At 34.6% G+C, this 57,671-nt stretch carries 46 protein-coding genes and 2 tRNA genes (2 of these 48 cut by a window edge); 25 read left to right on the forward strand and 23 right to left on the reverse strand.

The window, feature by feature from the left end; all coding sequences use genetic code 11:
- Both EA412_04965 and EA412_04970 read right to left on the reverse strand, forming a co-directional pair.
- On the reverse strand, nucleotides 1-918 hold the 5' portion of the coding sequence (locus EA412_04965) for a T9SS C-terminal target domain-containing protein (GenBank protein TVR80264.1). 285 nt of this gene lie to the left of the window's left edge; 918 of the gene's 1,203 nt are visible here — the first part of the coding sequence; its start codon is at nucleotides 916-918; the stop codon falls past the left edge of the window.
- 92 nt (nucleotides 919-1,010) lie between these two features.
- A complete protein-coding gene (locus EA412_04970) occupies nucleotides 1,011-2,585 on the reverse strand; it encodes a hypothetical protein (protein ID TVR80265.1) in 1,575 nt (524 codons plus the stop codon).
- Between the two features lie 237 nt (nucleotides 2,586-2,822).
- On the opposite strand from EA412_04970, the gene EA412_04975 reads away from it, so the two are divergent.
- From EA412_04975 to EA412_04995, 5 genes are all read left to right on the forward strand, one after another.
- Complete coding sequence (locus EA412_04975) at nucleotides 2,823-3,272, forward strand: hypothetical protein (protein TVR80266.1); 450 nt, start codon at nucleotides 2,823-2,825, stop codon at nucleotides 3,270-3,272.
- A 10-nt stretch (nucleotides 3,273-3,282) separates the two neighbouring features.
- Nucleotides 3,283-7,245, forward strand: coding sequence for a hypothetical protein (locus EA412_04980; protein ID TVR80267.1), 3,963 nt, complete (start codon nucleotides 3,283-3,285; stop codon nucleotides 7,243-7,245).
- Between the two features lie 84 nt (nucleotides 7,246-7,329).
- A complete protein-coding gene (locus tag EA412_04985) occupies nucleotides 7,330-7,614 on the forward strand; it encodes a hypothetical protein (protein ID TVR80268.1) in 285 nt (94 codons plus the stop codon).
- 34 nt (nucleotides 7,615-7,648) lie between these two features.
- Nucleotides 7,649-9,007, forward strand: coding sequence for a hypothetical protein (locus tag EA412_04990; protein TVR80269.1), 1,359 nt, complete (start codon nucleotides 7,649-7,651; stop codon nucleotides 9,005-9,007).
- 39 nt (nucleotides 9,008-9,046) lie between these two features.
- Nucleotides 9,047-10,393, forward strand: a complete 1,347-nt coding sequence (locus tag EA412_04995) for a hypothetical protein (GenBank protein ID TVR80270.1) — start codon at nucleotides 9,047-9,049, stop codon at nucleotides 10,391-10,393.
- Here EA412_04995 and EA412_05000 read toward each other — a convergent pair.
- Complete coding sequence (locus EA412_05000; protein ID TVR80271.1) at nucleotides 10,390-10,569, reverse strand: hypothetical protein; 180 nt, start codon at nucleotides 10,567-10,569, stop codon at nucleotides 10,390-10,392. The genes EA412_04995 and EA412_05000 overlap by 4 nt on opposite strands.
- 55 nt (nucleotides 10,570-10,624) lie before the next feature.
- The gene (locus EA412_05005) at nucleotides 10,625-10,963 is read right to left on the reverse strand and encodes a hypothetical protein (protein TVR80272.1); all 339 of its coding nucleotides are present in this window, start codon (nucleotides 10,961-10,963) and stop codon (nucleotides 10,625-10,627) included.
- Nucleotides 10,964-11,155: 192 nt separating this feature from the next.
- On the opposite strand from EA412_05005, the gene EA412_05010 reads away from it, so the two are divergent.
- Nucleotides 11,156-11,443, forward strand: coding sequence for a hypothetical protein (locus tag EA412_05010; protein ID TVR80273.1), 288 nt, complete (start codon nucleotides 11,156-11,158; stop codon nucleotides 11,441-11,443).
- A gap of 1 nt (nucleotide 11,444) precedes the next feature.
- Here EA412_05010 and EA412_05015 read toward each other — a convergent pair whose 3' ends face one another.
- Nucleotides 11,445-14,240 carry a TonB-dependent receptor gene (locus EA412_05015; protein TVR80274.1) on the reverse strand — a complete coding sequence of 932 codons (2,796 nt, stop codon included), beginning with the start codon at nucleotides 14,238-14,240 and terminating at the stop codon, nucleotides 11,445-11,447.
- A gap of 218 nt (nucleotides 14,241-14,458) precedes the next feature.
- On the opposite strand from EA412_05015, the gene EA412_05020 reads away from it, so the two are divergent.
- Both EA412_05020 and EA412_05025 read left to right on the forward strand, forming a co-directional pair.
- Nucleotides 14,459-15,766 (forward strand): dicarboxylate/amino acid:cation symporter, encoded by a 1,308-nt coding sequence (locus EA412_05020; protein ID TVR80275.1) that lies wholly within the window; start codon nucleotides 14,459-14,461, stop codon nucleotides 15,764-15,766.
- Complete coding sequence (locus tag EA412_05025) at nucleotides 15,750-16,481, forward strand: SDR family NAD(P)-dependent oxidoreductase (GenBank protein TVR80276.1); 732 nt, start codon at nucleotides 15,750-15,752, stop codon at nucleotides 16,479-16,481. Before EA412_05020 ends, EA412_05025 begins: the two co-directional genes overlap by 17 nt.
- Here EA412_05025 and EA412_05030 read toward each other — a convergent pair.
- Entirely contained in the window at nucleotides 16,465-18,603 is a 2,139-nt protein-coding gene (locus EA412_05030) for a TonB-dependent receptor (protein ID TVR80277.1), read from the reverse strand. The two genes, EA412_05025 and EA412_05030, sit on opposite strands and share 17 nt — an antisense overlap.
- 433 nt (nucleotides 18,604-19,036) lie before the next feature.
- Here EA412_05030 and EA412_05035 point away from each other — a divergent pair, with 433 nt between their 5' ends.
- The 5 genes from EA412_05035 (at nucleotide 19,037) to EA412_05055 (ending at nucleotide 26,429) form a co-directional block, all read left to right on the forward strand.
- The gene (locus EA412_05035) at nucleotides 19,037-20,947 is read left to right on the forward strand and encodes a T9SS C-terminal target domain-containing protein (GenBank protein ID TVR80278.1); all 1,911 of its coding nucleotides are present in this window, start codon (nucleotides 19,037-19,039) and stop codon (nucleotides 20,945-20,947) included.
- A gap of 282 nt (nucleotides 20,948-21,229) precedes the next feature.
- Nucleotides 21,230-23,560 (forward strand): type I DNA topoisomerase, encoded by a 2,331-nt coding sequence (topA, locus tag EA412_05040; GenBank protein TVR80279.1) that lies wholly within the window; start codon nucleotides 21,230-21,232, stop codon nucleotides 23,558-23,560.
- A 12-nt stretch (nucleotides 23,561-23,572) separates the two neighbouring features.
- Nucleotides 23,573-24,463 carry a hypothetical protein gene (locus EA412_05045; GenBank protein TVR80280.1) on the forward strand — a complete coding sequence of 297 codons (891 nt, stop codon included), beginning with the start codon at nucleotides 23,573-23,575 and terminating at the stop codon, nucleotides 24,461-24,463.
- A gap of 69 nt (nucleotides 24,464-24,532) precedes the next feature.
- Entirely contained in the window at nucleotides 24,533-25,423 is an 891-nt protein-coding gene (locus EA412_05050; GenBank protein TVR80281.1) for a mechanosensitive ion channel family protein, read from the forward strand.
- 1 nt (nucleotide 25,424) lies between these two features.
- On the forward strand, nucleotides 25,425-26,429 hold the full coding sequence (locus EA412_05055; GenBank protein TVR80282.1) for a hypothetical protein: 1,005 nt from the start codon (nucleotides 25,425-25,427) through the stop codon (nucleotides 26,427-26,429).
- 2 nt (nucleotides 26,430-26,431) lie between these two features.
- Here the strand turns inward: EA412_05055 and EA412_05060 are convergent, their stop codons facing one another.
- From EA412_05060 to EA412_05070, 3 genes are read right to left on the reverse strand one after another with little or no spacing between them, the layout of a single operon-like run.
- Entirely contained in the window at nucleotides 26,432-27,499 is a 1,068-nt protein-coding gene (locus EA412_05060; protein TVR80283.1) for a CoA transferase, read from the reverse strand.
- Nucleotides 27,500-27,527: 28 nt separating this feature from the next.
- Nucleotides 27,528-28,085, reverse strand: a complete 558-nt coding sequence (locus EA412_05065) for a TrmH family RNA methyltransferase (GenBank protein ID TVR80284.1) — start codon at nucleotides 28,083-28,085, stop codon at nucleotides 27,528-27,530.
- 20 nt (nucleotides 28,086-28,105) lie between these two features.
- Nucleotides 28,106-28,813: a hypothetical protein gene (locus tag EA412_05070; protein TVR80285.1), complete on the reverse strand. Its 708-nt coding sequence runs from the start codon at nucleotides 28,811-28,813 to the stop codon at nucleotides 28,106-28,108.
- Nucleotides 28,814-28,905: 92 nt separating this feature from the next.
- Here EA412_05070 and EA412_05075 point away from each other — a divergent pair, with 92 nt between their 5' ends.
- The 5 genes from EA412_05075 to EA412_05095 all read left to right on the forward strand — a co-directional run bounded on the left by EA412_05075 (nucleotide 28,906) and on the right by EA412_05095 (nucleotide 37,387).
- The gene (locus EA412_05075) at nucleotides 28,906-30,450 is read left to right on the forward strand and encodes a glutamine-hydrolyzing GMP synthase (protein ID TVR80286.1); all 1,545 of its coding nucleotides are present in this window, start codon (nucleotides 28,906-28,908) and stop codon (nucleotides 30,448-30,450) included.
- A complete protein-coding gene (locus EA412_05080) occupies nucleotides 30,437-31,798 on the forward strand; it encodes an amino acid ABC transporter substrate-binding protein (protein TVR80287.1) in 1,362 nt (453 codons plus the stop codon). Before EA412_05075 ends, EA412_05080 begins: the two co-directional genes overlap by 14 nt.
- 31 nt (nucleotides 31,799-31,829) lie before the next feature.
- Nucleotides 31,830-33,419 carry a choice-of-anchor B family protein gene (locus tag EA412_05085; GenBank protein TVR80288.1) on the forward strand — a complete coding sequence of 530 codons (1,590 nt, stop codon included), beginning with the start codon at nucleotides 31,830-31,832 and terminating at the stop codon, nucleotides 33,417-33,419.
- A 13-nt stretch (nucleotides 33,420-33,432) separates the two neighbouring features.
- A complete protein-coding gene (locus EA412_05090) occupies nucleotides 33,433-34,125 on the forward strand; it encodes a TrkA family potassium uptake protein (GenBank protein ID TVR80289.1) in 693 nt (230 codons plus the stop codon).
- A gap of 127 nt (nucleotides 34,126-34,252) precedes the next feature.
- Entirely contained in the window at nucleotides 34,253-37,387 is a 3,135-nt protein-coding gene (locus EA412_05095; protein ID TVR80290.1) for a protein translocase subunit SecDF, read from the forward strand.
- Between the two features lie 875 nt (nucleotides 37,388-38,262).
- Here EA412_05095 and EA412_05100 read toward each other — a convergent pair.
- The 4 genes from EA412_05100 to EA412_05115 form a co-directional block, all read right to left on the reverse strand.
- Complete coding sequence (locus EA412_05100; GenBank protein TVR80291.1) at nucleotides 38,263-39,606, reverse strand: PorT family protein; 1,344 nt, start codon at nucleotides 39,604-39,606, stop codon at nucleotides 38,263-38,265.
- Between the two features lie 87 nt (nucleotides 39,607-39,693).
- On the reverse strand, nucleotides 39,694-40,272 hold the full coding sequence (locus EA412_05105; protein TVR80292.1) for an RNA polymerase sigma factor: 579 nt from the start codon (nucleotides 40,270-40,272) through the stop codon (nucleotides 39,694-39,696).
- A gap of 72 nt (nucleotides 40,273-40,344) precedes the next feature.
- The gene (gene rdgB / locus EA412_05110) at nucleotides 40,345-40,941 is read right to left on the reverse strand and encodes an RdgB/HAM1 family non-canonical purine NTP pyrophosphatase (GenBank protein TVR80293.1); all 597 of its coding nucleotides are present in this window, start codon (nucleotides 40,939-40,941) and stop codon (nucleotides 40,345-40,347) included.
- Nucleotides 40,931-41,422 carry a hypothetical protein gene (locus EA412_05115; GenBank protein TVR80294.1) on the reverse strand — a complete coding sequence of 164 codons (492 nt, stop codon included), beginning with the start codon at nucleotides 41,420-41,422 and terminating at the stop codon, nucleotides 40,931-40,933. The genes rdgB and EA412_05115 overlap by 11 nt, the downstream gene beginning before the upstream one ends.
- A gap of 75 nt (nucleotides 41,423-41,497) precedes the next feature.
- On the opposite strand from EA412_05115, the gene EA412_05120 reads away from it, so the two are divergent.
- Complete coding sequence (locus tag EA412_05120; GenBank protein TVR80295.1) at nucleotides 41,498-42,592, forward strand: branched-chain amino acid aminotransferase; 1,095 nt, start codon at nucleotides 41,498-41,500, stop codon at nucleotides 42,590-42,592.
- Between the two features lie 39 nt (nucleotides 42,593-42,631).
- Here the strand turns inward: EA412_05120 and lon are convergent, their stop codons facing one another.
- Entirely contained in the window at nucleotides 42,632-45,031 is a 2,400-nt protein-coding gene (lon, locus tag EA412_05125) for an endopeptidase La (protein TVR80296.1), read from the reverse strand.
- A gap of 211 nt (nucleotides 45,032-45,242) precedes the next feature.
- Nucleotides 45,243-45,638, reverse strand: coding sequence for a DUF4296 domain-containing protein (locus EA412_05130; GenBank protein ID TVR80297.1), 396 nt, complete (start codon nucleotides 45,636-45,638; stop codon nucleotides 45,243-45,245).
- A gap of 69 nt (nucleotides 45,639-45,707) precedes the next feature.
- Between EA412_05130 and EA412_05135 the strand changes: the two genes are divergently transcribed.
- The gene (locus EA412_05135; protein ID TVR80298.1) at nucleotides 45,708-46,376 is read left to right on the forward strand and encodes a YggS family pyridoxal phosphate-dependent enzyme; all 669 of its coding nucleotides are present in this window, start codon (nucleotides 45,708-45,710) and stop codon (nucleotides 46,374-46,376) included.
- Between the two features lie 66 nt (nucleotides 46,377-46,442).
- Nucleotides 46,443-47,576 carry a T9SS C-terminal target domain-containing protein gene (locus tag EA412_05140; GenBank protein TVR80299.1) on the forward strand — a complete coding sequence of 378 codons (1,134 nt, stop codon included), beginning with the start codon at nucleotides 46,443-46,445 and terminating at the stop codon, nucleotides 47,574-47,576.
- A 92-nt stretch (nucleotides 47,577-47,668) separates the two neighbouring features.
- Here the strand turns inward: EA412_05140 and EA412_05145 are convergent.
- Nucleotides 47,669-47,757, reverse strand: a tRNA-Leu gene (locus EA412_05145).
- Nucleotides 47,758-47,787: 30 nt separating this feature from the next.
- A tRNA-Gly gene (locus tag EA412_05150) sits at nucleotides 47,788-47,860 on the reverse strand.
- A gap of 617 nt (nucleotides 47,861-48,477) precedes the next feature.
- On the opposite strand from EA412_05150, the gene EA412_05155 reads away from it, so the two are divergent.
- The 3 genes from EA412_05155 to EA412_05165 are packed head-to-tail and all read left to right on the forward strand — an operon-like array spanning nucleotide 48,478 to nucleotide 50,994.
- Nucleotides 48,478-49,395, forward strand: coding sequence for a DUF58 domain-containing protein (locus tag EA412_05155; GenBank protein ID TVR80300.1), 918 nt, complete (start codon nucleotides 48,478-48,480; stop codon nucleotides 49,393-49,395).
- Nucleotides 49,396-49,400: 5 nt separating this feature from the next.
- Nucleotides 49,401-50,240, forward strand: a complete 840-nt coding sequence (locus EA412_05160; protein TVR80301.1) for a 4-(cytidine 5'-diphospho)-2-C-methyl-D-erythritol kinase — start codon at nucleotides 49,401-49,403, stop codon at nucleotides 50,238-50,240.
- Nucleotides 50,221-50,994 carry an alpha/beta fold hydrolase gene (locus tag EA412_05165; GenBank protein ID TVR80302.1) on the forward strand — a complete coding sequence of 258 codons (774 nt, stop codon included), beginning with the start codon at nucleotides 50,221-50,223 and terminating at the stop codon, nucleotides 50,992-50,994. Before EA412_05160 ends, EA412_05165 begins: the two co-directional genes overlap by 20 nt.
- Before the next feature lie 55 nt (nucleotides 50,995-51,049).
- Here the strand turns inward: EA412_05165 and EA412_05170 are convergent, their stop codons facing one another.
- The 3 genes from EA412_05170 to EA412_05180 all read right to left on the reverse strand — a co-directional run bounded on the left by EA412_05170 (nucleotide 51,050) and on the right by EA412_05180 (nucleotide 56,045).
- The gene (locus EA412_05170; GenBank protein TVR80303.1) at nucleotides 51,050-51,634 is read right to left on the reverse strand and encodes a T9SS C-terminal target domain-containing protein; all 585 of its coding nucleotides are present in this window, start codon (nucleotides 51,632-51,634) and stop codon (nucleotides 51,050-51,052) included.
- A gap of 211 nt (nucleotides 51,635-51,845) precedes the next feature.
- The gene (locus EA412_05175) at nucleotides 51,846-54,092 is read right to left on the reverse strand and encodes a T9SS C-terminal target domain-containing protein (protein TVR80304.1); all 2,247 of its coding nucleotides are present in this window, start codon (nucleotides 54,090-54,092) and stop codon (nucleotides 51,846-51,848) included.
- A gap of 153 nt (nucleotides 54,093-54,245) precedes the next feature.
- Entirely contained in the window at nucleotides 54,246-56,045 is a 1,800-nt protein-coding gene (locus EA412_05180; GenBank protein ID TVR80305.1) for an ATP-binding cassette domain-containing protein, read from the reverse strand.
- Nucleotides 56,046-56,203: 158 nt separating this feature from the next.
- Here EA412_05180 and EA412_05185 point away from each other — a divergent pair, with 158 nt between their 5' ends.
- Entirely contained in the window at nucleotides 56,204-56,614 is a 411-nt protein-coding gene (locus tag EA412_05185; GenBank protein ID TVR80306.1) for a YjbQ family protein, read from the forward strand.
- A gap of 66 nt (nucleotides 56,615-56,680) precedes the next feature.
- Here EA412_05185 and EA412_05190 read toward each other — a convergent pair whose 3' ends face one another.
- The 3 genes in view from EA412_05190 to EA412_05200 are tightly spaced (at most 54 nt apart) and all read right to left on the reverse strand, a layout consistent with a single transcriptional unit that may run on beyond the window.
- On the reverse strand, nucleotides 56,681-57,028 hold the full coding sequence (locus EA412_05190) for a 50S ribosomal protein L20 (protein ID TVR80307.1): 348 nt from the start codon (nucleotides 57,026-57,028) through the stop codon (nucleotides 56,681-56,683).
- A 15-nt stretch (nucleotides 57,029-57,043) separates the two neighbouring features.
- Nucleotides 57,044-57,241, reverse strand: a complete 198-nt coding sequence (locus EA412_05195) for a 50S ribosomal protein L35 (GenBank protein TVR80308.1) — start codon at nucleotides 57,239-57,241, stop codon at nucleotides 57,044-57,046.
- A 54-nt stretch (nucleotides 57,242-57,295) separates the two neighbouring features.
- Nucleotides 57,296-57,671, reverse strand: the 3' portion of a protein-coding gene (locus tag EA412_05200) for a translation initiation factor IF-3 (GenBank protein TVR80319.1). The gene runs 122 nt beyond the window's last position; only the last 376 of its 498 coding nucleotides appear in the window; its start codon lies off the right edge, out of view; the stop codon is at nucleotides 57,296-57,298.

Raw genomic sequence — 57,671 nt, forward strand, 5'->3', positions numbered from 1 at the left:
ATACGCTAGAGAAAAAGGCTCAGAAGAAAAGTCTGCCCAGTTTTGTATTTCTAAAGAAGAAAACATAGGTGGCATGTTTTGAAGTTGCGTTGCCGTAGTAGTTTTTTTCCAACCGTCAACCCCTTGCCATTGAACTATAGCATCAAAATCATTATCAACTGCTTCATCATAAAAAAACAATAAACTGACTGCTTGATTTCCTTCAGTTTGATTGATTAAATGATACCAGTCTTCATTCACATAATCTATAACATCATTATCTTTTTGGTTCACATCAAAACCATCATCTGTCGGTATGTTATTAACCATTCTAACTTCAAAAGTTGTAAAGTCATTTGAAGAAGGAGTTATTTCAAGTGGACGATAACGTTCAGTTAAATCAGAAGAACCAAGCGGAAAATAATAACTATCCATAGATTCCATATTTCTTGAAAACCTGCCGTCTCCAATGCTGCTGACAAATCCTTCATTAGTTATAAGGCTGTTTACATCTGTGTTTAGCAAATATAACTTGTTTTCCAGTGTTGCAATTTCACGGTCATTTATGTCTAAGATTTGACGTACATAAACATCCTTTTCCAATGTTTTAATACCTGTACCGGAAAAATGTAAATTATTGAAGGTAGTGATTTCAGTTCCCCCGATAAATTGATCGTCTCCGGAAAATTCAATAATTCCGGTTGGGACATTAATCAAAGCACTGTCTCCAGAATTATTTATAAAATTTCCGTTAATAGAAATATAATTTTCATTTAGTATGGTTGAATTAGCAGCTAAATAAACATCTCCGTGTATATGAATTTTAGTGTTTGAGAAATTTTGTAAATTGGCGTTATTTATAACTACTTGTCCGGTAGTTTTTTCTATTGAAAAAACAAGCAAAAAGCTGAGAATAATGAGTGAATAGTATGTGCGCATGATAAATATTTTTATTTATTACTTAAAGAACAAAGTTAACCTATTTTTATTTTTATCAAACTTTTGAGAAATTTTTGGCTGTTTTTTTTTTATTATTTTTTGAGATTATTTTCCTTAAAAACAGCTGCAAATTTTCTACCGGTGATTTTACTTTCTAACCATGAGATAAAATCAAAATGTTCCATTACTCTTTGCTGATAAGAGTCTTTAGATAAACTTTCTAGCTCCTTTTTTAAAATTTTGAATTGCTCTTTTATTTCTTTTTGATTTTGCAAAAATGGAATTTTTTTTCTGATAAAAGTCAAAATTGTCCCCTCTAGCTCATAAAGTCTTTTTCTTTTATACAAAAACCGATATGTTGAACGCACAAAGTAATCCAGCAAATTTTCATTTCCAATTTCATAATGAAAAATAAGATTAACGACTTTTGTCAAAGCGTGTAAGTCTTCCTGCAGGTATTCATGTTCTTCATTTAATACCTTATTTAACCAAAAAATAGCGTCTTCATAGCGTTCTGCTCCAAAATATAAATAAGCAAAATTGTAATGAATGATACAGGAAACTGTTTTATTCCCAATCAATAAATGAGATTGCTTTTCCATAACTTCATTGATTTTATCAATTTTCTTTACTCCTTCAGCAAACTCTCCTGTAAGTATATATTGATTTGTTTCAACCATAAAAATACTCTCATTAGTGGCCGCTATTTCACTTTCTGTCATTTCTGCATTTAGCTTATTTTGCAAATGTGACTTTAAATCTGCCAGGCCGGGTATTATATTATACAACTTGTTTAGTGTTGCGGAAACTTCACTGAAATTTTTTAATTCCTGTAAAAGCAAAACATGATTGTGCAATGAAGCTATGTACATACGGATATTTTCCTCTATTAAATCTCTTCTGGACTCAATCGCTAAAACTGTTTTTCTACTATACTCATAGCTTTTTTCTATATTACCTGAGAAACGATAAAAATTACTGTAAGCTGCATAAAAGTAGATTTTTGCTCGATTAGATACCGGTTCTTCTGAAGCAGGTAAAATTAACTGATCTTTAAGTTGCTCAATTTCAGTACCGGTTCTGGCGATTCCCTGTATAGAACCATAACTTATAGAAAAATGCATGGCACTTTTGCTTTGAGCCAGTTCATCCAAATGGCCGAGGGCTTTTTTGTAATCAGAAGCTACCTTTTTATGTTGTAAAAGTCTCTTTTCTTTATAAAACAACTTTCCAATAAGTAAACGCTCTGTTTCGTAAATACCGGGTAAAACTTCAAACTTCTCTCCTTTAATGGCCTTTTTTTTTGCCTTCAATAAAATTGTATACGCTTGTTTATACAAGCCCTTTTTAAAAAGTATTCTGGAAGACTGTAAATGCTGAGCAATTTCAATTTCTGAATCGGATGCAAACGCATTCAGAGATTTCAATATCATTTTATAAAGCCTAACTTTTGCTGTTGTCAACCACTTTTTATCCTTTCTATCTCCAAATTTACTTAATAATTTATGTTCATCGTATTCTTTCATTAAAGAGATTAAGTCAAAAAGCCTTAAGTACACTTGATCTGTTGACCTGCTGTTTTTCTTTGTAAACACTTTGAAATTGACCTTATCCTGAGGAGACAAAGATTTTACTAAATAATATAAATCTAATGATGGATTCTTCATCGAACAAGAAGTTTTTAAAACAGCCAATATACTAATTTTTACACTGTTTTAAACATTTTAATAAACATTTTTTAATAAAAAATCAAGCTCGCTAATGAAGTTATTAGGAAAAATTGGTTTGATTTAAAATTTACATTCAGTTAACTTAGCCTTAGTTAATTTAGATATTTTCTCATTTTGAAGAAATGTATTTAATAAGAATTAAATAATCATTTAAATAAAAGCAAAAGAAATTCAATGATAACAAGATTTACACGCTTTTCTTTATTTTTAGTTTTACTTTTCTTAGGTTTTGTTTTTACGGGAAACACAACTCAACCTTCGGATTGGACAATGTACTATGAAGATGGAAATATACAAATTGATTATAAGAAAGTAGATTGTGATGTACCCTCAAGTAGTTTTCATAATATTTATAATTACTTACGAGTTGAAAATTTAACTGCATCATCATTAAGTTTAACATTTCATAAACTTACATGGTATAACGGTTCTTGTAGCAGTTGTATCCCCAATGATGAAAACAAATATACAATTGAGCTCAATCCCGGAGAAATCAAAACAGGGCAGTGTGAAAGAAATCCGGAGAGTAGTTTGCAAATTTTTCATTCAATGATAAAGCCTGAGAATCATTCTGTTTTGACAAAATTTGAATTAAAAAACATAAAAACAACAGTTACAAACTGAATAAAAATCTATGGATTTCAAAAAAAACATAAAGATATCGTTTTTCATTACGGTGATTTTCTTTTTTCTAAACAGTTCTTCGCTGTTTGCACAGTGTTCTGTTGAGATTTTTGCATCATCGGATTCAATAACATGTGGTGACAGTATAGTCCTTACTGCATACGGTAATACCGGTAATTTTGTATTAAATAACGATTTTAATGACGGGACTGTGGGTACCGGTTGGTCATCTACCTCTTCGGCAATGTTTACCAATCCATGTGGATTTGCTTTAGACAGTGCAACATACTTATGGTTTGGGGATTCAACACCTCACCCGCGTTCATTAACTACCGTAGCTCTAGATTTAAGCTTAGGAGGGAATATTTGTTTTGATTTAAAATTTGGAACTCAAGGTGACCCGGATCCGTGTGAAGGCCCGGACGAGCCCGATGAAGGAGTTATACTTGAATATTCAATTGATGGTGGAAATACCTGGGAACCCATACACTATTTTCATCCGGATGGTGGTTATAACCCTGTATTAACCCAGTGGAATAACTATTGCTTTAACATCCCCTTTGATGCAATGACTCCGAATACACTTGTGAGATGGGAGCAAATAAGTACAAGTGGTGCCGCTTTTGACCATTGGGGATTAAATAATATTGAAATTGTTTTAATTGACCCCGACTACTTCTATGTATGGGATCATGATGGCACATTAGGCCAGGAAACCAGCATTTTACAACCGATGAATGACACTTCATTTACTGTTTTTTTAACAAATAATATTAACGATACTTGTTCAGCAACTATCAATATTGATGTTTCCCCCCCTGAATTTATTACTTCAATTGCACCAACAGATACATCAACTTGTCCGGGAGATTGTGTTGAAATAAATGCATCCGCTGAAATTTTAGTCAGCCCGGAAAGCCAACCTACATTCACAAATAACTACACTCAAGTTGTCAGTGGGTTTTTTGGAAATCCTGTTACAGAAACTGTTCCAATGGCAGTGGGAGGATTAAATATGACAACTATAGAGCCCGGTTCTATAGAATCTGTTTGTTTTTATATCCAAAATGCAAATCACCTTACCGTTTCACTTGTTTGTCCTGACGGGGTAGAATTATTATTGACAGAAAGTGCAACCGGTGGATCTTTTGGCGACTCTACGGGGAATGTAAGTTGCTTTACTTTAGATGCTACTCAAACTATTTCTCAGGATTCGCCTCATTATACGGGAAATTATTTACCGGATAATAATGGCTCTCTGGATGATTTAGTGGGCTGTAGTGCAGAAGGATTATGGCAGTTACAAGTGGTATCAACCCATCCATTATTAGGTATACATATGTTAAACAACTGGAGCATTACTTTTAATGACCCTGAAATTATCATTCCGGCACTTTTTCACTGGGAACCTACAACTAATATGACCGGTTCTTCAAATCTAACCCCAACAGTGTGCCCAACTCAGGGAACTACTTACACATTGTATGTATATGATGCTCATGGTTGTGATACCACCAGCTTAGACTTTACGGTTAATATTGACCCAAGTTGTTGTGATATTGAAATCGATGATATAATTGTTGAAGATCCGGCTTGTAATGTAAATGACGGAACAATTACGATAAATACCAGTGGTGGTAACGGACCCAATGAATACAGTATAGATAATGGAACAACTTTTCAAAGTAACAATACATTTACCGGTCTGAGCGCCGGGGTATATGAAGTTTTAGCCCGTGATGCAGATTTATGTTTTACATCTGTAGATACAGTTGTCTTAAACATACCGGATGTTCCTGAAATACAGTTAAATCAATTGGCTCACACCACTTGTGATTTTGAAAACGGTCTGATTGAAATATCTTCTACAGGCGGTACCGGAAACATAGAATATAGTATAGATTTTGGCATTACATTTCAAAATGACCCTCTATTTCAAGATTTAAATGCCGGCAATTACATACTTATAGCACAAGATGATGAAAGCTGTCTGTCTGACACATTGCAAGTTGAAATTTTACCCTCCACATCCCCGGATTTGCAAATTGATGACATTTCTCACCCGACTTGTTTATTAAATGACGGACAAACAATCGTTTCAACAACAAGTGGAAGCGGTAACGTAGAATACAGCATTGATAATGGAGTCAGTTTTCAATCAAACAATATATTTGATAATTTAGCTCCGGGGAGTTTTGAAATTTTCGCTATTGATGATGATAATTGCAGCTCTGACACTTTAAGTTTTACATTGAATGCACCTGTTAGCCCTGAAATAGTTGTAGATACACTGATTCAGCCTTCTTGTGGTTTGAATGACGGAGAAATAAGTGTATTTGCAATAAATGGAACTGAACCTTACAGCTTTTTATGGAGTGATGGACAAAGCTCAAGTATCGTAACAGGTCTGGGATCCGGAAATCATACCGTGATTGTAACCGATTCTCTTTTTTGTTCAGATACTTTAGACATCAGTCTTACAGACTTTAATCAGCCTGTTGTAAATGACATTAATTTAGAAGTAATTGAAACCCCTTGCGGTCTGGCTGAAGGTGAGATTACCGGAATTACAGTAAGCGGCAGCAGTCCATTCTTGTTTGAGTGGGTAGATAGTTTGGGTAATACTGTTTCTTCGTCTTCAAACAATGCCGATGTGATTGATTTAGAAAAAGGCTTGTACACTCTGTTTATTACTGACGACGAAGGTTGTGAAACTGTATACGGGCCGGTTCAATTGGAAGATATGGGATTGCCTTTTATAACTGATACAGTCGTTTTACAACCTCAGTCATGTGAAAATCCTGATGGCTTTATTTCTGTGGATGTTTCCGGTGGAACCGGAGATTACACCTATATTTGGAGTCATGATGCAAATTTAAATGCTCCGCAGGCGGAGAATCTTTCATCAGGCAGTTACAGTGTTACGATTGAAGATGTCGGAGGGTCTGACTGTTCTGTAGAAAAAACATTTAGCTTATCTAATGCTAATGATGTTGTAATTGAACTTAGCACAGAAAATATTAGTTGCCATGGAAATGCAGACGGCTCTGCCTCAGTGAGTGTTACAGAGGGTGTAGCCCCTTATCAATATTTCTGGTCAAACGGTGACACAACAGAAACTACAGAAAATCTTAATCCGGGTAGCTATCAGATAGAAGTAACTGATGCGAATCAATGCGTTGCATCACTTTCTTTCGATATAGAAGAGCCGGATTCTTTAATGTTATTTTCAACGATAACAGAACCAGGCTGCTATGAATTTTCAGATGGACTTATTGAAACGGAAATATCCGGAGGCACTCAACCATACCAATATGGATGGAGTGGATTTCCTGATGTTAATGAAGCGAACTTAACAAATATACCTGCCGGAAATTATGAATTAGTCGTTACTGACTCAAAGAATTGTGAGATAACTAGTGATTTCATACTTAACTCACCACTTCCGGGTGAAGCAGCTATAGATGCATCTGCCAGTTCTATTGTACAGTATGACTCTATTGAGTTAACAGCTTTAGCATTATCAGGTCTTACACCTCCTTTACAGTATTCATGGGAACCTTCATCAATTTTAGATTGTGATGACTGCCCTGTTACAGGCTCCGCTCCTATGATTGATACAGATTTTATAGTTACAATTACAGATAGCGAAGGTTGTTCTGCTTCTGCTTCAGTATTTATTGAAGTTGAAGAATTGATAACTTCTGTGTATATACCCAATGCTTTTAGTCCGAATGGAGATGGGGTAAATGACGTATTTGAAGTTTACGGCAATGGTATCAAAGACTTAACCTTAAGAGTACATGACAGATGGGGCGTAATGGTATTTGAATCAAGTGGAGTAAACTCATCATGGGATGGGACTTTTAATGGTAGAAAATTACCGGTTGGAGTATATGTTTATACTGCCACAATTATTTTTGATGATAATAAAATGAAAACAAAAACCGGAAGCATAACTATTGTCAAATAACTAAAGAATTTATAAAAAAAATTGACATTTTAAAACTAAAGTAATATCATACTCAATAACAAAAAAATATAAAAATTTACCAATATGAATGTATTAAAAATTTCGTTTTTCTTAGCAATACTTTCAATAGTAAGTATAAATCTGCAGGCTCAGGATGGAGTAGCTATTAACAATGATGGTACGCCTCCACACCCTTCTGCAATTGTTGATGTCTCATCAGACAGTAAAGGGTTTTTACCTCCCCGCTTAACATCTGCGGAAAGGGATGCAATTACACCGCCGGTAGAAGGCTTAATTATTTTTAATGAAGACTCAGAATGTATAAATTTCTACAATGGAAATACCTGGCGGGAAGTATGTCAGAATTAATCATTCAATTAATTAGTAATAAATAAAAAACATTATGAAAAGAATAAACACCATACTCCTTATTATACTTGCAACCGGTCTTTTTTACGAGGCTGCTGCGCAATCAGGAATTTCAATAAATATAAGTGGAGACCCTGCTGATAACTCGGCAATGTTAGATATTAATTCTGATAGTAAAGGATTTCTACCACCTAGAATGACTACTCAGGAAAGAGATCAGATTAGTAATCCCTCTCCCGGTCTATTAATTTACAATACAACTACAAACTGTATAAATGTATTTAACTCTCCGGCTTGGCATGAGATGTGCGGAGAGTGTACGCCATATCCTCCTACGGCTGATGCCGGCAGTGATCAGATACTAATGGATACCACAGCAACTACTTTAGCTGCAAATGGGCAAGGTAGTCCGGCATATGGTATTTGGACTATAATTTCTTCTACCGGTGGTTCATATAGTTTCAGTGATGAAAATGATCCGGAGGCCATATTTACCGGCACAGAAGGTAATACATATCTATTAGAGTGGGAATTAAGCACAGCTTGTGACACTACTTCCGATCAGGTTGAAATAAGCTTTTTATTAGGAAGTGTTGAAATCCCGGGAAATGCTTTTTGCCAAGGAGCCCCTATTTCAGCCACGCCTTGTTCCAGTGTACCCGGTGCTGTTTTAAATGACGACCCCTCTACACCTTTAGGTATAGAATATGATTGGGCTGTTGCAACTGACACTACGCATGGAGTAGGATTTGGTGCAACGACAGGCACCCGTGCTCTAGTTGAGATAGGCGGACAATGCTGGGCAAGATACAATGCTAATATTATTCCTCCTGACCCTGCTTTTGCCAATCCAAATCCGGGAGTTTCCGGAGATGTTGGATGGCATGGATATTGGGATTATTCAGCAACAGAAAATTTTCCCAATGAAGGCAGATTATACCAATGGAGTGCCGCTATGAATGGTTCAACTGATGAAAGAGCTCAGGGAGTTTGCCCGGACGGTTGGCATATTCCTTCTGATTGCGAATGGATGTACCTTGAAAATACTCTCGGTATGAGTACTGCAGATCAACAAGTTGCAAATGCATGGAGATATAGTGGCGATGTTGGGTTTAAACTTTCAGATGACACTCCTCTTGGAACAAACAGTTCCGGATTTACAGCATTAATGACCGGATTTCGTCAAACGACTCAATGCTATGCATGGAGTCCTTGTAATATGTCTAACAATCAAAATATAACACATTTCTGGACATCAAATGAAAATCCGGCTAATCTGGCCCGGGCATCCAGACGTAATTTACACAATGGTAACACACTCCAAAATGCCGTTCATCGTCGGGTTAGCGAAACAAAAGCTCATGGATTTAGTGTTCGATGTCTTAAGGATTAAGATTTTATAATTTTTAGCAATCAATCAAAAACATACATCATGAAAATATTCAAATATAACTTTTTAATCATAGCCTTAATGATTTTTCAAAATCAGGTTTTTGCTCAGCAGGAAGGCGTTTCCATCAATGAGGATGGAGCTATTCCTCATGAATCGGCAATACTTGATATTAAATCTGACAACAGGGGTTTTTTACCTCCCAGAATGACTGAAGCTCAAAGGAATATGATTAGCGCACCTGCCAGAGGCTTAGTGATTTTCAACACAACTACTAATTGTACAAACATTTATAGCTCTTCAGGCTGGTATGAAATCTGTGGTGATTGTACCCCTCTCCCACCTGATGCAGATGCAGGTCCTAATCAGCAATATGTACCCGGAACTTCCTTTACTTTAGATGGAAATAATCCCGGAAGCGGATTTACCGGAACATGGTCAGTCCCTTGGTCTTTTGGTAATCCTTTTTCATTTGATGATGTTAATGATCCCAATACAGTTTTTTATGGTGAACCCGGGACTTCATATTCTTTACAATGGGAAATTTCAAACGCATGTGGTAGTACGACAGACTTTGTGACAATAAGTTTTGATTATGACACAAATGTAGTTTGTGGTGGTGCTATAGTTTCTACAACACCTTGTTCAGATGTGCCGGGTGCTGTTCTTAATGACGATCCCTCAACTCCACTTGGGATAGAATATGACTGGGCTGATGCAACTAGTGATGTGCACGGAGTAGGATTTGGTGCAACTACCGGCACTCGTGCTTTAGTTGAAATTGCCGGGCAATGCTGGGCAAGATTTAATTCAAATATTTTTCCTACTGATTCTGCTTTTGCTTCTCCAAGTGACCATGATCTTGGTTCAGATGTAGGCTGGCATGGATACTGGGATTATTCAACTACGGAAAACTTCCCAAATGAAGGTAGATTGTACCAATGGAGTGCAGCAATGAATGGAGAAACTACTGAAAAAGCACAAGGCGTTTGCCCGGATGGATGGCATATTCCTACTGATTGTGAATGGATGTATCTGGAAGATGCACTAGGCATGAGCATTGGACATCAAATACAAGAAAACAACTGGCGTCACAGTGGTGAGGTTGGCTTGAAACTTTCTGATGACTCACCGAATGGATTAAACAGCACCGGATTTACTGCTCTAATGACAGGATTTAGGTTAACAGTAGGTTGTGGTTCGACTTTCCCATGTAATATGGCTGATCAAAATACAACCCGCTATTGGACTTCTACTGAAAATCCAAGTAACTCAAATCAAGCTGTAAGGCGTGGTCTGCATCAGGGAACTACACTTCAGGATGCTGTATATAGAAGAGTTGGAGAGACTAAAGGTCACGGATTAAGTGTTCGTTGCCTTAAAGATTAAAATTTGATTAATGTTTCTATTTGCTTTGCTGATTCTACATATCTTATCGTTACCGGCAATATCATCAATATTTTCTTTTGTGTTATAAAAATATCATTCAACTGCTCCGGTGTTATACTCAACTTTTGTGTCGACTTTACTTTTTTTCCGGATAAAGAGTTGGTATAAGTATTCATGACTTTATTGCATTATGTAAAAAACAGTTTTACATTTTATAAAAAAATAATTTAATTAAAGCGGAAGATAAACCATATCCAGATTAGATAAATCATCATTATTAATATCCTGATTTGTTTTCTTAATATTCTTTTTGTTATCGTCATTAATATCCTTTAAAGGCTGCTTTGATTTACCCTTATCAGAATCAACAGAATCATTTTGATTTTCATTTAAGTCTTCATTACCGCGAATTGGTCGACTTTTATCTTCTTTTTTTACTTTTGGGTTAGGTTCTCCAATGTATGGTACATCTTCAATTTCCGGCTTTTTATCAGGCTCTGTTTTTGGTTTGTCCGTCTTCTTATCAAAGTTATCTGCTGGCAGATTTGTGTTTTGCTTTTGTGTTCCCATAATTATTTTTTTTAAAATATATTAATAACAATAAAGTTAGTTTTCAACCAATTTAATATCGTTACAATATTTCAGAAAATAATTGCAAATTTTTCATGCAAGCTATCTCATTATGCTCCAAGTATGACTCACCCTGTCTCTCTATTACTAATGAGGGATTTGTGGTTTGTCTCTGAATTGGAATGACTGTTTTTGTCAGAAAATGGGCCGAGAACAGCCTCACACCATACCGTCATTGTGGGCTTCAAGAGGGAAGCTGAGCGGGCATGCTTGAAATGTGACAATCTCCTGATTGGGGCAGGGGGTTCAAAATTTCTTTTTAAGCCTTTTAATAATTTAATGAAAAAGAAAAGCCCTCCTACTAACTGTCATGCTGACGTCAGGAAACATGACAGAAAGAGCCGAATACACAATTATTACATAAATCTTTTAAAAAAAAGAGCTTTGAGAAATTTTCCCAAAGCTCTTGTAAATATATAGCTTAAAATTTATGTGACAGTCTGAGCAAAGTCAGTCTGCCCAACTTTGGCGTTCCTGCAAAACTTTGATATTCATGGTTTAAGACGTTCTGAATGTAAATGCTCAATCTGGTATTTTCAGAAAAAGGCATTCTGTAACCTGCCTGTACATCAATAACATTAAAAGCCGGTACTTCACCTACATATGCAGCTGAATTAGCTAAAAAACGATCTTGCCAGCGCCAAAGACCGCCTACATTCAAACCTATATTTGAAAACTGATAATCAAATCCAAATGAAGCTTTATGCTGAGGTGCATTTAACGAAATGTAGCCCCCCTGTGCGCCCTCCACCGTAAAAGTGTCTTTACTGGCATAAGAATAGGATCCAAATATTCTGAAATCATCATTTACTAAAAAGGTTAACCCAACGTCAGCACCCCAAAGATTTACACTTCCAATATTGGTATAAGTAACATACAAATCATTATCGGCAAATTCATTAAACCCAACTGTACCAAATGGAATTTGCGCTGAAGCATCTGTCAAAACAGCCGTTAAAAAAGGCCCCGGATTCGGGTCAACAAAGCTCTCTAAAAGATTTTTCAGGTTTTCATTATCCGGGTCTTCCAATGCAGCCTGAATTTCCGGCCCCAAATAGGCAGCCATCGTTTGTGGATCAAAAAATACATTTGGAGTAACGACTACCAAGGGGCTGACAAAATCACTGATGTCAGACCAATATAAGTCTGCACTAAACATCAGGCGGTCAAACAAAATTCCTTTATAGCCAATTTCATAAGTTTGAGTAATACTATTATTGATCGACTTTAAATCTTTTACATCATCAGGACTAACATCTCTGAAAGGAACGTCTGACTGCTGAGTTGCTAACATCATCTTTTTCTCTACATCTTGCAGTACATTTGGTATAATATTATTTAAAATATCATCAACAATTGACTCGGGGAATCCCTGAGCTATAAAGTTTGCTCTAACAATACCGGTAACAACATTCCAGTGAGCATTTTTCATATTTTCATCTTGTAAATCAAAAAACTGATCACCTGTGGCTCCAACTAAAGGAGCAAATGGTGAGCGGTATTGAGGCACCCCGTTAGTTCTGCTAAAAGTAAATCCTTCTCTGTTTCCAATTGCTCTCACATTCGTTCCGGGGAAAAAGTTTTCACTTCCCAACATCCCGCCTAAACCAAATACATCCTGCGTCTGAAGAATATCCAAACTTAAGTTATTAGAGGATGGTGACCCAAAAGCTCTGTTATAAGTAGCTCTGAACGTATGACGTGCAGTTGGCTTATAGATAATGCCTGCTCTGGGTGAAAAAAACAAATCATCAACGAAGTTATGATAGTCCAGTCTGGTAGCTCCTACTAAAGAAAATTGCTGATTTATCTTAAAATCACCCTGTACATAGGCTCCAAATTCATCTATACCATCACTATCTTCATTTCTACCATTAATAGTTCCATCTGTATCCGGTCTGGTAAAAAGTGCATCAACTCCATATATCAAACGTAAGCGTTCATCTACAAAATCGCTGCTATGCTGTATTTGTGCTACATATAATTTTGAACGGTCAACAATTAAATCCCCGGTTCTGGTTAAATAAGTATCTCCCGAGTTACTGGTATTTACAAAAAACTGAGTAAATAAACGACCATATCTGAAACGAGCCTGCCCATAACCATATCTCCAGTCAATTGCCTGAGCAGCTCCAATACCGGTAAGCTCAAGATTTGTGGCACTATTTAATCCTCCCGATAGAATTAACTCTGAGCGGTCGCTAAAACGATAATCTAATCGAATTTCCCCTCCGTAGTTTCGAATAAAATTTTCTAATCTTGCCGGTAAAGCCTCACCTGTGAGCTCTCTTCCCTCCGGGGATTGTCTGCCTAAATATATCGAATCTCCTGATGGTAATTCATTTTCAGGATTTTCAAATCGCCAGTCTTGTCCCTGCATATATGAGCCGGATATTTTAATCCCTAACCTGTCATTAATCTTTGCGGCATGTCTGATGGTTGCTGTTCCAACACTTCGCTCAATACCTCCGCCAACACTTATGCTTGTTTCAAAGTCATCTTCCATATCTAATGGAGAACGTGTAATGATATGCATTACACCTGATGCACTATTTGGTCCGTACAAAGCCGAAGCCGGTCCGCGCAGCACTTCAATCCGCTCAATATCATCGTCTACATTGGGTATCATTTGATAAGCATTAACCCTTAGAGAAGGTACTCTGGCAATTCTGTTATCTACTATTGTTAAAATAGAGCCCGAAAAAATATTATTAAAACCTCTTGAAGCAACATCACTGGAAACTAAACCGGTATTTACGATGTCTATGCCGGGAACTGTTTTCAGGTTGTCAATCGGACTTAAGGCTATGTTGTTTTCTATTTCACGCTGTCCTAAAACGGTTATACTCGCCGGAGCATCCAAAATCTTTTCCTGTCTTCTGGACGCACTCACAATAACCGGATTTAAATCTATATCAGAATCCTGTAAAATGATGTTCCGGGTGACATTATTAGAACTGGAAAGTATGACCACTTCCTGCTCCTGATGCCCGATAAATCGAAAAACTACAGTTGTAGTTTCCTGACGAGGAATCCGAAGGGTATAATTTCCATCAAAATCAGAAGTTGTACCTGTGGTGGTTCCCTTAATGACTATGTTTACCCCTGCCAGTGGCTCATTAAAAGTATTTGTAACCTTTCCGCTAAGCTCAATTTGCTCGGCAAATAAGGAGTAAACCGTAAAAAAAGATAATAGGATGGTTAAGTTAAGTTTCATAATTTTTGTTTTAGTTGGCTATAAATTTAGAATAATTTTTTTTTTCAGCTAACTTTCACTATTTAAATCTTAAAGAAATTTTTATTTATAAAGAAGCTTACACTAAGACTATCCTTTGAAAAAATAATTTCATGGTTTTTATTTCATTCCTTAATCTTTTGTAAAAAAAACTTTAAGTTCGCTTTGCACTTGATTTTTGATTATTGATTCTAATTATAATGCTAAAAAAAATACCATTACATATACAAATTTTAGTGGCATTACTGGCCGGTGCTTTTTTTGGAATAGCTGCGGCTTATTTAAATCTTCAACAATTTACCAAAGACTACATCAGCCCGTTCGGGACAATTTTTGTAAATGTTCTGACTTTGATTGCCGTCCCCTTGATTTTAGCTTCATTGATAAAAGGCATTTCCAGCTTAACAGATATAGCTAAATTATCCAGAATTGGCACCAAATCGGTCAGTCTTTATCTGATATCTACCGTAATTGCAATAACCATTGGTCTTTTAACTGTCAATGTTTTAAAGCCCGGTGAAGCTTTTTCTGAAGAAAGGAGAGCAGAATTCAATGAGCTTTATGGTGTAAGTGCCGAAGAAAGAGCCATAAGAGCTGAGGAAGTCAGAGATGATGGTCCTTTGCAGTTTTTAGTTGATATAGTCCCCAGTAATATTTTTCACTCATTTCAGGACAATACTAAAATGCTGCAGGTAATCTTTTTTGCCTTTTTATTTGGGATTTGTTTGGTCCTGCTGCCCCACGAAAAAGTCCGGCCGGTCAAAGAGTTCATTGACGGATTTAATGAGGTAATTCTCAAAATGGTTGATCTTATAATGAAAGCAGCACCCTATGGTGTTTTTGCACTAATGGCTTCATTAATTACAGATTTTGCAGGAGACAAGCCTGAGGAAGCTATAGAGCTTTTACAAGTTTTAGGATTTTATACCTTTACAGCCATACTGGGTCTTTCTTTTATGATGTTTTTGGTTTATCCCTTGGTATTACTGTTTTTTACCAAAACTAATTACCTTGATTTTCTTAAAGGCATCGGACCTGCCCAAATGCTTGCCTTTTCTACAAGTAGTAGCGCTGCTGCTCTTCCGGTTACTATGAAAAGATGCGAAACTGAATTAGGAGTATCTAAAGAAATTTCAAGCTTTGTACTGCCTTTAGGAGCAACTATAAATATGGACGGAACCAGCCTTTATCAGGCTGTGGCTGCCGTTTTTATTGCCCAGGCCTTTGGCATGGACCTGAATTTAACACAACAATTAACCATAGTTTTAACTGCTACTTTAGCCTCTATAGGTGCTGCTGCTGTACCCGGTGCCGGCATAGTTATGCTCGTAATTGTTTTGCAATCTATTGGCCTGGAGGCAGATGGAATTGCACTCATTTTAGCTGTCGACCGAATTATAGATATGTGCAGAACCAGTGTAAACGTAACGGGAGACGCAACAATCGCCATGTTGGTCGCAAAAAGTGAAAATTCTTTAATTGAAAATAAAAATGCAAAAAATGAGTAAAAAAACATTCGTTTATTTAACCGGACACTCCAAAGGAATAGGAAAAAATATTTGTGAATCTCTTTTTCAGCAAGATGAAAACATTTTTATTCACGGAATTTCAAGAACAGAAAAGTGGAAGCATGAAAGATTAAAAACAACTCTTATGGATTTGTCCCATCCGGATAAATTTAATACAGGTATTTTTGAAAAACATAATGATGCTTCTAAAATCGTTTTAGTAAATAATGCCGGCATGCTGGGAGATATGAACAGGGTTGGAAGTTTAAGCAGCGATTCTATTCAGAAAACAGTTATGCTGAATTTTACATCTGCTCTGCTTTTAACAAACGATTTTCTGAAATTTTACAAAGATCATCCCGCCCAAAAACTTATTGTAAATGTTTCAACCGGAGTTACAAACTATCCAATAGACGGCTGGAGTCTTTACTGCTCCACAAAGGCCGGACTTGAAATGTTTTGCAGGGTAATTGATAAAGAATTAGAATTAGACAATCGAAAAGATGTTAAGCTGTTTTCAATTGCGCCGGGTAAAATTGATACGGATATGCAGGGAGAAATCAGAAAAGCAGATCCAAAAGGTTTTTCAATGGTCAATGATTTTATCTCTTATAAGGAGAAGGGGGAATTGGTTTCTGCTGAAGAAACCGGAAAGCGTTTTGCTGATTTAATTCTTAAACCGGATAGCAGAAAAAAACTTATTGATCACTTTTAGATTTATTATAGTTTAAATCAAAGCGAAAACCGGCAGTAAAATATCTCCCGGGGGCCGGCTGAAAATATCTGCCACCAAAAGCATTTAAATCATTTCCCAAACTATAGACTCTGTCGGCTATATTTTCAACGCCGGCATGCAAGCTAAATCCGAAGTTGTTACTCATTTTCAGATTCCAAATCACTTTTGCATTAAATAAATGATACGACTGCTGAAAATCTGTATTAGCATCATTTAACGGCACTTCATCAGTATAAAAATGAGCCAAATGTAAAGATAAGTCATTGGCAAAATGAATTCTGAGATAATTCGATACACTATGCGGGGAAACACCGGTAAGTGAATTTCCGGAATAGTCATTCCCGTTTACCCGATATTCATTATAGGTAAAAAAATGACCGTTGTAAGTATGACCTAATTCAAAATAATCTAAAAACCCTCTTACCGGCAGTTTATAACTGACTGCCAATTCTACACCATATTGATCAGTTGAACCGGCATTTCTAAATAATACCACCCCATCTTCATTCGTAAAAGTACTTATAGTTTCATCCAGATTGAAATAAAAAAGTGAGCCGTCTATGTTAAGAAAATCCTGAAACAGAGCCGAACGTACCCCTAATTCATAATTTAAACCCCTTTCAGGTAGTAAAACTTCATTCAAACTCCCTTCATTTGTTCTCAATTCGTCAAATGTGGGCGGGGAATAGCCGGAACTAAAAGAAAAATAAGTAAACAATGATGGTGCCGGCTGAAAACCAATAGCAGCTCTGGGCACTATGATAGCATCGTAGTTTCTGTTGTAATCATAGGTTGTATTTAACTGCGCATCAACGTTTCTTTGCATTCTGTACCTCAGAAAGTTTTCACTCAAACCTATATTTAAGGAAAGTCTCTCTGTTAAGTCTAATTCCAGTTGTTGAAAAAGAAATGCCTCAGTAACATTTAAATTATCACTAAAGCGGATAGAGTCTATATTTCCATCTATATTTCCATAGTTATCCGCAAACTTTTTTCCGTATAAATACTCCCCTCCAAAAATAAATCGATACGGAAGATTAAAAACTGAATTTTCCAATGTAAAAGATGTTCTCAGACCGGCATTAAAGGAAAGTTCTTTTTTATAATCCAGAATGAAAGGGTGATCAAAATCTATGGTATTTACATATAAAGTTGTGGTATTGCTGAAATTTGGAGCAAAGGAATAAAAATGATTAACTCCTCCCATTAACAAACGCTGATGGATAGAAGAATTTTGTTCCGCACTCCCCTGTCTTGCCTGAAAAGGGTCTTCAGAAAATTCACTTTCATTTAATCCTCCCGGAATTTCGTACTGTAAATCTGAGTATAAAAGATGAAAATTAACAGATTGCCTGTCGCTTACGATTAGGTTTTTGTTAATATTGGCAACTGTTCTTTGAAGTGTATTGTGGTCTCTGTGACCCTGAGTATTGTGATGATAAAGATTAGCCTGAATCGAAGAGTTTTGCATCTTATGAAACCACTCTACTCCAAAACGATAAGTATCAAAGCTCCCGCCTCCAAAACTCAAAGAAAGTTGATCCTGTTTTTTCTTTTCAGTATTCAATAAAATAACCCCACCAGTACCGGCTCCATACATACTGCCTGCCGGTCCTTTTATCACCTGAACATCATCAATATTTTGAAAGTCTAAAGCATTAAAAGGTGTTGTCCCGTCCGGTAAAGTAAGAGGTAAGCCATTCCAATAGATTTTAATATTCCTTACTCCAAATGGAGAGCGTAACGAACTGCCTCTAATTGAAATTCTGTAACTTGCCTGAGCCCTTTGCTCAAAACGAACTCCTGAAAGTGTATTAAATGAATGTATTACTGAGGTAGAATTGTTAGCCTCTAAGTTTTCTTTACTAAGTCTTACAACCGGTGCCGCCTGACTAAAATCCGGCCTTGAAGATTCATAAGCAGTAATTTGCACCTCATCCAAAACTACGGTATCTGACTCTGTAAAGATAGTATCTGATACTTCAACTTTACTTTTTTCATTTACCGCATTCGCAAAAAAAGGAACAAATAGGCTATAGGCAAATAATAGTAAAAATAATTTAAATCGCCTGATGCGAAAGGTATTTATCATGTATGTCATATAAACTTATAAAAGCAACACTTATACGAACATAATGTTTTTGAAAATATTCAGTTATTAAATTTCAATTTTTCAATAAATTACCGGTACAATTTCGCAGTATAGAGTATAAACGAAATAAATCAAGATTGCTATCACTATAAAGATAACTAAAGCATAAATATTTTTTCTTATAAAACTCATCTTATTTGATTTACTGAAGCATTTATACCTAATACGTTTTGTTTATATTACGGTTGCATTAAAAAAAGAGTTAACTTTACACTTTTGATGAAATATGGTGTATTGAAATTAACGCAATAAGACATCAATTGATTGATTATCAAATTTTTAAAGAAGTAAAATAGGAAATTTCAGAAGGAAAAATTTCCACAAATAATATATAACAAAACAAATATTTTTCTATTTTTAATAAAATAAAAATGCAAGCTTCATGAATTTTGATAAAAACTGTTTTTTATGTATTGTGATTACTGTTTGCAGTTTGCTAAGTATTAATGTACAGGCGCAGTTTGATATACCCGAACCAATAATTAATACCGGTTCTTACACTATAACTGATACTGTATATATGTCTCCTATAGGCGATGACAGCAATCCGGGAACCTTTAGTGAACCGGTTAAAAGTTTTAATACTGCTCTTCAAAAACTTCCTTTTGGAGTAGCCGGAGTTAACAATGGAAATGCTTACGGGCTAATTATGCTTAAGGAGGGTTTCTATGAAACGCATACCGGTTTTCTGCAAAGCATTAGTAATTTTCAAAGTGGAAATACTTTTAAAAATGTAAGTATTGAAGGAATAGGTGAAGTTATTATTGGAGGAACTGTAGATTCTTTTGCAAACGGACATTTATTGAGACTTTTGGGAAACCATATCTTTATTAAAAATATCAAACTCAGATATTCTCACGGGATAGGCTTACTTTTAAACAGGCCTTCAGGATTAACAAGTCGACAAAACAATGTACTTATTGAGAATGTACAGGTTGATAGTGTAGGAAATTTCTCTATGTTACTGAGTGGTATCGATACTGTTTTAGTTAGACATTCAGGTTCTTATTATTCCAGCAGACCATTCAAAGACAGTTTAACTACTCCTTGTCAATGGCCAAGCGGTATTAAGTTTTTAAACAGCCGGGATTGTATAATTCATGACTCTGAAATAGCTTATACCAGAGGCGAAGGATTAAATTTTCAAAATAGCCTTAGAGGAAAGGCATACAACAACACTCTCCGTGATAACGGCTTGAATTTTTACAATGACAACTCAGCAAAACTAATTGTTAGAAACAACCACATATATAACACTCCCGGTATTGGTGAGGTGTATTGGAGAAATTGTCCTGCCGATACAACTAAGGTGTTATCCGGCACCGGTATATTAATTGCTAATGAAGGTTCGTGTAATAGTGGCAGCGCACCGGTTTTTGAGAACTGTATGACTAAATGCATCTTACCGGATGAATTTATCCGAAATGTTGATAGCATGTTTGTCTACAACAATATTTTTCAAAATAATGGCAGAAGCATTTCTTTTTGGCAGGGTGAAACCGACCACGTTGGTGTAAATTGTGTTAGAAATGTATTCATCTTTAACAATACCATAATAGGCAGCCTTGGTAGTACAGAGGCTTCCAATTCGGGCATGGTACATGTTTTTTACCCCAGCTATAACGCATTATTCAACAATTTTTACGGCACCTTAGATAATATCCATATTTCTCATAACATTATATCTTATGACACGGCGGTATATAAAAATATCACTCCTGTCAGAAAAGTGCTTCATAATTTTCATCCGGGACCGCTTGATATTCAGTTTGGGTATAACTTATGGGTAAGAAATCATCAATATCTTGGCACAAACAGCATAGTAAGAAGTGAATTACCGGCTGAATTACCATTGTTAAAAGATACTTTAAACAAAATTACTCCCTGCGATGAGAATTTAGTTTTTGTTTATGAAGCGCCAAGAGCATTTGATTTTTTAACAAAAGATTATTTAGGTAATGAAAGGACTGAATTCACAAATGTGGGTGCTTTAGAGTACGAAGACAATTGTAACTTACATTATAACATCTCTCCCCCTTTACAAAATGAAACGGATATCCTAATTTACCCGAACCCTTGCCTGAATTGCAGCTCAATTAAAATAAACGGGCTTAGCAATTCAAATCAATATTACTATCAACTGTTTACTATACAAGGCAGGCGTTTATCTCAGGGGTTGATAAAAAACCATCAAATAGAAATGCCTCTTGCCGGAAATGGAATTCATTTGCTTTATATTATGAATGAAAACAAAAAAACGGTACACAAACTTGTAATAAAAAACCATTTTTAAAATACTGAAAGAATATTTTAAGCAAAAAATCAAAAAATCTGTTCTCCGGGAGTTAAATTATATTTCACAATCTATAAAAAAGTAATTTATCTTACGTAGATTATACAGAATGCTTGTCAGCAAAGAGTAAAAGCAAGAAAAAAAATTAAATAAATCTTCATTTTTAAACTTTTTCTACCGAATATAAGTTAAAATAAGTTCGTTAAATGGGTGTAAATTTTGAAATTATGAATATTTGGCGTTTACTTTGCACAGAATTTCGATAACAGAACAAACATAATTATGGCCAAAAACCTGCTGATTGTAGAGTCCCCTGCTAAAGCTAAAACTATAGAAAAATTCCTGGGAAAAGATTTCAAAGTAGTTTCAAGCTATGGGCATATCAGGGATTTAAAAAAAGATAAAATTTCAGTAAATACAGAAGAGAACTATGCTCCTATTTACGAAATCCCTTCTGATAAGAAAAAATTGGTTGACAGCCTTAAAAAAGAAGCAAAATCAGCAGAAACTGTTTGGCTCGCAACGGATGAGGACCGCGAGGGGGAAGCTATTTCCTGGCACTTATGTGAAATATTGGGATTAGAGCCCAAAGAAACAAAAAGGATAGTTTTCCATGAGATAACTGATAAAGCCATTCGAAAAGCTATAGAAAATCCACGTACAATCAATATGCATCTGGTGGATGCTCAGCAAGCAAGAAGAATTTTAGATCGCTTGGTAGGCTTTGAATTATCCCCTGTTTTATGGAGAAAAATAAGCATGAAGGGTGGATTATCTGCCGGCAGGGTACAATCTGTTGCTGTGAGATTAATAGTAGAAAGAGAACGGGAGATAATGGATTTCACTCCTAAAAACAATTTTAAGCTATCTGCAAATTTTAATGTAAAAGATAAATCCGGTTTAGAAGCAGTAATGAAAGCAGATGCTTCTTTCACATTCAAAGAAGAAAAAGAAGCTCAGGAATATCTTGAAAAATGCAAGCCGGCTACTTATGAAATAAAAACTCTGGAGACCAAGCCGGCAAAAAAGACACCGGCGCCTCCTTTTACGACTTCCACCTTACAACAGGAAGCTGCCCGAAAGCTTAACTTTTCTGTATCCAGAACTATGAGTGTGGCTCAAAAACTATACGAATCCGGTAAAATCACTTACATGAGAACTGACTCAGTAAATTTATCTGATTCAGCAATGGAAGAAGCCGCCAGTGTTATCTCTAAAGACTTTGGAGATAAATATGTTAAAAACAGAAGGTTCAAAACTAAATCTTCCGGGGCACAAGAAGCTCACGAAGCTATCAGACCTTCTTATATCAGTGAATCTTCAGCCGGCAACAGCAATGATGAGGAACGTTTATATGAATTAATATGGAAAAGAACCATCGCATCTCAGATGAGCGACGCTGAATTAGAAAGAACTACGGCAAAAATAGAAATCAGCACCACTAAAGATATGCTTACTGCCAAAGGTGAGGTTTTGAAGTTTGATGGTTTCTTAAAAGTGTATTTGGAATCAAGAGACGAGGACAGCGAGGAAGAAAGCTCAGGAATCCTGCCTCCTTTAGAAACAGGTCAAAAGTTAGATTTAATTGAATTTACAGCTACGGAAAGATTTACCCGCCAACCGCCGCGATACAATGAAGCCAGCTTAGTAAAAAAACTCGAAGAGTTAGGCATTGGAAGACCTTCCACTTATGCTCCGACTATCAGTACAATACAGAAGAGGAATTATGTTGAAAAGAAGGAATTGGAAGGAAAAAACAGAACTTTTACAGTCTTAAGATTAGCCGGTGATAAAATCGATAAAAAGGTAAATAACGAAACCTATGGGCACGAAAAAAATAAGTTATACCCTACCGATATCGGAAAAGTTGTGAATGATTTTTTAGTCCAGTATTTTGACAAAGTGATGGATTACGGATTTACGGCAAAGATTGAGGAAGAGTTTGATGAAATTGCCAGTGGTCAGAAAAAGTGGGTTAAAATGATTGATGTTTTCTACAAACCATTCCATGAGAATGTAAAAGAAACTATAGAAAATGCAGAAAGAGCCACCGGAGAAAGAGAACTGGGAGTAGACCCAAAAACAAAAAGACCTGTTTTTGCAAGAATGGGGAAATACGGACCAATGGTACAAATAGGTCAGGTTGAAGATGAAGAAAAGCCACTTTTTTCTAAAATGCCTGCAAACTTTACCATTGATACAATTACGCTTGAAGAAGCCTTAAAACTTTTTGACTTACCACGGGTCTTAGGTGAATACGAAGACAAAGAAGTTACGGCTGCCATTGGAAGGTTTGGACCTTACATAAGACATAACAGTCTTTTTGCGTCCTTAAAGAAAGATCAAAATCCTCACACTATCACTTTTGAGGAAGCTGTAAAATTGATTGAGGAGAAAAAAGAAAAAGACAAAAATAAATATATAGCAACATTTGAGGAGCAAGATATACAGGTGTTAAACGGACCATATGGGCCTTATATAAAACAAGGGAGAAAAAATTTTAAAATTCCAAAAGACACAGACCCAAAGACACTCACAGCGGAAGATTGTCTGGAAATCATAAAAAACACTCCTGAAAAAAAGGGAGGAAGAGGACGAGCCAAAAAAAAATAATATGAAAGGAATATGGCTGAAGTAAAACTTGAAACACTCATTAAGCTTCTCGATGACCCGGATGAAGAAGTATATTTTCAGATTTCAGATGAAATCAGAAATTTGGGTACTTATGTTATTCCTAAGCTTGAGTCAATCTGGGAAACAAACCCTAATCCTTTAATTCAGGAAAGGATTGAAAATATTATCAGTGAAATTCAACTTCATGAGCTTTGTATTGAATTTGATGAATGGCTTGATGATAATGGCCAAAATCTTTTAACCGGTATTTGCCTGGTAAATCGCTTTCAATATCCGGAATATGACCAAAATGATTTTCTTAGAAGTATTCAGAAAATCGAACAATCAATCTGGTTGGAACTTGCTCCCTATCTTACATCTTTTGAGCAAATAAATGTTTTTAATAAAGTTTTCTACGAAATTTATGGCTTTCAGGGTATTCCTGTAAATGAAAATATGAATCATATTATGCCTAACAGAGTTTTAGAGAACAAAAAAGGGGTTGCTCTAACCATAGGCATTATTTATCTTCTTTTAGCCGAAAGACTTCATATTCCTCTAAAAGGAGTAAACCTGCCAGGGAGATTTATACTGGCATATTGTAATAAAGAAAATCCATCCTACTTTAGTGTTCTAAATAATCCCGGAAATATTTTATTTTATGTAAATCCACATAAATCCGGTGCAATCTTCACTATTGATGAAATAAAAGAATTTTTGAATAAATACGATTTACCTGCCAAAAATGAATTTATTCTCCCTTGCTCAAATATTCAGATTGTATATCTGCTTTTTGAATACATGTCTAAAGCTTATGAAAGTATGAGGAATAAACAAAAATTTCATCAATCCGAATTTCTGATGAAACACCTGCAAAAAAAGATTTCAGAAAACGATATTTGAACTTTTCACTATTTCAAGGCAAAGTTTTTCTAACTTCGTTAAATTAAAATATATCAATAATTTTTTAAAATGAGTTTAAATTCTTTAGTAAGCAGCTTAAATGAGTATTCTCTACAACTTACTATGATATTTACTGCCATTATAGTTGCTTTAGTTTTAAAAAAATTAATCAATAGTTATATAAAGAGAAATATCAACTTACGTCCGGAAAACAGAACAAGTTTAGTATTTTTAAATCATTCACTCAGCTTTCTGTTATTTCTGTTTTTAGGCATTTTTGTTATTTACAATATTCCTTATCTCAAAGCTCTTTCTGTTTCACTATTTGCAGGAGCAGGTATTTTGGTAGTAATTATAGGTTTAGCTTCTCAACAAGCTTTTTCAAATATTGTGAGTGGAATTTTTATTGTAATATTCAAACCCTTCAGGGTTGGTGACAGAATAGAAGTAAGTACTGAACAAAGAGGTGTGGTAGAAGACATAACTCTTCGCCATACTGTTATCAGAAATTTTGAAAACAAAAGAATTATTGTACCTAATTCATTAATCAGCAGCCAAATAATAGTTAACCTAAATATAGGTGATGATAAAATTTGTCGCTTTGTAGATTTTGGAATCAGCTTTGACAGTGATGTTGAAAAAGCGATTTCAATTATGAAGGAAGAGTGTGAAAATCACCCGCTTTCAATAGATAACCGAACTGAAGAACAAAAAGCAGCCGGTGACCCAAAAGTTACTGTCAGATTGATAAATTTTGGAGATTCTTCTGTTAATTTGAGGGCTTTTGTTTGGGCAGCAGACCCCCCCACTGCTTTTAAGTTAGGTAGTGAACTAAATATCAGCATTAAAAAACGATTTGATAATGAAGGAATTGAAATTCCTTTTCCTTACAGAACTTTGGTATTTAAAAATCAGGGAAATAATAATTCGCCCAATGTTACTGTACCCCCAATAAAATAATATGACTTTAGTATATTTTTATCAGCTCATACTTGCTTTACTAGGTCTGGTTTTATTGATAAAAGGAGCTGACTTCTTTGTAGAAAGCGCATCTGCGATTGCAAAAAAACTGCAAATTCCGGAGTTTATCATTGGCTTTACTATAATTGCTTTGGGAACTTCACTTCCTGAGTTCGGTTCAAATATTTATAGCTCTGCAATAGGTCATGATGACTTCATAGTTGGAAATATTATTGGAAGTAATCTTTTTAACCTTTTGGCTGTGCTTGGGATTTGTTCTTTGATGTTCCGGGTTTATATCAGCCCGCGAACGCTTTTCATTGACTGGACTTTCTCATTGATTTTATCTGTATTGTTGATGATTCTAATTTACGGATTCGCTTTGACCTCCAATCAATCCGGTTTTTTATCCAGAGCTGATGGACTGGTTTTAATTTTCTTGTTCATCGGGTTTTATATTTACATTATCCGTACTTCCAAAAAAGATCTCCCTGTTGAAAATGAAAAGTTTTCAGCAAAATCAAATACATGGAATATTCTTAGTCTCATTGGAGGATTAGCTGCTCTGCTATTAGGAAGCAAATTAGCTGTCGACGGACTCAAAGATTTAAGTGGTCTTATTGGAATATCTCAACATACTACTGCCGTAATTTTGTTAGCCGGCGGCACTTCTTTACCTGAGTTAAGTACTGCTTATGCTGCATTTAAAAATAACAAGGGAAATATGGCCGTGGGGTCTATCATTGGCTCTAATATCATTAACATTGGTTTAATCCTTGGGATTAGTGTTTTAATTCACCCAACTATTGTATTAAAAGAATATTTCAATGATTTGTCTTTTTTAATTGTGGGTACTACTTTACCTCTTATTGTCTTAATATTTATGTATGCTTCACAGAAAAAAACCGGTAAATTACCTTATATATCTATAGCCCTCGGAACGGTAATGATGGTTCTTTTTCTCACCTTTTTATACAGTAATATCAATGAGTTTCTGGGTTTATAAATTTAGGGGAATTTAAAAGCCTGTTGTTTTACATATTTTGATTTATACCCTTCAGTTTCTTGCTCTATAATCAGTTCCATGGCTTCTGTATTTTCAAAAACTTCTTTTATATTTTTAATTTCAGCAACCGGAATTCCATTTTTGTGACAATATTCTAAGGTAGCCGTGCTATTTACTTTTTTAAACGCATCCTGTAGAAACTCAAGAAGAATAAGTCTGTTATTTACCCTCATTTCATTAGTTTGAAATCGCTGATCCAAAGGCAGCTTTTCCAACTCCAAAAATTTACACAAACCTTCAAATTGACGATTACTTCCAATAGCTAAAACAATACTCTTATCATCTTTTGTTTTACATTGCTCTCCATAAGGTGCAATGTTAGGATGCAAACTGCCGGAAAGTCCCGGCAATTTATTTGCTATTAACCAATTTGAAGCTTGATTTGTCAAGGCAGAAACGGCTGCTTGAAAAAGAGAAACTTTTATGTGACTCCCCTCATTGTTTCTTTCTCTCCTAAGTAAGGCTGTTAAAATTCCCTCTTTTAACTGATGGGCAGCTAAAACATCTATCAAAGCAACCGGCATCTTTAATGGTCCGCTAGTATCACTGCCATTGATACTCATAAATCCACTCTCAGCTTGTAGAATCAAATCGTAAGCAAGTCTTTCTGATTGGTCAAAAAAACCGGTAATCCAGCCGTAAATTAAAGATTTATTTATTTTTTCAAGATTTGAATAATCCAGATTATACGTCTGCAATTTAGCCTCACTAAGGTTTGTAAGGAATATATCCGTTCCTTTCACCAGCTTTTTTATCTGTTGAAGATCTTTTGAATCAGTTAAATCAGCATACATTAACTTTTTGCCATAGTTAACTGATAAATAATAAGCAGATAAATGTTCCGGTGTACTTTCATTATCCAACTTCCACGTTCTGGTATTGTCACCTTTTGTCCGTTTATTTTCAATTTTTAAAACCTCGGCTCCGAGTTCAGCCAAGAAACTACCAACAGAAGGACCGGCCAATACCGTTGACATGTCTATAACTTTGATTCCTTTTAAAATATCCATCCCTTCATAAATTTACTACTTTGTGAAATCAATCTTCAAATATCTTTTGACCGATTTGAGCGGTTGAGTAAAAAGCCCAGATTGATATCCCTGCAGCTACAGAAACATTTAATGAGTGCTTAGTTCCATATTGAGGTATTTCCAAACATTCATCAGCCAAATCCATGATTTCATCCTGCACGCCTTCGACCTCATTTCCAATTACCAAAACAGCTTTTTTCCCATCCCAATTAAGCTTATCCATCATCAGACTATTATCTGCCTGCTCAAGTGCAAATATTTTGTAATCGTTTGACTTTAGATCGCTTATAAGCTCATTAATATCCTTTCTGTATTCCCATTTAACGGTTTCAGTAGCTCCCAGTGCAGTTTTATGAATCTCTCTGTGAGGTGGTTGGGCAGTAATGCCACACAAATAAATCTTTTCTATTCGAAATGCATCCGCAGTTCTAAATATAGCACCGGTATTATTCAAACTTCTGATATTATCTAAAACCAGAATTAATGGCATCTTAGTTGATTTTTCAAAATCTTCATTTTCCAGACGCTGAAGGTCTTCCATTGATTTTTTTCTGAACTCATGCATTTCAATAGACTTTTTAATATTTAAATGATTATACTTTTTTCTTCTCCGTCCAATAAATCTTTATAATAAAAAATTGTATTCTCTTTAGTAATGTTTATTGAGCAAAAACTAACTGAAGCTACTATTGCAAATCGGTTTAAGCAAACTGCATTCAATGGATTTTCCATTCCTGCTTCTAAATGAAAATTTTTAATGCTGTTGAAATCAGGTTTTTTAATTTCGCCTAAAAACTTTTCCAGCCAATGCTCTCTCTCTTTTTTTTGAGAGTTACTAAAAAGGGCTGATGAAGAAATAATATGTGGTTTTTTAGAATCCTCATTTTTGATGTGTAAGTCTTTGGAATCCCAACGAAAATCGAATAAACCCTGCTTGATATCAAAGAAAACAATAGTAAAAGGCTCAATCCCCTCTAAGTCGTAATCATTGAAAAAAGTTAATTTGTCTGATGAACTCATGAAGTCTATCAGTACCAATCCCCTGCTTTTTTTATAGGGTAACTCCCGCTTATGCTTTTCAAATGCACCATTCATAAGGCAGGCTACCTGCTGCCCTGCATTTACACAAATCCAGGAACCACCCCCTTGAGGATCTTTTGGATAAAAAAGTTTTTTATTTTCAATAAAATATTTTTTTGGCAGTTTTGCTTTAGGTCTCAAAGGTGATTCATCTCTGTTAACATTGAAAAAAAAGGAATCATCTTCAGCCGAAAAAAAAGTAAATGTACACATAGAGCCATTGAATTTTTCGAAATTAAATTAGGATTACTTTAAAAATAGTAATTTTGGGCTTTCAAAAGTAAAATAATAAGTCAATATATTACATGCACGAAAAAATAGTTATCCTCGATTTTGGTTCGCAATATACTCAGTTAATAGCCCGTAGAATTAGAGAGGCAGGAGTTTACAGCGAAATACTGCCTTACAATAAGAAGTTTGAAATCACTAAAAATATAAAAGGTGTTATTCTTTCCGGAAGCCCTTTTTCAGTTCGGGCTAAAAACACTTTGAAGCCTTTGTTTACAGACTACCTGGATAAAGTTCCTACACTGGCAATTTGTTATGGCGCACAGTGGGTGGTAGATAATTTTGGTGGAAAAGTAGAGTCTTCCCAAAAAAGAGAATACGGTCGGGCAAATCTGAAAATTCTAAAAAAAGAACACCCTTTATTTAAAAGTATTCCTGCTGAATCACAAGTCTGGATGTCACATGCCGATTCTATAATGGAGTTACCGGAAGGTTTTAATATTATAGCTCAAACAAATGACATTCCGGTTGCGGCTTTTGAAAGGGAAATTAATGGCACTGATGAAAAAGCTCTTTTAGGTGTTCAATTTCACCCTGAAGTAGTTCATACTGTCTACGGAGCTGAGATCCTTTCTAATTTTCTGTTTAGTGTCTGTGCTTGCAAAGGAGACTGGACACCTGAAGTATTCATAGAAGAGGCTATTGAAAAGATACGTAAAACAACGAATGGCAGAAAAGTACTAATCGGACTTTCCGGAGGAGTAGACTCAAGCGTTGCGGCTATTTTAATTCACAGAGCTATAGGTAAAAACCTACATTGTGTTTTTGTAAACAACGGACTTTTGAGAAAAAATGAATTTTCAGAAGTTTTGGAGTCCTATAAAGATATGGGGTTGAATATTACAGGAGTTGACGCGAGTAAAAAATTTTACGAAGAGTTAAAAGGGGTTGATGACCCTGAAAAAAAACGTAAAATAATTGGTCGTGTATTTATTGAAGTTTTTGATGAAGAAGCCCATAAAATAGAAGAAGTCGACTGGTTAGCACAGGGAACTATTTATCCTGATGTTATTGAATCTGTTAGTGTACACGGGCCTTCAGTCACTATCAAATCACATCATAATGTGGGTGGTCTACCTGAAAAGCTAAATATGAAAGTACTGGAGCCATTAAGGGCTCTGTTTAAAGATGAAGTTAGGAAGATTGGCTATGAATTAGAGATTTCTCCTTCTATTTTGGAAAGACACCCTTTCCCGGGTCCGGGTCTTGGCATTCGAATAATTGGAGATATAACTGAAGAGAAAGTCAGAATTTTACAGGAAGCAGACTATATTTTTGTAAATTCGTTAAAGGAACGTAAGCTTTATAATGATGTTTGGCAAGCCGGCGCAATGTTGTTGCCGGTAAAAAGTGTAGGTGTCATGGGTGATGAAAGAACTTATGAAAATGTCGTGGCACTCAGAGCAGTGAGCTCTGTAGATGGTATGACGGCAGACTGGTGTCACTTGCCTTATGATTTTTTAGCCGAAGTTTCGCAAAAAATAATTAACCAGGTAAAAGGTATAAACAGGGTTGTCTATGACATTAGCTCAAAACCACCATCTACAATTGAATGGGAATAAAAAATATATTTGGATTTTACTTCTAAGTATAGTGTTTCAATCATGCGCAATTCTGCGTGGGCCGTCAGAACCTGAGAGAGATGTTTTGATTATCGATGGTACCCGCACAGAAGAAGAGTTGAAGGCAGAAGACATTGAAATAATAGTTGACCCGGATGTGGATCCGGATGAAGTATATATTCCTAAAATCGGCTTTCTGTTGCCTTTATTTTTAGACTCCTTAAATATTAATATTTATGATGAAATATATTTTTCCCCTGAAGATTTTGAAAGGTCTAAATTAGGGCTTAACTTTCTTAAAGGAGTTAAGTTAGCTATTGATAGTCTGGATAAAAAAGGATTAAACCTAAATGTTAAAATCTGGGACTCCGCCAATGATCCACAAAAAGTACGACGACTGTTTAACTCGGGAGCATTCGATTCTCTGGACATTCTGATTGGGCCGATTTACAATAGTCCCCTAAGAACTGCCACACAGTTAAATAAAAACAAAGAACTGTTTGTTGTTTCTCCCCTTTCTCCTGCCGATAATATCACCGAAAAAAACCCTTATTATTTACAAATTAATCCCACAATCAAAATGCATTGTGATGTGTTGTTTGATTATATTATTTTTAAACACAGATATCAAAACAATATAGTTCTCTACCCGGAACAGGATAAAAACAGTCCGGCAGTTGAGTATCTCAAAGAACTACTGAAAATCTATACCGAGAGAAATCCATTTGCTACTTTTAAACTTCAATTTGCACAAATTGACTCAGCAAGGGTACCAAATGCAAACTTAAGCAGATTCTTGGTTCCCGGAACTCAAAATAACTTTATTATCCCTACTCTAAATCCCGGAGTGGTTAATAATTTTGCTCGTCAATTATTTAACGAAGTAGAGGATTATGATATCAATGTATTTGGGTTCCCAATTTGGGGTAATGTAGAACGAATTCGAATGGATTACCTTCATGGACTGAATGTTCATTTCACATCCAGTTTTCATACTGATAATGAAAAAAAAGAAATCGTGGAATTCAATAAAAAGTTCTATCAGGCTTTTAACAACATTCCAGATGAAAATAGCATTAAAGCCTATGATATTTCCATGTACTTTTTTTACTTATTACATGAATTCGGGCAAGATTTCAAAACTTATCTGGAAGATTACATTTACAGAGGATTGCACACAAATCTATATTTCAAAGCCGAGTTAAATGATGATATTTTAACAACTGAATTATCCGAATCAGCTCCTCAAAGAGGTAGAATCGACAATAAAAATGATATTAATTTTTATCAGAACAGTTCATTACATATTTTGCGATTTGAAGACTTTTCTTTAAAAAAGGTAAATTAAAACCTACATCCATTTTTATTAAATTTTTTACATGAAACCATTTATTTTCTTTGTCTTTCTTTTTGTCTTTTCAAATTTAGTTTCACTTACTGCTTCTGATTTTAATATAACATTTAAAGGGCAGCTTCCATATAACCAAACTCTCAGTGGAATATGGTCTTACGCAGCACCTGACGGGACTGAATATGCCATTGTTGGAACCAGGTCAGGAACCTCAATTGTTGATATATCTGACCCGTCAAACCCTGAAGAGAAGTTTTTTATACAGGGTGCAACTTCAGACTGGCGTGAAATAAGAACATTTGAACATTATGCTTATATTACTACAGAAGGCGGCGGTGGTTTACAAATTTTAAATCTCAGCAATTTACCTAATAATGTAAATGTGAATACATGGACCGGACCTGCAAATGAAGTAAATACAGCACATACTATCTTTATCGATGAAAACGGCTTTGCCTTTGTCAATGGATTTAACAATGCGGATGGAACTATACCGGGAAATCAGCGTGGTTTTTTAATCCTTGACCTGAATGCTAATCCAATAAACCCTCCAATTGTAGGAAGCTTTTCCGATGCTTATGTCCACGATTGCTATGGTAGAAATGATACTATCTATGCCGCCTTAATTTATCAGGGAATAGTAGCCGTCATTGATGTGAGCGACAAAGCTAATCTTCAAATAATTCAAACTTTTGAAACACCCTCTCTATTTACACATAATACATGGTTATCCGATGACGGAAAGACTCTTTTTACTACAGATGAAGTTTCCGGTGCTTATATTGCTGCATACGACATTTCAAATTTAAACAGCCCCCAGTTATTAGATAGAATTAGAATTTTACCCGGCTCAGGTTTAATTCCGCATAATGTGCATTACCTAAACGGTTTTTTAGTAGCCTCATATTACCGAACTGGAGTGGTCGTAATAGATGCAAGGTATCCGGATAATCTAATTGAAGTGGGTCGCTATAATACTTCCATATATAGCCCTTCAAACGGATTTAACGGATGCTGGGGAATTGATCCTTATCTTCCTTCGGGAAATGTTATTGCCTCCGATATTGAAAATGGTTTATTTATTTTAAAACCCGACTATGAAAGGGCAGCCTATCTTGAAGGCTTAATCATTAATTCAAATGATGGTTTCCCTCTTATTTCTGCCGACATTAAAATACTTGGAACCTCGCAAACTGAACGCACAAATTTAAATGGAGAGTACAAAACCGGTGCTCCGGAAACCGGTGAGTATACGTTGGAAATATCCAGAAGCGGATGTACAACTAAAACTACAAATGTAAACCTTTACACAGATTCCATAATTTATAAAAATTTTGTATTGAATTGCACGACAACCAATGCGAATGAAGTAAGTATCGCAGAGGTCTTTTATCAACTTGATGTTACGAACAGTCAGATTTTACTTAAAAACCAAATGAGTAATGAATCTCTTTTAGTGAATATTTACGATATTTCAGGCAGAATACATTCAAATTTTGCAATTAACGCTTTGGAGCTTAAAGAAATAAATCAGCCTCCGACTCCCGGAATATATTTTATCCATATTTTTAATACAGATAAGCAAATACATTCTGTAGAAAAAGTTTACCTTCAATAATTAAACATCAGAAATGGAAAAATACTCAAAATTTGCAGTAATAGGTTTGGGAAGATTTGGAGAAACAGTAGCTAAAACACTGGCAGAAAAAGGCGCAGAAGTATTAGGAATAGATACCAGAGAAGACATCATTGAAAATATAAGGGATGACATTGCTTATGCTGTTAAAATGGATGCTACGGATATAAAGGCTCTTCAAAATCAAAACATTGAAGACATGGATGTAGTAATAGTCGCTATAGGAAATGATTTTGAAAGTCTTTTACTGACTACTGTTCAGTTGCAGTCAATGAATATAAAAAGACTTATCACAAGGGCAAATACTATTTTTCAAAAAAAAATACTTGAAAAGATTGGGATTAAAGAAATCATAGCTCCGGAAATAGAAGTTGGAGTCTCTTTAGCTGAAAAATTACTTTCACCTAACCTTTTAACCTTTATCCCCCTTCCTGATGAATATGAAATTGTAGAAATTGCATGTCCTGAAAATGTTGTAAATCAAAAAATTGAAGATATAAACATTCGTAAAAAATACAACATTAATATAATCACAGTTAAGCGAAAAGTGTATAAAGAAGGCAAGAAAGATCCCGAGATTAGCGTCATTGGAGTACCCAAACCGGAGACTATTCTTTTAGAAGATGATACTATCTTATTGATAGGAAAAGACAAAGATATTAACCGCTTTATTGACACCAATTCATAAGTCTCTGAAAATCTTTACTGCTTTTTGAATAATCACCGCAAGTTGGTGAGTTTTTAACGATAATTATCTTTATATTTGCGACTTGATTAAAAAAACCATTAGAAAAATTCAATATAACTATTAAATTATGCAAGGAAAAGGCCTTATTAAGTTTTTTGGTATTGCGCTGATTATTGTTTGCCTTTATCAGTTATCATTCACTGTTGCTTCTTACAGAGCTGAGCAAAAAGCAAATAATTTCGTAAAGGAAAGAATTCAAATACCTGATGCGGAAGCTATCAGCGGAATGTTTGACGGCAATACCCGACTTCAAATTGACTATTTAGACTCACTTAACAGAGAGAAAAATAGTATAAAGAGAAGATTTTTAGATTCTATAGGTAATGAAGTTGCACTGAATTTCCTTGTTGAACAATACACTTACAGAGATGCCGCGGAAAGGCAACTAAGTTTAGGACTTGACTTAAGAGGAGGAATGAGTGTGATTTTGGAAATTTCTCAACCCGATTTATTGAGAGCTCTTTCCGGATACAGTTCTGACGAAAACTTTGAAAGAGCATTGAACCTGGCAGAAGAAAGAAGGTTTGAAAGCAATGTAGATTTTGTAACTACATTTGGACAAGCTTATGAAGAGGTTAATCCGGGTGGTCGTTTAGCAGCTATTTTTGCTACTCCTGAAAATCAGGAAATAATTAATATCACTTCTTCTAATCAGGAAGTTCTGAACGCAATCAATAGAGAATCCAGAGAAAAAATCAGAAATACCTATAATATTCTGAGAATTAGGATTGACCGTTTTGGTGTTACTCAGCCCAATATCTCCTTACAGGAATTAACCGGTAGAATTACCGTTGAATTGCCGGGTGTTGATGACCCTGAAAGAGTTAGAAGACTTTTACAATCAACAGCAGAATTAAACTTTTGGATAGCCTGGGACAATGCTGATCTGATTGACTTTCTTTTTGAAGCCAATAATGTGTTGGCAGAAATTAAGAAAGCAGAAAGAGGAGATGTTGAAGTTGATGAAGCTGACACTATTTCTGAACCGATTATAACTCCGGTTGAAGACGAAGTTGGTATAAATGATGAACCGGTTGAACCGGCTGAAGTAGAAGAAGATGGTGATGCAGGATTGTTTGACGGTTTGGGTGACATTGGAGATGACGGTATTTTAGATGCTCAGGAAGATGAAGACTTTGCATTGGAAAACCCTTTATTTAATATTTTATCGCCAAACCTAATACCTACACAGGATGGTGGACAAAGTATAGGAGACGGTCCTGTTATCGGATATGTAAACTCTTTTAATAAAGATCAAGTTATGGAATATCTTAACATGGACAGAGTCCGTGCGATATTTCCACGTAACGTAAAATTCGTTTGGTCAGCACTTCCTATCGAGTCTGAGGGACAGCAAATTTATGAACTATATGCCTTGGAAACTACACCCGGTCAGGACAGACCCCTTCTTAGTGGAAATGTTGTAGTTAATGCAGGCCAGGACTTTGATCAATTCGGTAATGCTATTGTAAATATGAGCATGAACCGGGAAGGTAGTGTCAGATGGAGACAAATTACCGGTGATAACGTAGGTAAATCCATAGCTATCGTATTAGATGATGAAGTTTATTCTGCTCCTACAATTCAGGGAGAAATCAGTGGTGGAAGAACGCAGATTACAGGTCGTTTTGATATCAGAGAAGCTCAGGATTTAGCAAATATACTTAGAGCAGGTCAGCTTCCTGCCAGAGCAGAAATTGTTGAAGAAGAAATTGTAGGACCATCACTTGGTCAGGAATCTATTAATGCAGGCTTGCAGTCTCTCCTAATAGGTCTATCGCTGGTATTCATTTTTATGATTTTATATTACAATATTGGAGGTATAATTTCCAATATAGTTCTATTCTTAAACCTGTTTTTCATACTAGGAGTACTAGCCTCTCTTGGAGCCGCACTTACCCTACCGGGAATTGCGGGTATTGTATTAACCATAGGTATGGCTGTGGATGCAAACGTAATTATTTATGAACGTATAAGAGAGGAGCTAATAAAAGGCAAAGGCATAAAGATGGCCATAAAAGATGGCTATTATAACTCCTATTCAGCTATTGTAGATGCTAACTTAACTACTTTAATTACAGGCTTTATATTACTTTTCTTCGGATTAGGGCCGGTACAAGGTTTTGCAACTGTTTTAGTAATCGGTATATTCTCCTCTTTCTTTACCGCAGTATTAATCTCAAGATTAATTATTGAAGGCCTTACAAACAGAGAAAAGAAAGTTAACTTTTTCAATAAATATACTGAAGGAGCCTTTAAAAATTTAAATTACGACTTTATTAATAAACGGAAATTTACTTATATACTATCCGGTATCATTATACTTTTAGGTATAACGTCGATGCTAACCAGAGGATTTGAGTTGGGAGTGGATTTCCAGGGAGGAAGAAGTTATGTTGTACGTTTTGATCAAAGTGTTAATACCACTGAATTAAGTACATCTCTAACTGATCAGTTTGAGGCTATGCCTGAAGTAAAAACTTTTGGTGCAAGCAATCAGGTGAAAATCACTACTGCTTTCATGATTACAGACAGCAGACCTGAAGCTGACAGTATAGTTGAGAATCTACTATTTGAAGGAGTCAAAGATTTTTATGACTCTGAAATAACTTATAATGAGTTTATCAATAACTTCAGAATGAGCTCTGTTAAGATTGGCCCTAACATTGCCGATGATATCAGGCAGGGTGCGATATGGGCTACGGTATTTTCATTAGTAGGTATATTCTTGTATATTCTCGCCAGATTCCGGAGGTGGCAGTTTAGTATTGGTGCAATCATAGCTATCTTCCATGATGTATTGATAATGTTAAGTATATTCTCTATTTTCAAGGGGATACTTCCATTCTCAATGGAAATAGATCAGGCTTTTATTGCAGCAATCCTAACTATTATTGGTTACTCTATAAATGATACGGTGATAGTTTTTGACCGTATTCGTGAATACCTGATTCTCCATCCAAGAGAAAAAATGGACAAAACAATTAATCTGGCAATTAACAGTACTTTAAGTCGTACAGTTATCACGGCAATTACAACCTTACTCGTTGTTGTTATCTTATTCATATTTGGTGGAGAAGTTATCAGAGGGTTTTCTTTCGCCTTATTGATAGGTATCCTGGTAGGTACTTATTCTTCAATCTTTATCGCTTCACCTGCAGTATTGGATATGATTAAGAAAGACAATACCGTCAAAAAGTAATTGCTATAAGTATTTGAACAAATAAAAAAGGGCTGTAAAATTTTTACAGCCCTTTTTTGTTGCCTATTTGTTGACAGTTAATGTTTTGATCTGAGGAGTGAATTGTTCTAGTTTTTTCGACCTAAGCACATTCAAATCATCATTGCTACAAAAGGAATAAAACAATCTGTCCCATTCAAAATGCAAGTAGTTTATATTTAATCTGTTTTTCATTAGGTTATAAAATAATTGAATAATAGAACATTCAAACAATCGAATAGTGAAGTAAAATGAAAGAAAAAAAGAAACGGATTAATTTTAGCAACGTTCTAATTTCTGATTTCTTCATTCAGATGTTCTATTGTTCAAATTAACCATTCTTGTTTTGAGCAATGGGTCACCCAATATCAAGATTGTTTGTTTCATGGAATAGTTTTCAATTTGTTGCATGCATCTACCAACATTTACAGAATCAAGGATATAAAATAATTGAATAATAGAACATTCGAACAATCGAATACAGAAGTAAAATAAAAGAAAAAAGTATAAATACTGCTTCAGAAAAAAAGTAAAGAATCGGGTTATTTTTAGTAAAGTTCTAATTTCTGATTTCTTCATTCAGATGTTCTATTGTTCAAGTCAACCATTCCTGTTTTGTGCAATGGGTTACCCAAAATCAAGATTATTTCGTATAGTGTGATTATCAAGTTAGAAGTTAAACCTTTTGGAGAGTTTCTTTTTTATTGAAAATATTAGGATGGTTGTGAGAACTACAAAATAGCAGAGCCTTCTATAATAGAATAAACTGAATACTTTTTTATCAAAAGTAGCTTTATGAAGTTAAATAGTAACTCATAAATTTAGAATATAAATAGAGTGGGTCTAATGAAAAACTACTACTTTTTTGCAGGGATAAAGTAACGTAAAGAAGCTCCCCCTGAAAAGTTCATGTTATACAAATATCTGTTAGAATATGGAGCATATGTATCAATGCGCATATTAAAACCTAAAATCAAATTATTAACTATAAAAATATCATATTGTACACCTCCCGCAAGCCCATAGTTATGTTCCTGGAAAAACAGGGATTGATTAAAGATATTTTTTATTTCTTCAAAAATACCACCTATCAGTTTTTTATATAAAATACCTGCTGTAAATGTAACTCCATGTGTTTGATTCAAGGCATAGCTGTAGCCCGACATTTTATATCTGAATAGTAAAGGTATCTCTAAATAATCAAGTCTGAAATTTCTGTCCGTGTAATTCCAGTTTTTGCTTGTAGCATCTAACGAATAATTAAGTGTATTTAAAAAAAAGCCTGATTCTACTCCAAAATTGCTGTTAAAGTCATAACCAAAATTGAAACCATACTTTAATCCGGTACCGGAATTAAAACTGTATTTATAATCACTTTCCGCAACAGCCGGAAGAGAAATCTCATTTAAACTATTTCTAACTGACTGAATTCCGACTCCAAAATGAAGCCCTTTAGAGTATTCAGCGGGTGCATTATTTTGGAGTTTCCGAATCCGTCTATTCTCAGATTCCAAATCTAATCCAAAAGGATTATCTACCAATTTATTTATAGAGGCTAAAAAGTCAAAATTTTCATCAAAATTCAATTCCTGTTCACCAAGTAACTGTAAATCAGAAGTCGTTAACATACTTGATTCTGTATTTGAAAAGTCTGTACCTTCAGAATTTACAGCTTCAGATATTTTTTGATTTTCTTCAGTAGTACCGGAAACAGAAGATGCCGGTCTGTACGATTGATTTGAACCTGACTCTCCGGTATTTTTAGTCATAGAAGAATAGCTATTATCAGCCTCAAAACTATTCGTTAGGCTCTCAAATTGAGCTATGTGCTGAATGTCTGAAGAGTTATTTGCTTGAGTATTATAAAACTCTAATTTATTTATGAGGGCTGAAAAGTTAGTTAAAAATTTATATGAATCTTTATGAAGGGCTGTTGATTCAATTTCGGTTTCAGAATTTGAAAGAATGGTATTTTGGTGGAGAAGATAAGAAGATTGAATGCTAAATACAAGCAAGAGAATAGCAATAGCAGATCGGTAAAATCTACGCTGCATTAACATTTTCTTGCGAGCATCTATAGTATCTAAATCATGTTCGATTTTACTCCAGACATCTTTTTCCGGCTTTACACGAAAATCCTCTAAATTATCTTTAAAAAATCGATCCATATTATTTTTATCATAACTTTTTTCCTTACTCATATCTTCTCTTGCTCAAAAATCAATTTCTTCAATAATAAACAATAGCATAGACAGACATTTTGATAAAAGGTTGCATGCTATATTAAATTATCTTCCTGCTTTTTCTTTCGGATAAATATCTAATTGCTTCAACTTCTTTTGCAAAGCTACTCTCGCCCTGGCTAATTGAGATTTAGAAGTACCAACAGAAATATTCAATTCAACTGAAATTCTATCATGCGATAATCCATCTATAGTATATAAGTTAAAGATAGTTCTGTAACCCACCGGTAATTCCTGAATCATCTTTAAAATCTTTTCCATGGGAATATCAGCATAAAAGAAATCATCTGTGTCATTTTCATCGGGTATATTCTTAACCTCTATTAATGGATAAATTGCTACAGAACTTCTTAATTCAGAAATACATGTATTAACAAAAATCCGTTTTAACCAACCATCAAAAGAACCTTTAAAGCTAAATTGATGCAAATTCTGAAAGGCTCTGACAAAACCTTCCTGCAAATAATCTTCTGCTTTGTGATAATCTCCTGCATAACGCAGACAAATAGAAAACATTACAGGAGAATAATACTCATAGAGAATCCTCTGTGACTTTCTGTCATTTTTAAAGCTTTTCTTTATCAGATTAGCCAATGATTCTCCATGAATAATAGCCCCTTCCATTTGAAATATTTAAACAATTAGACTTAATAACTAGTATAAATATATAAATTTAATTGATTAAATAGAAATTATTTAATCAGATTTTTTAAAGCTTTTTAAAAATTCATTTAGTGAATTGAAAGCAACAGCCCTATGGCTGAGTTTCTTTTTAATTTCGTCACCTAATTCGGCAAAAGTATTATTATAACCTTTGGGGATAAATACAGGATCATAGCCAAATCCTCTTGTACCTTTTGGTTCAGTTGAAATTTTACCGTCAATTACACCTTCAAATTGCATTTTAGTATCATCATTTGCAATAAAAGTAAGCACTGTTCTGAATCTCGCCGTTCGGTCAGAAAACTGTTCCAACTTCTTTAATAATTTATTAATATTTTCATTGTCAGAAGCATTTTGACCGGCATACCTGGCTGAAAAAACACCCGGCTCACCTAGCAAAGCTTTCACTTCCAATCCCGTATCTTCGGCAATTACTGATTTGCCGAAAATCTCAAAAACTGTCATGGCTTTAGTTAATGAATTTTCTTCAAGACTAAGAAATGGTTCTTCTATTTCCTTATTATACCCTAAATCTTTCAGTGAAATTAATTTGATGTTTTTTCCTATGATTTGATTGGCTTCTTTTACTTTATGAACATTGTGAGTAGCAAAAATTATTTCAACCTTCATTATAAAATGTGTTTTTTAAATTTGTCCATAACTTATTTTTAGCTTGTTTATCATTTTTTAATACTTCCGGACTTAATGATTTGATAAATGTATAATCTTTAAACTTCATCATCAGTCCCTCCCCCATGCTAATGTTTAATGCAAGCTCTAAAGTTTGTACTCCAAAAAATATAAAAACTTTTGGATCCGGAAACTTTCTTCTAAATGAAGAGAATTGAATATCCGGGTATTTTTTTAAATTAATAACAAAATAGTTTTTGTTTTCAAGCTGTACACTATTCATTATTTTTTCAATAAATGAAAGCATTTCTGAATCCAGCAATATGTCATCTATTTTAACAAATATTATTACTTTAGTATCTTTATCCATGTTGAAGTCAATTTCTGATAAACTTCTCGGAGATTGTAAATCTTCTCTTATAAGTAGCTTTTGACCATCTAAAAAAAAATTAAAAAATTTCTTATCTTCGGGAAACTGCATATTTTAAATTAATTTGTAGTTGTAGAATGAATGCTGCTTAGGTGTAAAGTTACGTTAATTTTAAAAATACAACTTATGATAAATACAATTACTATCGATAAAGCAAGAAAGAGTAAAATTGCTGAAGTAGATTTTAACAATATTCCATTTGGGAGAATTTTTAGTGACCATATGTTTATTACTGAGTATGAAAAAGGTGAATGGAAAAACCCGAGAATTATACCTTTTCAAAACTTAAACACACATCCTGCTATTTCTGCTTTACACTATGGTCAGTCGATATTTGAAGGCCTCAAAGCTTATAAAAACTTAAATGGTGTTCCGGTACTTTTCAGACCGGAAAAAAACATTGACCGGATGAATAAATCTGCAGAAAGAATGGCAATGCCTGAGATACCAAAAGATTTATTCAACAAAGGTCTTGAGGAATTAATTAAACTAGATCACGAATGGATACCAACCCTCGATGGCAGCTCACTTTATATAAGGCCATTCATGTTCGCAACTGATGAATATGTGGGTATCAAGCCCTCCGACAAATACACTTTCATTATTTTCACCTGTCCTGTTGGCCCATACTATTCGGCCCCGGTGAAAGTAAAAGTTGCAGATAAGTATGTAAGAGCTATTCCCGGGGGTGTCGGTACAGCTAAGGTTGCCGGAAATTATGCAGCTACCATGAAAGGCGTTCAGGAAGCCAGGCAAGAAGGTTATGACCAGATTTTATGGATGGACGGTTTTGAATTTAAGTATATCCATGAAATTGGTACCATGAATGTTTTTTTTCAAATTGGTGATAAAGTTATAACCCCCGGTTTAGATGAGGGCACTATACTTGAAGGCATTACAAGAGACTCCGTTATAACCCTACTAAAATCAGAAGGTTATCATGTTGAAGAGAGGAAAGTTGAAATAAAGGAGATTATCCAAGCCCATGAAAACGGAACTTTAAAAGATGTATTCGGTACAGGAACAGCCGCTACTATTTCTCAAATTTCACATATGGGTTATAAAGGGAAAGAACTGGAACTTAGAGCACCTGAGAAAAGGGAATTGTCAAATTATCTTCAAAAGCTAATGAATGATATTAAACTGGGCAGGGTTGAGGATAAATTCAACTGGCTCCATGCCATACCTATAAATGCTGAAATTAACGCAACAGAAGAATAAAAAAAGAAGGGTTGAAACTAAGTTTCAACCCTTCTTTTTTTAAGTCAACACATCACTCAAAACATCCATCATTGTTTTCTTGTAAACTATATTTAAACCTTTGATGTATTCTTTATTGATTTCATCTACATCTTTTTGGTTTTTATCACAGAGATAAATTTCAGATAAACCGGCCCTCTTTGCTGCCAGAATTTTTTCTTTAATACCTCCCACCGGAAGTAATTTACCTCTTAAAGTAATTTCTCCACTCATGGCAATCCCCTTTTTAATAGGCTTACCAGAAAAAACAGAAGCCAGAGCTGCCAATATAGTGATCCCCGCTGAAGGACCGTCTTTGGGAATAGCTCCTTCGGGTACGTGAATGTGAATTTTATGATTTTCAAATGTTTCCGGAGAAATTCCAAATTTTTCGGCATTTGATTTTATGAAACTTAAAGCAATGGATGCTGATTCTTTCATTACATTTCCTAAATTTCCGGTAAGTGTCAGGCTTTCTTTGCCTTTGCTTAAAGAGCTCTCAATAAAAAGTATATCTCCACCGGTTTGTGTCCATGCTAACCCAACTGCAACCCCTTTTGGTAAAGCTTCATTGTACTGAGTCGGGTCCATAGTAGCTACACCCAGAATCTCTATGGCCATAGGTTTTGAAATAGTAACCGTGCTTTTTTCACCGGAAGCAATTAATTTTGCTGCTCTTCTCATCAATGCAGCAATTTTTCTCTCCAGCTCTCTTACTCCACTTTCTCTGGTATAACGCTCAATCACATAAGCCAATGCAGTATCTCCGATTTTAAACTGTTTTGATTTTAATCCATGCTGAGACCTTAGTTTCGGAATTAAATGCTTTTTAGCAATTTCAGCCTTTTCTTCAATAGAATATCCACTCAGCCAAATAATTTCCATCCTGTCTCTCAGAGCAGGTTGTATGGAGTTTATATTATTAGCTGTAGCAATAAACAAAACTTTAGACAGGTCGTATTCCAACTCCAAATAATTATCATAAAAAGTTTCATTTTGCTCGGGATCCAAAACCTCAAGTAAAGCTGAAGAAGGATCTCCTCTAAAGTCAGCACCAATTTTGTCAACTTCATCCAATACAAAAACCGGATTTGAAGCATCTGCCTTTTTAATAGACTGAAGGATTCTTCCGGGCATTGCCCCTATATAAGTTTTTCTATGACCGCGAATTTCAGATTCATCGTGTAATCCGCCCAATGACATTCTTATATACTTTCGATTCAACGCTGATGCAATTGATTTCCCTAATGAAGTTTTACCAACTCCGGGAGGGCCTACAAAACAAAGTATAGGAGATTTCATATCTCCCTTTAATTTAAGCACCGCTAAATATTCTATAATTCGTTCTTTAATCTTTTCAAGCCCGTGATGATCTCTGTCTAATACTTTCTGTGCATTAGTTAAATCAAAATTATCCTGTGTATATTTTTTCCACGGCAAATCAAGTAAAAGCTCCAGATAGTTTAATACTAAGCCGTAATCAGCCGCTGCCGGATTAGTTCTTTGTAGTCGCTCTACGTCTTTATTAAAAGCTTTTAAAACTGCCTCAGGCCATTTTTTCTTGGATGCTTTAAGCTTTAATTCCTTTATTTCTTTATCATGACTACTTCCACCTAATTCTTCCTGAATAGTTTTCAGCTGTTGGTTTAAAAAATAATCTTTTTGCTGCTTTTCTATGTCAGTTTGTACTTTGTTTTGAATTTTAACCTTAAGCTCAATCATTTGAAGCTCATTATTTAGAAACTCAAGCACATATTCTGCTCTCCTGGTTAAGTCATTTTCTTCCAGTATCGTTTGCTTATCTTTTAATCCACTCCCCAGATTTGAAGAGATAAAATGTAAAAGGAATAAGGGACTATCCATATTTTTTAATACAAAAGAAGCCTCCGAAGGGATATTCGGTGAAAGCTTTATTATCTTTTGAGCTAAGTCTTTAATGGATGAAATAATTGCAGAAAATTCAGCTTTATTTTTAGGCTTTATGTCCTCAATCAACTCACATTTTGCCATTAAGAAAGGCTCTTCAGATACCAGCGCTTTTGTCTTTAAACGCTTTCTTCCCTGAATCACAATAGTAGAACTGCCATCAGGCATTTTTAACATTTTTATGATACGGGCTACCGTTCCGACAGAATTTAAATCTGCATATTCCGGATCCTCTACACTGTCATCCTTCTGAGAAACAACACCAATAATCTTGTCCTTTTTATAAGCATGCTTAACTGCTTTCAACGATTTATCTCTGCCAACTGTTATTGGTAAAATAACTCCGGGAAACAAAACCGTATTCTTCAGAGGCAATATGGGTAAATCTTCAGGGATTTTATCTTTGTTAATATCATCTTCTTCTTCCAAAGACAACATCGGCATAAACTCTACATCATCATCTATCAACTGCGAAAAAAAAGAGTCGTCTTTCATATTTTATTTTATTTTTTAAAATTTACATTAAAAACTGTTCAACATATATGCCAAAACTAAGTAAAGCCATATTAACAGTCTATATTAAATAAATGGTCATTATTATTGCAAAATTTACTTCAAAATATAGGTTTACAGGCTATTAATTATGCTTTATTGACACATCAGCCAAAATGTCAGTATCAGACTAATAACAAATTGAATAAAAAATTTAATCTTCAATTTCTATATCATCTTCTATTTCCTCATCAACTTTAAGCTTTCTGGCAGACAATTCTGCATCTTTTAGACTTAATTCCTGAATGACATATTGATATAGCTCATCCAGCTCATCAATTTTGTTGTAAATATAATATTCAAAACTATTAAAAAAATCAGCAGCTTCTATTTCATGCTTTTCAAAAATATACAAATAGGCTTCATGCATATGAATTTTCACTGAGTCAGGATGATCAAACTTATGCTGGGCAGCAGCTTCTTCTATATGAATATCAACCAATACCTCCTGCATCTTATCAGCCGGCAACAATTTAAAATCATTGGAGTAAAAATTGCAGGAACTTAAAGAAACAATCAATAGAGAGATAAAAAAAAACTTATGATACATTTAAATTGAAGTTTGAAGTTCTCAAAATTAAACTTTTATTTTGCTCACTTATTATAATTTGTAAAAAACATGCCGGAACTGGAAAATTTAAAAAAATTAGTAAAAGAAACCCAAGAAAAAAAAATAAAACTTGTAGCTGTTTCTAAAACCAAATCGGAAGAAGAAATAATGGAAGTCTATAAAACGGGACATCTTCATTTTGGTGAAAATAAAGCAATAGAGCTGAAAAATAAGGCTGAAAAGCTGCCAAAAGACATTGAATGGCACTTTATTGGAAACTTACAAAGTAATAAAGTGAAATTTGTAGTTCCTCACGTCTCATGGATACACAGCATTGACAGACCAAAGATTATTAAAGCTATAAATAAAGAAGCGCAAAAAGCGGATAAAAAAATTAAAGTTTTGCTTCAAATATATATTGCTGATGAAGAATCAAAAATAGGATTTTCAATGGAGGAACTTAAAAATTGGTTAAAAGGTGGCGATTATCAAAATTTAAAAAATGTAGAGATATGCGGTGTTATGGGGATGGCAACTTTTACAGATGACACTCATCAAATTAAACAGGAATTTTCCCTTTTAAAAGAATATTTTGACCAATTGAAAGCCGGCTATTTTTCTGATAATCAAAATTTCAAAGAAATTTCAATGGGTATGACAGGTGATTATAAAATTGCTGTTGAATGTGGCAGCACTATGCTTCGTATTGGGAGTCTCATTTTTGGCGAAAGAAATTAGGTTTGTCAAATTACTATTCTATTTTTATTTTAAAAAAAACATTACTTTTATATCAAAACCTAACTTATGAAGTTTTTAACAACTCTCTCAATACTAATTATTTCTGTGATTTTTTTACATGCTCAAACAAGTTTAGATAAGAGCCTTGAGCACAATCAAATCAACCGTACATATTCAATTTACATACCTGCGACTTATGACGGAATCGAGGCCGTTCCCTTGGTTTTTAATCTCCATGGTTACACTTCTAACAGCGCTCAACAGGAGCTATATACAAACTTTAAGCCGATAGCCGATACCGCAAACTTCATCTTAGTGCATCCAAATGGCACATCTGAATCCGGTGCTCAATTTTGGAATGTCGGTTTTTTTCCGTCAAATGTTGATGATGTTGGATTTTTAGAAACATTGATTGATACCATCTCTGAAAATTATAATATTGATCTCGACAGAGTATTTTCTACAGGCATGTCAAATGGTGGGTTTATGAGCTATTTATTAGCCTGTGAAAGTGATAGATTTACGGCTGTAGCATCAGTTACAGGCTCTATGACTCAGCTTAATTATGATAACTGCAACACGGTTAAACCTATACCTGCTATGCAGATACACGGAACCAATGACCCCACTGTTCCTTATGAGGGTACTCAGCAATTTTTGCATGTAGACAGTGTCGTCTCATTTTGGGTAAACCATAATAATTGCGATGATGAACCTGTGATAATTGATATAGATAATATTTCTCCTAACGATGGCACTAACACAATCCACTACACTTATTCAGGTGGTGATGAAGGGAGCAGTGTAGAGCTTTATAAGGTTATTAATGGCGGTCACACATGGCCGGGCGCTCCTTTTAGCATAGGACCAACTTCACAGGATTTTAATGCCAGCAAAGTTATTTGGGAGTTTTTTAGTAAATACCCTAAAACGGTTTCATCAACAAATACAATTAGCAACCAATCTAAAGATTTACAAATAAATGTATTTCCAAATCCTGCAAGAGAAATATTGAATATTGAAAAAAAGAATGATTCACAGGCTTATGCACAAATCTTTAATGCAAAAGGCCAAAAAGTAACAGAAACTTTTTTTGAATACTCAACTCAATTAGATATCAGTAAACTTCCGGAAGGGATTTATATGCTGTTAATTCAGTCAGATGAAATTGTAATCAGCAAGAAAATACTCGTTCAATAATTTTCTTAAAATCAGAGGTTAGATAAAAGATTGGTATCAAAAAAAAAATCAGAAAGTAAAACGCTGCTTTTGCATTGTCTATCTTTCTGATTTTGTACCCGGGGCGGGACTTGAACCCGCACGGCCATTGCTGGCCACAGGATTTTAAGTCCTGCGTGTCTACCAATTCCACCACCCGGGCATCTTTATTACAAAGCGTAATAAAAATGAGAGCGAAAGACGGGATTCGAACCCGCGACCCCAACCTTGGCAAGGTTGTGCTCTACCAGCTGAGCTACTTTCGCTTATGGCCTTAGCGGTGGCAAATATACAACTATTTATCTTTTACAAAAATAATTTTTTCTTCTTTTTAAAGAAAGATTTAAGATACTGTATTCATAAGTCTTCCCGCTTAAAACATTTGCTGAAAGTTTAAATATATGCTAATTTCATTCCGGTCTGCGGAGTGATAGGTATTTTCAAGATATTTGTATGCGAAGTAATAAAAATCCTGAGAACTCAATTACTTTATATTTTTCGGATAATTTTCAAAGGGATACCTCAAACGCAATATGATAAATAGAAACAAGCGAAAAGCATAACTGTAAAGGCATTTACTTAAAAGATTGATAAGCTTTTAACAGAACTTCAGACCCTGAATTCCGCTTAGAATAAGACATGAATTGATAGCAAATGTTGTAAGTATTTAGAGATGTAGTCTTATTTGGTCTAAAATATTAAAAAACCCTTTTGAAGAGTTTAATGTTTATTAGATAACTTTGAGTGTTACCTTAGTCCAAAATAAAGATCTGGGCTTGTGGATATAAATATTGAGACGAAAAATCGAATTCCATGACCTTCTTACTATTTTTACAAAAATATATGTAAGAAAGGAATCGTTGAGTTAAAGTAAAATCAAAAAATGACAGAAAAATTTGTAAAACTACAAGACTTACACCAGTTTGACAACCTTGAATTATTAGCAAAACAGGTTGTTGAAGGCTTTATAATTGGGTTACATAAAAGTCCGTATCACGGATTTTCAGTTGAGTTTGCTGAACACAGGCTTTATAATCCCGGTGATCCTATTAAAAATATCGACTGGAAAGTGTTTGCCCGCACAAATCGATACTATGTTAAGAAGTATGAGGAAGAAACGAATTTACGATGCCAACTTATTATCGATGCATCCTCGTCTATGTTTTATCCGGAAAACAGTCCTGTAAATAAAATCAAATTTTCTATTTTGTCTGCAGCATCTATCATGCATATGCTCAAAAAACAAAGAGATGCTTTTGGATTAAGTATCTTTTCAGATAAAATCGAAACGAATTATGCTCCGAAGTCTACGAATGTTCATCATAAACTATTACTAAGCAATTTAACAAATCTGGCTGAACAAAGCCCAAGAGGGAAAAAGACAAAGGCAGCTGAAAATATACATATTCTTGCTGAAAGTATTCACCGCAGAAGCTTGGTTATACTGTTCAGTGATATGATGGAGAACACTGCTGAACAGGAAGAAATTTTTTCTGCTTTGCAGCACTTAAAATATAACAAACATGAGGTGATTGTATTTCACGTTGTAGATAAAGCTGCTGAAATTGACTTTGAATTTGAAAACAGACCTTATGTCTTTGTAGATATGGAATCCGGTGAAAAAGTTAAACTTCGCTCAAATGAAGTAAAAAAATTCTATACCGAACAAGCTGAGAAATTTAAACGGTCATTGATGTTAAAATGTGGACAGTTTAATATTGATTTTATAGAGGCTGATATCAATAAAGATTTCAAACAAATCTTACTTCCTTTTTTATTGAAAAGAGCTAAAATGCAATAAATCTAATGATAGTATTTCCAAATGCTAAAATTAATCTGGGTCTCTTTATCACTGAAAAACGTCCGGATGGTTTCCATAATTTAGAAAGTGTTTTTCTACCGGTAAATTGGTTTGATGTACTGGAAATTATTCCTTCAAAGAAATTTTCTCTTAACGTTAGCGGTAGGGTTATAAACTGTAAGACAGAAGATAATCTGATTTTTAAAGCCTGGAATTTATTACAATCTGACTTCGGAATTCAGGCAGTAGAAACTCACTTAATAAAAAACATTCCAATGGGAGCCGGCTTGGGTGGTGGCTCATCTGATGCAGCTTTTATGTTGAAAGCTTTAAATACCTTATTTGAACTAAATCTGAATGATACCCAATTGGAAAAATATGCCACTATGCTGGGAAGTGACTGTCCTTTTTTCATTCGTAATAAAGCTGCTTTAGCATATGACAAAGGAAATAAACTAAAAGAACTAGATTTAAACATTCAGAATGAATATACATTAGTAATTATTTGGCCCGAAATTTTTGTAAGTACAAAAGAAGCTTATAGTCAAATTATACCTAAAAAAGCACCGGCTAACTGGACTAAAGGTTTACAAAATATCGTAAAATGGAAAGAATTTCTAAACAATGATTTTGAAAGTACTGTTTTCAGTTCTCATTCTGAAATTAAAGACTTAAAAGAACAAATGTATCAGTCGGGTGCCATTTATGCTTCAATGTCAGGAAGTGGTTCTTCTGTTTTTGGAATTTTTGATAAAAACAGGCAGATTGATAAAAATACTTTTAAAAATGTACATTCAGAAAATATAAATATAAGCAAGCTAAACTATGGTAGAATTGAATTATAAAGAATTTGGGAATAAGGATAATGATACATTAATTATACTTCATGGGCTGTTTGGTTCATTGGATAACTGGCAAACGCTTGCCAGGAAATTCGGAGAAACCTATCATGTTTTCACAATCGATCAGCGAAATCACGGCAAATCTATTCACACGGAAGAACATTCTTATGAATTAATGGCTGAGGACCTAAACTCCTTTTTAGAGCAACAGGGTCTTGATCAGGTATTTATAATCGGGCATTCTATGGGAGGCAAAACCTTACTTCAATTCATGATTGACTTTCCACATAAGCTAAAAAAAGGAATTTGTGTAGATATGAGTTACAAAGAATATCAAAGTGGTCATGATGTAATATTTGATGCATTAAAATCTGTTCAGGTTGAAAAAATTGAATCCAGAAATGATGCTGATAAAATACTCTCTGAAAAAATTTCACATGCCGGTATACGTCAATTTCTTCTTAAAAATATAGACCGGACAAATAACGGGTCTTATAAATGGAAAATGAATCTTAAAGCACTTGATAATCATTATGATTCGATTTTAAAAAGTATCATTCCGCCGATTCCGGTCAATCTGCCGATTCTATTTATTAAAGGTGAAAAATCTGATTATTTACAGATGGATGATATAGACGATATCAAGACATATTTTCCTTTAGCGGAAATTGAAAATGTTAAAAATGCCGGTCACTGGATTCATGCCGAACAACCTGAAAGTTTTTATAAGATAGTAATTGAGTATCTTAAGAAATAAAAAAACCGGTAAGCTTTTATACTTACCGGCCCTAAAGAAAATCACCCAAACGTATCTATTTATTTACATTAAGTGAACGCGTTTCCACTCCGGTATTATTTTCAATTCTGATTAAGTATTTTCCATCAGAAAGGTTATTTTGAAGAACAATATCATTATCAGTTGTGCCGGGTACTACTTCCTGAATAAACTGTCCTGTTTTAGCATCATAAATTTTTACAGATTTATCTTCGAATGTTTTACCAAATAAGCTTATTTTCTTTGACTGTGTATTTGAAACATTGTTTGGGTTATATGCCAGATTGTTATTTTGTTGACTCACAGTCTGCCCTATAATTACCACATTAAATACTTCAGTTACACCAAATATATCTGTATGACTAAGTCTGTAATATGTTGAAGAAGTATTCGGTGAATTGTCATTTAATCTGTAATGATTTCTTAAAGCATTATTATTTGCGGCCTGAACAGTAGCAAAATGTTGGAAATTAATACCGTCATTGCTCTTTTCCACAGTAAAGAAATCCGCATCTGTTTCATTTACAGTTACCCAATCAAGAACTACGTCATTTGAACTTTTCAAAAATCCCTGAAAAAAATCAAGAGTTATGTTTGCATTAGATACTGCCGGAGCGCACATAAATAAGCAAGAAACAATAATTGAACGAAAAATTTTAAGTTTAACCATATTTAAGTTTTTTTAGATTTTACGATGAGTAAATAAATTTGTTACAATTATTTAATACTAAGTCGTATGTTTTTAAAATTATATTTGTATTTAACTAAAATAAAATATAGTCTGAAAGAGAAACTATAGTAGTTTAACTTTCAGACTAATAGCTGTGTGTATCTTATTTTACAATAAAAGTAGAGTGCCCGTTAGAGAAATCTGATTCTGACCTTAAGATGTACATTCCGGGGACTAAGTTTTCAGGTAAAAGAATTACCGGACTTTCATCATCAATACGGCTTTCGTATACCATCTGACCTGATGAGACATGGAATATTATTACTTTAGAATTTGGTAGTGAAAAATCAAAACCACTTATTTTTAAGCTATTTCCTCCATTCACAGGATTTGGATATAAAGAGATTCCTTGTCCTTTTTGAGCTACCGGATTATCATGAACTGAAACAATGTTAAAAGTTTCATTAGTTCCATCAAAATCCGTTTGTCTTAGTCTGTAAAATGTGATTCCATTATATGGATTAGAATCAAATTCTCTATAGTGAATTCTGGAAGTTGAGTTTCCATTTCCATTAACTGTCCTCCAATCATAAAAATTGATCCCGTCATTACTTCTTTCGATAGTAAAATGATCACAATTTATTTCTACTACAGTAACCCAATCAATGATAACCTCACCATCATCTTTCATAAAAGCCTGAAAGAAATCTAAAGTAACCGGTAACAATTCAACTTCACTTTCTCCTTTTCCAATTCCAAATTCAGAAAATGAAGTATAACCATGTCTGTATGCAAATCCATCACTCAACCTTCTTCCTGTTCCATTTACCGGCTCAATATTTCCATCCGGGCTCCAGTTTGCTTCATTTCCACCCTCAGGTCTTTTTAAGATAGCAAATCTATTATCTTGTAAACCACTCAGGTTGTTTATATTTAACTTCATTCCATAAGTACCTGATGTTGGCTGCATATCAGGTGTAAAAATCCAGATTGCCTCTGTTGCTACAGTTTGATAACTGATAGAGTCATCACTTAGTTCTAATGCTTCAAAATTTGAAGAATTATGATTTACTAAACCACTTATTCTGGCATCTATATAATTTACACCCTCTAAAAAATTATTTTCCAATACTCCCAAAAAGTATGACTGAGAGGTTGTCCCTGCACCTAAAGGAAATGCATAATCCTGTGAATTTGATGCCATATGTCTTCTTAAATTTCCATTAATAAAGGAAGAAGATGAATGTGAAGTAATGGCATTCCCATTTGTATTAGTAATGATCACAGTGTTAGCTATTCCGGTTGTTAAAACTCCGCCTACCAAACTTAATTGATTTGAAATTCTTAAATCATTACTTAACTCTACACTCTGACCGGGCTTATCTAAAGTTAAATTATATAGTGAATTAGATGATCCCATTAAATTCAAAGACTGTGTGCCACTTCCAACAAATGTAACAGTTTGGCTATTTGCATTAAAAGGATAGTCAAAAACAGTTAAATTTCCTCTTAAACGTATGTTTCCTACTAAACGAATCCCACCAGTTGCTTCAAAAATAACATTTGGATAGCTATATCCACCTTTTAAATTTTCAACATCAACCTGAGAAGAACCGGTAAAACGAACTGTAGAACCCGCACTCCATCCATAAAAACCAAATTCAGGAACTGCTGTTCCATTCATTAGGTGTAAGGTTGCTCCACTTTCCATTGTAAAGGATCCAAAAACACTAAATACTGTAGCATTTAAATTAAAACTACTACCTGATTTAATGAGTAAATCTCCAACAAAATTTGTTGAGGTCAGGTTTGTTTGTAATGTTACACCTGAAGAATTATTAATTTCTAAATCAGGCATTACAGAACCGTTTTCAATTGTGAGAGTTTGTGAAGAATTACCACTTAATATTAACCTTCCCGGGCCGGCACTATTTGTGACAAGTTGACCTATAGTATAATAGTTTAATTCCCCTTTTAAATCTAAAGTACCTAATAGGTTAACTTTAGCTGTATTGATATCTCCATCACCGTACAAAATTAAATCTCCTCCGATTTCAACCGTACCAAGAAGCTGTAGAACAGCTACTCCTGCCCCCCCCTCATTCAATTGTAAATCATTCGCAATGATAAGCTGTCTCCCGGAAAGAATTTCTATAGAAGATGAATCGCCCGGGGCTACTTCACTTATAGTCAGGCTTTCAATATAAGCAGTAGAGTTTAAAACTATTTGATGGTTTGAATGAATCACAACATCATCATCAATTGTGGGTGCAATACCCCCTACCCATGTTGAACCATCATTCCAGTTACCGCTACCGGCACTTTCAACAACTATACTATAGGCATTGTAGTGTGTACTACATAATAAAACTGTTGTTACTATTAAAACTGAGTAAATTTTTCTTAACATGTTTTTAATTTTTGTGAGGGAATCTTCACCTTTTTACGAGATACAATGAAAATAGTTACACACAGAAAAACATAAAAAAAACTTCTCAAACAAATACGCTAAAGGATTTAGGGTTTCAAAATTACTGATGAGGCATCAAAAACGAAAAATTTATTAGTGTTCGGTAAATTGCAAATTCACCAAATGATTATATAAACCACTATCATTTTGAATCAATTCTGCATGTGAGCCTGACTCAACAATCTCGCCATTATTCAATACTATGATACGGTCAGACTTCATGATTGTAGAGAGCCTGTGAGCAATTATCAGGGTTGTTCTTCCAAGCATCAAAGCATCTAAGGCTTCCTGTACCATTCTTTCAGATTCAGCATCCAGCGAGCTGGTTGCTTCATCCAGGATAAGAAATTCCGGGTTTTTTAAAAAAGCTCTGCTAATGGCAATGCGTTGTTTTTGTCCTCCACTTAACTTTATACCTCTTTCACCAACCATGGTTTCAAAACCCTCCGGAAAAGAATTTATAAAATCTATAGCATTTGCTTTTGTAGCTGCCTGCTCAATCTCTTCCTGAGAGGCATTATTTTTACCATATAAAATATTCTCCCGAATACTACCTCCAAACAATTGAACTTCCTGAGGTACTAATCCTATCTTATCTCTTAACGCAGATAAAGTATAGTCTTCCATATTTTTACCATCAATTTCAATTTTTCCACTTAAAGGCTGGTAAAAATTCAAAAGTAATTGTACTATAGTAGATTTTCCGGCACCGCTAGGCCCTACAATAGCTATTTTACTATTTCGCTCAATTTCAAAATGAATATCACTTAAAACTTCAAGTTCAGGCCGAGATGGATAATTGAAACGGACATGATTAAAACGAACCGCAATATTATCGCTTTTCGAATTCTCTTCCATTTCAGTATCTGTTGACAAGTACTTTTCTTCCGGTTCATTAAGAATCTCTATTAAACGGTCAGTTGCACCTAAAGTCTTTTGGATTGTACCATAAATGTCTCCCATTCCACCGACAGCTCCACCAATAAAGGTAGTGTAAATGATAAAAGCCGTAAGCTCTCCAATAGTCATTGTATCACTTTGCACCAAAGAAGCTCCAAACCAAAGCACCAATACGATTGCTCCAAACAAAGCAAAAATCACAAAAGACACAAAAAATGCCCTGTAATTTGCAGTCTTCAGAGCTAAATCAACTACTTTATCTATACCGCTACTGTATCTGTTTGCCTCTAACTTTTCATTACTAAAAGCTTTAACTACTTGTATGCTTTGAAGAGATTCTTCGAGAGTTACATTAGCTGTAGCTAACTCGTCCTGTGTTTTTTTGGATAGTTTTCTGATAAAGCGCCCCAGTATCAATGCTGCTAAAACCAAAACCGGAAAAGTCGCCAACATTAAAAGTGTTAGCTGAACAGAAATAAAAAATATAAGTATAATCCCAACGATCAGAGTAATAACCTGCCTTAAAAATTCAGCCAGAGTAACAGAAAAAGTGGTTTGAACCTGAGAAATATCAGAAGTTAACCTGCTGGTTAATTCACCTACCCGGTTTTTTTCAAAAAAGTGAATGGGCAATCTCAAAATATGTTCAAATAAATCTTTTCTCAATTTACCCATAGCCCGTTCACTTACTTTGGCAAACAAAACAATTCTGAAATAAGAAAAAACGGCCTGAAAAACTAAAATTGCGACTAAGACAATTGCAATTTGATTGATATTATCCATCAACCAGGTATTCTCACCTGTTGCCGCATCTACAAGCTCTCCTGTTATATATGGAAATATTAAAGTAGTTGCTGATGATAAAAACAAGAATACCAGACCAACCACAAACAAACTCTTGTACGGTAAAATATATTGATAAATCCTGAGTGCTGTTTTAAGCGACTTTTTATTCGGCTTTTTTGGTGCCTCTTCCTGTTTTTTTTCACTCATAATTTAACTGAAATAATTCGAACTTTAGATATTGCAGAAATGCCAATACTTTTATCTTGATAACTGAATAACTCTTTTTTGCAAAAATACCTTTTATTACGACAAATTCATTTATCAACAAATTTTATTTAGCTTAGTTTACTATTAAAAAAAAGATTATGGTTAAACATTTTGAACTTAGATTACCGGCTTTTAAAAGAGGTTTTTATTTAATTACTTCCAACATATTTGATGCTGTTGATGAATGGCCTGAAAACGGATTCTTACATATTTTTATTCAGCACACCTCCGCAGGTTTAGCTATTAATGAAAATGCTGACCCAAGCGTTCGTGTTGATCTTGAAAACATCTTCAATAAATTAGTCCCGGAGAATCAGGCATACTATACACATACATCGGAAGGTCCGGATGATATGCCTGCACATGTAAAATCAATTTTTTGTGGTAGCTCACTAAGTATTCCAATAGTAAATAAAAGACCTGCACTGGGCACCTGGCAGGGAATCTATCTCTGTGAATTCCGAAATTACGGAGGTGCAAGGAAACTAATTGTATCTGTTTCTCAATAAAAAAAATTACCCCGAAAGTAAAAAACCTTTCGGGGTATAATCTGATATATTAGATTCAAAAAGTGCTTAAGCTTTTACTTCAGCAACTATTGATTTGAAAGCTTCCGGATCATTCATAGCTAAATCAGCTAATACTTTTCTGTTAATGTCAATTCCTTTTTTATCAAGTAATCCCATAAACTTTGAGTAGCTCATTCCTTCTTCTCTGGTAGCAGCGTTAATTCTGGTAATCCAAAGAGCTCTGAAAGAACGTTTTTTATTCTTCCTGTCTCTATAGCTATATTGAAGACCTTTCTCAACCGCATTTTTAGCGACTGTGTATACATTCTTTCTTCTTCCAAAATAACCTTTGGCCTGCTTTAAAATCTTTTTTCTCTTTGCTTTTGAAGCTGTATTGTTAACTGAACGTGGCATAAATTATTTTTTTGTCTAAGCCTTTAATAATAGTCTTTTGATATTAAACTCATTGGTTTCATGTACTAAACCGCTTTTAACCAATCTACTTTTTCTTTTCTTAGATTTTTTAGTTAAAATGTGATTATGGTAAGCATGCTTTCTCTTTACTTTCCCCGAGCCGGTAAGCTTAAATCTTTTTTTCGCACTCGAGTTCGTTTTCATCTTCGGCATTTCTTAAATTTTTTTGCAAAATTAATAAAAAGTATTGATTAAAAGAAAGGTTAACTATTTTTTCTGTTGTTTAGGAGCAACAAAAATTATCATTCTCTTTCCTTCTAACTTCGGCATTTGTTCTAAAATGCCATATTCTTCTATGTTCTTAACGAATTTTAATAATAACAATTCGCCTCTTTCCTTAAACAAAATAGTTCTTCCTTTGAACTGAATATAGGCTTTGACCTTCGCACCTTCTTTTAAGAAAGCTATAGCATGATTGGTTTTAAAATCTAAATCATGTTCATCGGTATTGGGAGTAAATCGAATTTCTTTAATAACTGTTTTTGCTGCTTTAGCTTTGATTTCTTTTTCTTTCTTCTTTTTATCATAAAGAAATTTGCTGTAATCAATCACTTTACAAACCGGTGGGTCTGCTTTAGGTGCA

The organism is Chitinophagaceae bacterium, assembly GCA_007695095.1.
Lineage (GTDB): Bacteria > Bacteroidota > Bacteroidia > Chitinophagales > REEL01 > REEL01.

Excerpts from the sequence above, each read along its gene's own strand:
- EA412_05090 (TVR80289.1), top strand. The coding sequence starts at position 33,433 with ATGGAAAAATACTCAAAATTTGCAGTAATAGGTTTGGGAAGATTTGGA.
- EA412_05120 (TVR80295.1), top strand. The coding sequence starts at position 41,498 with ATGATAAATACAATTACTATCGATAAAGCAAGAAAGAGTAAAATTGCT.
- EA412_05000 (TVR80271.1), bottom strand. The coding sequence starts at position 10,569 with ATGAATACTTATACCAACTCTTTATCCGGAAAAAAAGTAAAGTCGACA.
- EA412_05155 (TVR80300.1), top strand. The coding sequence starts at position 48,478 with ATGACAGAAAAATTTGTAAAACTACAAGACTTACACCAGTTTGACAAC.
- EA412_05195 (TVR80308.1), bottom strand. The coding sequence starts at position 57,241 with ATGCCGAAGATGAAAACGAACTCGAGTGCGAAAAAAAGATTTAAGCTT.
- EA412_05035 (TVR80278.1), top strand. The coding sequence starts at position 19,037 with ATGAATTTTGATAAAAACTGTTTTTTATGTATTGTGATTACTGTTTGC.
- EA412_05175 (TVR80304.1), bottom strand. The coding sequence starts at position 54,092 with ATGTTAAGAAAAATTTACTCAGTTTTAATAGTAACAACAGTTTTATTA.
- EA412_05130 (TVR80297.1), bottom strand. The coding sequence starts at position 45,638 with ATGTATCATAAGTTTTTTTTTATCTCTCTATTGATTGTTTCTTTAAGT.
- EA412_05015 (TVR80274.1), bottom strand. The coding sequence starts at position 14,240 with ATGAAACTTAACTTAACCATCCTATTATCTTTTTTTACGGTTTACTCC.
- EA412_05085 (TVR80288.1), top strand. The coding sequence starts at position 31,830 with ATGAAACCATTTATTTTCTTTGTCTTTCTTTTTGTCTTTTCAAATTTA.
- EA412_05185 (TVR80306.1), top strand. The coding sequence starts at position 56,204 with ATGGTTAAACATTTTGAACTTAGATTACCGGCTTTTAAAAGAGGTTTT.
- EA412_05100 (TVR80291.1), bottom strand. The coding sequence starts at position 39,606 with ATGAGTAAGGAAAAAAGTTATGATAAAAATAATATGGATCGATTTTTT.
- EA412_05030 (TVR80277.1), bottom strand. The coding sequence starts at position 18,603 with ATGACATACATGATAAATACCTTTCGCATCAGGCGATTTAAATTATTT.
- EA412_04980 (TVR80267.1), top strand. The coding sequence starts at position 3,283 with ATGGATTTCAAAAAAAACATAAAGATATCGTTTTTCATTACGGTGATT.
- EA412_05070 (TVR80285.1), bottom strand. The coding sequence starts at position 28,813 with ATGTGTACATTTACTTTTTTTTCGGCTGAAGATGATTCCTTTTTTTTC.
- EA412_05095 (TVR80290.1), top strand. The coding sequence starts at position 34,253 with ATGCAAGGAAAAGGCCTTATTAAGTTTTTTGGTATTGCGCTGATTATT.
- EA412_05170 (TVR80303.1), bottom strand. The coding sequence starts at position 51,634 with ATGTGCGCTCCGGCAGTATCTAATGCAAACATAACTCTTGATTTTTTT.
- EA412_05045 (TVR80280.1), top strand. The coding sequence starts at position 23,573 with ATGGCTGAAGTAAAACTTGAAACACTCATTAAGCTTCTCGATGACCCG.
- EA412_05065 (TVR80284.1), bottom strand. The coding sequence starts at position 28,085 with ATGCATGAGTTCAGAAAAAAATCAATGGAAGACCTTCAGCGTCTGGAA.
- EA412_05020 (TVR80275.1), top strand. The coding sequence starts at position 14,459 with ATGCTAAAAAAAATACCATTACATATACAAATTTTAGTGGCATTACTG.
- EA412_05180 (TVR80305.1), bottom strand. The coding sequence starts at position 56,045 with ATGAGTGAAAAAAAACAGGAAGAGGCACCAAAAAAGCCGAATAAAAAG.
- EA412_05025 (TVR80276.1), top strand. The coding sequence starts at position 15,750 with ATGCAAAAAATGAGTAAAAAAACATTCGTTTATTTAACCGGACACTCC.
- EA412_04970 (TVR80265.1), bottom strand. The coding sequence starts at position 2,585 with ATGAAGAATCCATCATTAGATTTATATTATTTAGTAAAATCTTTGTCT.
- EA412_04985 (TVR80268.1), top strand. The coding sequence starts at position 7,330 with ATGAATGTATTAAAAATTTCGTTTTTCTTAGCAATACTTTCAATAGTA.
- EA412_05140 (TVR80299.1), top strand. The coding sequence starts at position 46,443 with ATGAAGTTTTTAACAACTCTCTCAATACTAATTATTTCTGTGATTTTT.
- EA412_04995 (TVR80270.1), top strand. The coding sequence starts at position 9,047 with ATGAAAATATTCAAATATAACTTTTTAATCATAGCCTTAATGATTTTT.
- EA412_04990 (TVR80269.1), top strand. The coding sequence starts at position 7,649 with ATGAAAAGAATAAACACCATACTCCTTATTATACTTGCAACCGGTCTT.
- topA (TVR80279.1), top strand. The coding sequence starts at position 21,230 with ATGGCCAAAAACCTGCTGATTGTAGAGTCCCCTGCTAAAGCTAAAACT.
- EA412_05105 (TVR80292.1), bottom strand. The coding sequence starts at position 40,272 with ATGGAAGGGGCTATTATTCATGGAGAATCATTGGCTAATCTGATAAAG.
- EA412_05050 (TVR80281.1), top strand. The coding sequence starts at position 24,533 with ATGAGTTTAAATTCTTTAGTAAGCAGCTTAAATGAGTATTCTCTACAA.
- EA412_05055 (TVR80282.1), top strand. The coding sequence starts at position 25,425 with ATGACTTTAGTATATTTTTATCAGCTCATACTTGCTTTACTAGGTCTG.
- EA412_05135 (TVR80298.1), top strand. The coding sequence starts at position 45,708 with ATGCCGGAACTGGAAAATTTAAAAAAATTAGTAAAAGAAACCCAAGAA.
- lon (TVR80296.1), bottom strand. The coding sequence starts at position 45,031 with ATGAAAGACGACTCTTTTTTTTCGCAGTTGATAGATGATGATGTAGAG.
- EA412_05060 (TVR80283.1), bottom strand. The coding sequence starts at position 27,499 with ATGGATATTTTAAAAGGAATCAAAGTTATAGACATGTCAACGGTATTG.
- EA412_05160 (TVR80301.1), top strand. The coding sequence starts at position 49,401 with ATGATAGTATTTCCAAATGCTAAAATTAATCTGGGTCTCTTTATCACT.
- EA412_05005 (TVR80272.1), bottom strand. The coding sequence starts at position 10,963 with ATGGGAACACAAAAGCAAAACACAAATCTGCCAGCAGATAACTTTGAT.
- rdgB (TVR80293.1), bottom strand. The coding sequence starts at position 40,941 with ATGAAGGTTGAAATAATTTTTGCTACTCACAATGTTCATAAAGTAAAA.
- EA412_05115 (TVR80294.1), bottom strand. The coding sequence starts at position 41,422 with ATGCAGTTTCCCGAAGATAAGAAATTTTTTAATTTTTTTTTAGATGGT.
- EA412_05190 (TVR80307.1), bottom strand. The coding sequence starts at position 57,028 with ATGCCACGTTCAGTTAACAATACAGCTTCAAAAGCAAAGAGAAAAAAG.
- EA412_05165 (TVR80302.1), top strand. The coding sequence starts at position 50,221 with ATGGTAGAATTGAATTATAAAGAATTTGGGAATAAGGATAATGATACA.
- EA412_04975 (TVR80266.1), top strand. The coding sequence starts at position 2,823 with ATGATAACAAGATTTACACGCTTTTCTTTATTTTTAGTTTTACTTTTC.
- EA412_05075 (TVR80286.1), top strand. The coding sequence starts at position 28,906 with ATGCACGAAAAAATAGTTATCCTCGATTTTGGTTCGCAATATACTCAG.